Annotated in this window: 59 protein-coding genes, 1 tRNA gene and 1 pseudogene (1 of these 61 running past the window's edge); 32 read left to right on the forward strand and 29 right to left on the reverse strand. The window is 58.1% G+C overall.

Going from position 1 to position 55,652, the window contains the following annotated elements; genetic code table 11:
- Window positions 1–184 precede the first annotated feature (184 nt).
- The gene (locus tag AACO21_RS07365; protein WP_346191868.1) at window positions 185–802 is read right to left on the reverse strand and encodes a ParA family protein; all 618 of its coding nucleotides are present in this window, start codon (window positions 800–802) and stop codon (window positions 185–187) included.
- Between the two features lie 96 nt (window positions 803–898).
- On the opposite strand from AACO21_RS07365, the gene AACO21_RS07370 reads away from it, so the two are divergent.
- Window positions 899–1,696, forward strand: coding sequence for an IclR family transcriptional regulator (locus AACO21_RS07370; protein ID WP_346191869.1), 798 nt, complete (start codon window positions 899–901; stop codon window positions 1,694–1,696).
- A 12-nt stretch (window positions 1,697–1,708) separates the two neighbouring features.
- On the opposite strand, the gene AACO21_RS07375 is transcribed toward AACO21_RS07370, so the two are convergent.
- Window positions 1,709–1,782: transfer RNA gene (locus AACO21_RS07375), tRNA-Thr, on the reverse strand.
- A gap of 51 nt (window positions 1,783–1,833) precedes the next feature.
- Here AACO21_RS07375 and AACO21_RS07380 point away from each other — a divergent pair.
- Together AACO21_RS07380 and AACO21_RS07385 are read left to right on the forward strand one after the other, a co-directional pair.
- On the forward strand, window positions 1,834–3,582 hold the full coding sequence (locus AACO21_RS07380; protein WP_346191870.1) for a diguanylate cyclase: 1,749 nt from the start codon (window positions 1,834–1,836) through the stop codon (window positions 3,580–3,582).
- Window positions 3,583–3,594: 12 nt separating this feature from the next.
- The gene (locus AACO21_RS07385) at window positions 3,595–4,812 is read left to right on the forward strand and encodes a glycosyltransferase family 2 protein (protein WP_346191871.1); all 1,218 of its coding nucleotides are present in this window, start codon (window positions 3,595–3,597) and stop codon (window positions 4,810–4,812) included.
- Here the strand turns inward: AACO21_RS07385 and AACO21_RS07390 are convergent.
- Genes AACO21_RS07390 through AACO21_RS07400 form a run of 3 tightly spaced genes read right to left on the reverse strand, consistent with a single transcriptional unit; the run spans window position 4,795 to window position 7,175 of the window.
- Window positions 4,795–5,526: a cephalosporin hydroxylase family protein gene (locus AACO21_RS07390; RefSeq protein ID WP_346191872.1), complete on the reverse strand. Its 732-nt coding sequence runs from the start codon at window positions 5,524–5,526 to the stop codon at window positions 4,795–4,797. The genes AACO21_RS07385 and AACO21_RS07390 overlap by 18 nt on opposite strands.
- A gap of 24 nt (window positions 5,527–5,550) precedes the next feature.
- Window positions 5,551–6,363, reverse strand: coding sequence for a TylF/MycF/NovP-related O-methyltransferase (locus tag AACO21_RS07395; protein ID WP_346191873.1), 813 nt, complete (start codon window positions 6,361–6,363; stop codon window positions 5,551–5,553).
- Entirely contained in the window at window positions 6,360–7,175 is an 816-nt protein-coding gene (locus AACO21_RS07400) for an SDR family oxidoreductase (RefSeq protein ID WP_346191874.1), read from the reverse strand. Before AACO21_RS07400 ends, AACO21_RS07395 begins: the two co-directional genes overlap by 4 nt.
- Window positions 7,176–7,456: 281 nt before the next feature.
- Here AACO21_RS07400 and AACO21_RS07405 point away from each other — a divergent pair, with 281 nt between their 5' ends.
- The 4 genes and pseudogenes from AACO21_RS07405 to AACO21_RS07420 all read left to right on the forward strand — a co-directional run bounded on the left by AACO21_RS07405 (window position 7,457) and on the right by AACO21_RS07420 (window position 11,475).
- Entirely contained in the window at window positions 7,457–8,326 is an 870-nt protein-coding gene (locus AACO21_RS07405; protein ID WP_346191875.1) for a thiamine pyrophosphate-dependent dehydrogenase E1 component subunit alpha, read from the forward strand.
- 3 nt (window positions 8,327–8,329) lie between these two features.
- Entirely contained in the window at window positions 8,330–9,337 is a 1,008-nt protein-coding gene (locus AACO21_RS07410; RefSeq protein WP_346191876.1) for a transketolase C-terminal domain-containing protein, read from the forward strand.
- Window positions 9,328–10,479: a biotin/lipoyl-containing protein gene (locus AACO21_RS07415; protein WP_346191877.1), complete on the forward strand. Its 1,152-nt coding sequence runs from the start codon at window positions 9,328–9,330 to the stop codon at window positions 10,477–10,479. Before AACO21_RS07410 ends, AACO21_RS07415 begins: the two co-directional genes overlap by 10 nt.
- A gap of 279 nt (window positions 10,480–10,758) precedes the next feature.
- Window positions 10,759–11,475, forward strand: a pseudogene (locus AACO21_RS07420) (transposase).
- Window positions 11,476–11,647: 172 nt separating this feature from the next.
- Here AACO21_RS07420 and AACO21_RS07425 read toward each other — a convergent pair.
- The 5 genes from AACO21_RS07425 to AACO21_RS07445 form a co-directional block, all read right to left on the reverse strand.
- Entirely contained in the window at window positions 11,648–12,178 is a 531-nt protein-coding gene (locus AACO21_RS07425; RefSeq protein ID WP_346191878.1) for a dTDP-4-dehydrorhamnose 3,5-epimerase family protein, read from the reverse strand.
- A complete protein-coding gene (rfbG, locus tag AACO21_RS07430; protein ID WP_346191879.1) occupies window positions 12,178–13,272 on the reverse strand; it encodes a CDP-glucose 4,6-dehydratase in 1,095 nt (364 codons plus the stop codon). Before rfbG ends, AACO21_RS07425 begins: the two co-directional genes overlap by 1 nt.
- Window positions 13,265–14,041 carry a glucose-1-phosphate cytidylyltransferase gene (gene rfbF, locus AACO21_RS07435; RefSeq protein WP_346191880.1) on the reverse strand — a complete coding sequence of 259 codons (777 nt, stop codon included), beginning with the start codon at window positions 14,039–14,041 and terminating at the stop codon, window positions 13,265–13,267. The genes rfbG and rfbF overlap by 8 nt, the downstream gene beginning before the upstream one ends.
- Window positions 14,038–16,632, reverse strand: a complete 2,595-nt coding sequence (locus tag AACO21_RS07440; protein WP_346191881.1) for a tetratricopeptide repeat protein — start codon at window positions 16,630–16,632, stop codon at window positions 14,038–14,040. The genes rfbF and AACO21_RS07440 overlap by 4 nt, the downstream gene beginning before the upstream one ends.
- Window positions 16,633–16,700: 68 nt before the next feature.
- Window positions 16,701–18,473: a hypothetical protein gene (locus AACO21_RS07445; RefSeq protein WP_346191882.1), complete on the reverse strand. Its 1,773-nt coding sequence runs from the start codon at window positions 18,471–18,473 to the stop codon at window positions 16,701–16,703.
- A gap of 145 nt (window positions 18,474–18,618) precedes the next feature.
- On the opposite strand from AACO21_RS07445, the gene AACO21_RS07450 reads away from it, so the two are divergent.
- From AACO21_RS07450 to AACO21_RS07490, 9 genes are all read left to right on the forward strand, one after another.
- Window positions 18,619–19,443: a flagellin gene (locus AACO21_RS07450; RefSeq protein ID WP_346191883.1), complete on the forward strand. Its 825-nt coding sequence runs from the start codon at window positions 18,619–18,621 to the stop codon at window positions 19,441–19,443.
- Between the two features lie 82 nt (window positions 19,444–19,525).
- Complete coding sequence (locus AACO21_RS07455) at window positions 19,526–19,909, forward strand: flagellar protein FlaG (protein WP_346191884.1); 384 nt, start codon at window positions 19,526–19,528, stop codon at window positions 19,907–19,909.
- A gap of 43 nt (window positions 19,910–19,952) precedes the next feature.
- The gene (gene fliD / locus AACO21_RS07460) at window positions 19,953–21,341 is read left to right on the forward strand and encodes a flagellar filament capping protein FliD (protein WP_346191885.1); all 1,389 of its coding nucleotides are present in this window, start codon (window positions 19,953–19,955) and stop codon (window positions 21,339–21,341) included.
- 125 nt (window positions 21,342–21,466) lie between these two features.
- Window positions 21,467–22,288 carry a flagellin gene (locus AACO21_RS07465; protein WP_346191886.1) on the forward strand — a complete coding sequence of 274 codons (822 nt, stop codon included), beginning with the start codon at window positions 21,467–21,469 and terminating at the stop codon, window positions 22,286–22,288.
- Window positions 22,289–22,417: 129 nt separating this feature from the next.
- A complete protein-coding gene (gene fliS, locus AACO21_RS07470) occupies window positions 22,418–22,828 on the forward strand; it encodes a flagellar export chaperone FliS (protein ID WP_346191887.1) in 411 nt (136 codons plus the stop codon).
- A complete protein-coding gene (locus AACO21_RS07475) occupies window positions 22,825–23,115 on the forward strand; it encodes a flagellar protein FliT (RefSeq protein WP_346191888.1) in 291 nt (96 codons plus the stop codon). Before fliS ends, AACO21_RS07475 begins: the two co-directional genes overlap by 4 nt.
- Window positions 23,116–23,137: 22 nt before the next feature.
- Window positions 23,138–24,364, forward strand: coding sequence for a flagellar hook-length control protein FliK (locus AACO21_RS07480; protein ID WP_346191889.1), 1,227 nt, complete (start codon window positions 23,138–23,140; stop codon window positions 24,362–24,364).
- Window positions 24,342–24,623 carry an EscU/YscU/HrcU family type III secretion system export apparatus switch protein gene (locus tag AACO21_RS07485; RefSeq protein WP_346191890.1) on the forward strand — a complete coding sequence of 94 codons (282 nt, stop codon included), beginning with the start codon at window positions 24,342–24,344 and terminating at the stop codon, window positions 24,621–24,623. The genes AACO21_RS07480 and AACO21_RS07485 overlap by 23 nt, the downstream gene beginning before the upstream one ends.
- A complete protein-coding gene (locus AACO21_RS07490) occupies window positions 24,620–25,390 on the forward strand; it encodes a flagellar regulator YcgR PilZN domain-containing protein (protein WP_346191891.1) in 771 nt (256 codons plus the stop codon). Before AACO21_RS07485 ends, AACO21_RS07490 begins: the two co-directional genes overlap by 4 nt.
- 22 nt (window positions 25,391–25,412) lie before the next feature.
- Here AACO21_RS07490 and fliE read toward each other — a convergent pair whose 3' ends face one another.
- From fliE to AACO21_RS07505, 3 genes are read right to left on the reverse strand one after another with little or no spacing between them, the layout of a single operon-like run.
- Window positions 25,413–25,736: a flagellar hook-basal body complex protein FliE gene (gene fliE, locus AACO21_RS07495; RefSeq protein WP_346191892.1), complete on the reverse strand. Its 324-nt coding sequence runs from the start codon at window positions 25,734–25,736 to the stop codon at window positions 25,413–25,415.
- A gap of 50 nt (window positions 25,737–25,786) precedes the next feature.
- Window positions 25,787–27,199: a sigma-54 dependent transcriptional regulator gene (locus AACO21_RS07500; RefSeq protein ID WP_346191893.1), complete on the reverse strand. Its 1,413-nt coding sequence runs from the start codon at window positions 27,197–27,199 to the stop codon at window positions 25,787–25,789.
- Complete coding sequence (locus AACO21_RS07505) at window positions 27,192–28,388, reverse strand: ATP-binding protein (RefSeq protein WP_346191894.1); 1,197 nt, start codon at window positions 28,386–28,388, stop codon at window positions 27,192–27,194. Before AACO21_RS07505 ends, AACO21_RS07500 begins: the two co-directional genes overlap by 8 nt.
- Window positions 28,389–28,494: 106 nt before the next feature.
- Between AACO21_RS07505 and fliF the strand changes: the two genes are divergently transcribed.
- The 13 genes from fliF (at window position 28,495) to fliR (ending at window position 39,346) form a co-directional block, all read left to right on the forward strand.
- Window positions 28,495–30,243, forward strand: coding sequence for a flagellar basal-body MS-ring/collar protein FliF (gene fliF, locus AACO21_RS07510; RefSeq protein WP_346191895.1), 1,749 nt, complete (start codon window positions 28,495–28,497; stop codon window positions 30,241–30,243).
- Complete coding sequence (gene fliG / locus AACO21_RS07515; RefSeq protein WP_346191896.1) at window positions 30,236–31,231, forward strand: flagellar motor switch protein FliG; 996 nt, start codon at window positions 30,236–30,238, stop codon at window positions 31,229–31,231. Before fliF ends, fliG begins: the two co-directional genes overlap by 8 nt.
- A 9-nt stretch (window positions 31,232–31,240) precedes the next feature.
- Complete coding sequence (locus AACO21_RS07520) at window positions 31,241–31,951, forward strand: flagellar assembly protein FliH (RefSeq protein WP_346191897.1); 711 nt, start codon at window positions 31,241–31,243, stop codon at window positions 31,949–31,951.
- On the forward strand, window positions 31,933–33,351 hold the full coding sequence (gene fliI / locus AACO21_RS07525) for a flagellar protein export ATPase FliI (RefSeq protein ID WP_346191898.1): 1,419 nt from the start codon (window positions 31,933–31,935) through the stop codon (window positions 33,349–33,351). The genes AACO21_RS07520 and fliI overlap by 19 nt, the downstream gene beginning before the upstream one ends.
- A 6-nt stretch (window positions 33,352–33,357) precedes the next feature.
- On the forward strand, window positions 33,358–33,807 hold the full coding sequence (gene fliJ / locus AACO21_RS07530; RefSeq protein WP_346191899.1) for a flagellar export protein FliJ: 450 nt from the start codon (window positions 33,358–33,360) through the stop codon (window positions 33,805–33,807).
- Between the two features lie 118 nt (window positions 33,808–33,925).
- Complete coding sequence (locus AACO21_RS07535; protein ID WP_346191900.1) at window positions 33,926–35,011, forward strand: flagellar hook-length control protein FliK; 1,086 nt, start codon at window positions 33,926–33,928, stop codon at window positions 35,009–35,011.
- Window positions 35,012–35,041: 30 nt separating this feature from the next.
- Window positions 35,042–35,605: a flagellar basal body-associated FliL family protein gene (locus AACO21_RS07540; protein WP_346191901.1), complete on the forward strand. Its 564-nt coding sequence runs from the start codon at window positions 35,042–35,044 to the stop codon at window positions 35,603–35,605.
- A 6-nt stretch (window positions 35,606–35,611) separates the two neighbouring features.
- Window positions 35,612–36,628 (forward strand): flagellar motor switch protein FliM, encoded by a 1,017-nt coding sequence (gene fliM, locus AACO21_RS07545; protein WP_346191902.1) that lies wholly within the window; start codon window positions 35,612–35,614, stop codon window positions 36,626–36,628.
- On the forward strand, window positions 36,621–37,046 hold the full coding sequence (gene fliN / locus AACO21_RS07550; protein ID WP_346191903.1) for a flagellar motor switch protein FliN: 426 nt from the start codon (window positions 36,621–36,623) through the stop codon (window positions 37,044–37,046). Before fliM ends, fliN begins: the two co-directional genes overlap by 8 nt.
- A 90-nt stretch (window positions 37,047–37,136) precedes the next feature.
- Window positions 37,137–37,556, forward strand: coding sequence for a flagellar biosynthetic protein FliO (gene fliO / locus AACO21_RS07555; protein WP_346191904.1), 420 nt, complete (start codon window positions 37,137–37,139; stop codon window positions 37,554–37,556).
- A complete protein-coding gene (fliP, locus tag AACO21_RS07560; RefSeq protein ID WP_346191905.1) occupies window positions 37,549–38,292 on the forward strand; it encodes a flagellar type III secretion system pore protein FliP in 744 nt (247 codons plus the stop codon). Before fliO ends, fliP begins: the two co-directional genes overlap by 8 nt.
- Window positions 38,289–38,558 (forward strand): flagellar biosynthesis protein FliQ, encoded by a 270-nt coding sequence (fliQ, locus tag AACO21_RS07565; RefSeq protein WP_346191906.1) that lies wholly within the window; start codon window positions 38,289–38,291, stop codon window positions 38,556–38,558. Before fliP ends, fliQ begins: the two co-directional genes overlap by 4 nt.
- Window positions 38,559–38,560: 2 nt before the next feature.
- Window positions 38,561–39,346, forward strand: a complete 786-nt coding sequence (fliR, locus tag AACO21_RS07570; protein WP_346191907.1) for a flagellar biosynthetic protein FliR — start codon at window positions 38,561–38,563, stop codon at window positions 39,344–39,346.
- A 6-nt stretch (window positions 39,347–39,352) separates the two neighbouring features.
- Here the strand turns inward: fliR and AACO21_RS07575 are convergent, their stop codons facing one another.
- From AACO21_RS07575 to flgB, 13 genes are all read right to left on the reverse strand, one after another.
- Entirely contained in the window at window positions 39,353–39,832 is a 480-nt protein-coding gene (locus AACO21_RS07575; RefSeq protein WP_346191908.1) for a hypothetical protein, read from the reverse strand.
- Entirely contained in the window at window positions 39,829–40,782 is a 954-nt protein-coding gene (flgL, locus tag AACO21_RS07580) for a flagellar hook-associated protein FlgL (RefSeq protein ID WP_346191909.1), read from the reverse strand. The genes AACO21_RS07575 and flgL overlap by 4 nt, the downstream gene beginning before the upstream one ends.
- Window positions 40,783–40,796: 14 nt before the next feature.
- Window positions 40,797–42,932: a flagellar hook-associated protein FlgK gene (gene flgK / locus AACO21_RS07585; protein WP_346191910.1), complete on the reverse strand. Its 2,136-nt coding sequence runs from the start codon at window positions 42,930–42,932 to the stop codon at window positions 40,797–40,799.
- A gap of 66 nt (window positions 42,933–42,998) precedes the next feature.
- Window positions 42,999–43,982 (reverse strand): flagellar assembly peptidoglycan hydrolase FlgJ, encoded by a 984-nt coding sequence (flgJ, locus tag AACO21_RS07590; RefSeq protein WP_346191911.1) that lies wholly within the window; start codon window positions 43,980–43,982, stop codon window positions 42,999–43,001.
- Window positions 43,983–43,993: 11 nt separating this feature from the next.
- Entirely contained in the window at window positions 43,994–44,989 is a 996-nt protein-coding gene (locus tag AACO21_RS07595) for a flagellar basal body P-ring protein FlgI (protein WP_346192108.1), read from the reverse strand.
- Window positions 44,990–45,164: 175 nt separating this feature from the next.
- Window positions 45,165–46,478, reverse strand: coding sequence for a flagellar hook protein FlgE (locus tag AACO21_RS07600; RefSeq protein WP_346191912.1), 1,314 nt, complete (start codon window positions 46,476–46,478; stop codon window positions 45,165–45,167).
- A 10-nt stretch (window positions 46,479–46,488) separates the two neighbouring features.
- Window positions 46,489–47,145 (reverse strand): flagellar basal body L-ring protein FlgH, encoded by a 657-nt coding sequence (locus AACO21_RS07605; RefSeq protein WP_346191913.1) that lies wholly within the window; start codon window positions 47,143–47,145, stop codon window positions 46,489–46,491.
- Between the two features lie 9 nt (window positions 47,146–47,154).
- Window positions 47,155–47,940 (reverse strand): flagellar basal-body rod protein FlgG, encoded by a 786-nt coding sequence (gene flgG / locus AACO21_RS07610; protein WP_346191914.1) that lies wholly within the window; start codon window positions 47,938–47,940, stop codon window positions 47,155–47,157.
- Between the two features lie 13 nt (window positions 47,941–47,953).
- Entirely contained in the window at window positions 47,954–48,697 is a 744-nt protein-coding gene (gene flgF, locus AACO21_RS07615) for a flagellar basal-body rod protein FlgF (RefSeq protein WP_346191915.1), read from the reverse strand.
- A 22-nt stretch (window positions 48,698–48,719) separates the two neighbouring features.
- On the reverse strand, window positions 48,720–50,342 hold the full coding sequence (locus AACO21_RS07620) for a flagellar hook protein FlgE (protein WP_346191916.1): 1,623 nt from the start codon (window positions 50,340–50,342) through the stop codon (window positions 48,720–48,722).
- A gap of 12 nt (window positions 50,343–50,354) precedes the next feature.
- Window positions 50,355–51,044 carry a flagellar hook assembly protein FlgD gene (locus AACO21_RS07625; RefSeq protein WP_346191917.1) on the reverse strand — a complete coding sequence of 230 codons (690 nt, stop codon included), beginning with the start codon at window positions 51,042–51,044 and terminating at the stop codon, window positions 50,355–50,357.
- A gap of 14 nt (window positions 51,045–51,058) precedes the next feature.
- The gene (gene flgC, locus AACO21_RS07630; protein ID WP_346191918.1) at window positions 51,059–51,472 is read right to left on the reverse strand and encodes a flagellar basal body rod protein FlgC; all 414 of its coding nucleotides are present in this window, start codon (window positions 51,470–51,472) and stop codon (window positions 51,059–51,061) included.
- Window positions 51,473–51,483: 11 nt separating this feature from the next.
- A complete protein-coding gene (flgB, locus tag AACO21_RS07635; RefSeq protein ID WP_346191919.1) occupies window positions 51,484–51,894 on the reverse strand; it encodes a flagellar basal body rod protein FlgB in 411 nt (136 codons plus the stop codon).
- A 152-nt stretch (window positions 51,895–52,046) separates the two neighbouring features.
- On the opposite strand from flgB, the gene flgA reads away from it, so the two are divergent.
- From flgA to AACO21_RS07650, 3 genes are all read left to right on the forward strand, one after another.
- Window positions 52,047–52,730 carry a flagellar basal body P-ring formation chaperone FlgA gene (gene flgA / locus AACO21_RS07640; protein ID WP_346191920.1) on the forward strand — a complete coding sequence of 228 codons (684 nt, stop codon included), beginning with the start codon at window positions 52,047–52,049 and terminating at the stop codon, window positions 52,728–52,730.
- Window positions 52,731–52,793: 63 nt separating this feature from the next.
- Complete coding sequence (gene flgM / locus AACO21_RS07645; RefSeq protein WP_346191921.1) at window positions 52,794–53,078, forward strand: flagellar biosynthesis anti-sigma factor FlgM; 285 nt, start codon at window positions 52,794–52,796, stop codon at window positions 53,076–53,078.
- A 7-nt stretch (window positions 53,079–53,085) separates the two neighbouring features.
- Entirely contained in the window at window positions 53,086–53,547 is a 462-nt protein-coding gene (locus AACO21_RS07650) for a flagellar protein FlgN (RefSeq protein WP_346191922.1), read from the forward strand.
- A gap of 24 nt (window positions 53,548–53,571) precedes the next feature.
- Here AACO21_RS07650 and motD read toward each other — a convergent pair whose 3' ends face one another.
- The 3 genes in view from motD to AACO21_RS07665 are tightly spaced (each overlapping or abutting the next) and all read right to left on the reverse strand, a layout consistent with a single transcriptional unit that may run on beyond the window.
- Window positions 53,572–54,378: a flagellar motor protein MotD gene (gene motD / locus AACO21_RS07655; RefSeq protein ID WP_346191923.1), complete on the reverse strand. Its 807-nt coding sequence runs from the start codon at window positions 54,376–54,378 to the stop codon at window positions 53,572–53,574.
- Window positions 54,378–55,118, reverse strand: coding sequence for a flagellar motor protein (locus AACO21_RS07660; protein WP_346191924.1), 741 nt, complete (start codon window positions 55,116–55,118; stop codon window positions 54,378–54,380). The genes motD and AACO21_RS07660 overlap by 1 nt, the downstream gene beginning before the upstream one ends.
- Window positions 55,111–55,652: the 3' portion of an RNA polymerase sigma factor FliA gene (locus AACO21_RS07665; protein WP_346191925.1), read on the reverse strand. It continues 211 nt past the right edge of the window; only the last 542 of its 753 coding nucleotides appear in the window; its start codon lies beyond the right edge, outside the window; its stop codon occupies window positions 55,111–55,113. The genes AACO21_RS07660 and AACO21_RS07665 overlap by 8 nt, the downstream gene beginning before the upstream one ends.

Genomic DNA, 55,652 nt, shown 5'->3' on the forward strand with positions numbered 1-55,652 from the left:
CAGTTACGGTGGCTATGCCATAAATCCGTCAGGTGTAAGGGGAAACTCGGCCTTAAACTGATTTGTGCAACAAAGCCATTCGACGACGACAATCTTGCCGGCCACAAAAAAAGCAGCCGTACCCAACTAGGGTAAACGACTGCTTTTCATAAAACTTTAGCGGGGAATTTAAATATTTTTACATTCAGGCCGAAAGCCACTCCAGCAGCGGCCCCCACTGCTCGACATCCTTGCGATGCCGGGCTTTGGGCGGATCGAAAACCGTCATGCCCTGAGTCGCCACATTGACATAGTTCTGGGTATTTCGCAAATACGCCAAAATTGGAATATCGAAATGGCGCATGTACTCTTCCAGCATCCCGGCGGCCTTGGTCCGCGGATCCACGCGCATGGCCACCACGCCGATTCGATCCCGACGCCCGCGCATGTCGTTGCGAATCGAATTCAGGAAATCTTCCGTGGCCGCCATATCAAAAATCGACGGCACCAACGGGACCACGACCTTATCCACCACGCGCAGATAATCGTTGAGTTTGTATCCCTGCAAGCCCGCCGGTGCATCCAGCACGACCCAGTCAGCCTCCTGCGGCAGATTCAGAACAATCTGCCCGCCACCGAAATAGCCGGTCACCGGCGGCAGAGCCGGCTCACGGAACGCCATCCAGCGCAAGGCGGACTGCTGGCGATCCAGATCGCACAAGGTTACAGACTTGCCCTGATTGGCAAACGCCCCCGCCAGATTGGTCGACAAGGTTGTCTTGCCTGCCCCGCCTTTTGGATTGGCCACCAGCACTGCTCGCATATACCACTCCCTGAATTATGGTTGCCATGATTATATTCATCGACGCAGCCGACTCCTACACGAATAGAATAGGCACTTTTGTACCGCCACGCCGCCATGACCACCAAAGTTGCCCAAGATCGCCAGGGGATTCAGTCCATCGAGGTTGGCTTCAGCCTGCTCAAAGTACTGGCCGCCCACAACCGACCGATGATGCTGCGCGACATTGCCAAGGGGGCCGGCATGCCGCCCGCCAAGGCGCATCGTTACATGGTCAGCTTCATGCGCATTGGTCTGATTGAGCAGGATGCCGCCAGCGGCCGCTACGATCTTGGCGCCTACGCGCTGGAACTCGGCCTCTCCGGCCTGGGGCGACTCGACCCGGTTCGGCTGGCCACCCCGATTCTTGAAGAACTGTGCGAAACCGTCCATGAAACAGTGGCTCTGGCTGTCTGGGGCACGCACGGCGCCACCATCGTCCGGATTTTCGATGCGGGCGGCCCGGTCACGGTTACCCTGCGCGCCGGCACGGTGCTGCCGCTGTACAACTCGGCCACCGGCCGCGCCTTTTCCGCCTTCATGCGCGCGCCCTACCTGAAGAAGTTGCTGGACCAGGAACTCGACAAGCAGGCCAAGGAACAGAAAATTGCCGTCACGACCCTGCGCCGGCAACTGGAAAAGCAGCTCACTGAAATCCGGGAACACGGCATTTCGCGCGCCACCGGCAGCCTGACGCCGGGCATCAACGGATTCAGCGCACCGGTCTATGACCACACGGGGCACATGGTGGCGGCGATTACATCGCTGGGGCCCGTCGGCGAATTCAATGTGGAATGGGATAGCCCGGTTGCCAGCGCCATGCTGCAGGCAAGCGCCTTGCTTTCACAAAGACTAGGCTATCAGGCGGCCAAATAAGTGGCGCAAACCTGGTGCCCCCGCTCGGAATCGAACCAAGTCCTGATGATTACAAATCAACTGCACGACCTTCATGCTACGGGGGCGCTCTGATTGGAGCGGCCGCGATTATAGCTGTTTGAACGAGAACGCGATACATGACCACACCGACCAATCCGTTCGAAATCGCCCGCGAGACGCTGAAGTTGCTGGCAGCCCGGCGCACCCCGCCGACGCCCGACAACTACCTGACGATTTATCACGAAATCAGCGGCACGCAGCCGTCGACCGCCGGCTTTCCGGAAAAGCAGCTGCGCTCGCTGGCCAACGCCCTGCCCCGCTCTTCGCCGGATCAACTGCGCCTGGCCCGGCTGCTCGATGAGGCGGTCAAAAGTGCCAACTGGGACGACTACCAGCGCGCCCTGAGCGAATTTGTCGCCAACCTGGCCGAATCGCAGAAGCTCGGCTGGGCACAACTGATTGGTGACCTGATCGTGCAGTGGGATGCCAAGCACGTCGGCCTGACCACGGCACGCAAGCGCGAGGCGCTCGACCATATCCTGAACAGCGCCGGTGCGAATCCGGACAACCTCTACACCCGCCTGCAAAACCTGATGCGAGCCTGGGGACAGGGCAAGCCGGAGTTGCGTTCGGACGACAAAGAGGTCACCGAGAGTGCTCCCGCCCCCTTGACGACGGTCGACGGCAATTTATTGCCCGAAATGCGCGAGCTCTTTGCCTACACGCTCGAAACCGCCATCTCGACCCAGCTTATTGCCTCGCCCGCCCTGGCCAGCGACGCACAGGCCCTGGCCAAGACCATCCGGCGCGCAGCCACGCCGGATGAGCTGAAGCAGTTCCTGACCCAGCTCAAGCGTTTCGCCTTCAAGCTCGAACTGCTCGCCGAAGACCAGGCCGAATTGCGCAACAGCCTGCTCGGCCTGCTCCGCCTGCTCGTCGAAAACGTGACCGAACTGGTCCTCGACGACCAATGGCTGCATGGCCAGATCGAAGTGGTGCGCGACATCATCACCCAGCCCTTGTCGCAGCGCGCCCTCGACGATGCCGAACGGCGCCTCAAGGAAGTGATCTTCAAGCAGAGCCAGCTCAAGTTCAGCCTGCAGGAAGCCAAAGCCTCGCTGCAGAAAATGCTCGCCGGTTTCGTCGACCATCTGGCCGACTTTGCCGATGCCACCTCGGATTACCACGACAAGATCGAAACCTGCGCCCAGCGCATCAGCAGCGCCCGCGACATTTCCGAGCTCGGCACCGTGCTCACCGATGTCATGCGCGAGACCGAGACCATCCAGCGCAATGCCCAGAAATCCCGCGACGAGTTGCGCAGCACGCAGGCGCAGGTCAAGGAGTCCGAAGCACGCATCCGCGAACTGGAAGACGAGCTCGCCAAGACCAGCGAACTGGTGCGCTACGACCAGCTGACCGGCGTTCTCAACCGACGCGGCCTGGAAGAAATGTTCGAGAAGGAAACGGCCCGCGCCAACCGACACGACACCGTGCTCTGCGTCGGCCTGCTCGACATCGACAACTTCAAGAAACTCAACGACTCGATGGGACACGACGCCGGCGACCAGGCCCTCGTCCATCTGGCCCGCGTCTGCCGCGAAACCCTGCGACCGCAGGACACGGTCGCCCGTTACGGCGGCGAGGAATTCATCATCCTGCTCCCGGAAACCCCGCTGGCGGATGCCACTGCGGCCCTGACCCGTCTGCAGCGCGAGCTGACCAAGCGCTTCTTCCTGCACGACAACGAAAAAGTCCTGATCACGTTCAGCGCCGGCGTCACCCAGATGCAGCCCGACGACACCCAGGCCAGCGTGCTCAAGCGGGCAGACGAAGCCATGTACCAGGCCAAGCAGACCGGCAAGAACCGCGTCGTTCAGAGCTGAGCGCAGCCCCGCATGATTTCCCTCTGCATGATCGTGCGCAATGAAGCCGAGCTGCTTCCCGGCTTTTTGCAGGCAGTAGACGGACTGTGGGATGAGTTATGTGTGGCCGACACCGGCTCGACCGACGACACCTGCCGGATCCTGGAGCAAGCGGGCGCCCGCCTGACTCATTTCCCCTGGATCGACGATTTTGCCGCCGCCCGCAATGCCAGCCTGGCACTGGCAACGGGTGACTGGGTGCTCTACCTCGACCCGGACGAAACGCCCAGCCCGACATTGATCGCAGCCATCCGCGCGCTCGACGACGACCCCACGGCCGGTGCCGCCACCGTGCTCATGCGTAACCAACGGGAAACCGGCGACTACACCGAAACGCGCCTGCTCCGCCTGTTTCGGCGCCGCCCCGGCATTCGTTTCGAACATGCCATTCACGAGAGCGTCAATCCGACGGTCAACGCCATGCTGGCCGCAGAAAACCGAGCCCTCCGGCACCTGCCCGGCCATGTCGACCATGTCGGCTATACCGCCCACTGGATGCGACAGCGCCAGAAGCGCCAACGCGATCAGGCCATTCTCGAAACCGCGCTAACCCAACGGCCGGACGACCTTTACAGCGCCCACAAGCTGCTGGAGCTGGCGCATTACTGGCAGGATGCCGCGCTCGCCCAATCGACCGCCGAGCGCCTGCTGGACACGCTCTCGCACCTGCCGGCCGATGCCCTCGCTCGCCAGCACTGGGGCGGCGACCTGCTGGCGAGACTGGCCCGGACATTGGGAGAACAGGTCCCGGCCCGGGCCCTGCAGATTCTCGCCCTGCGGCCGGTCGTCCCCACACTGGACTATCTTGAAACCCGCGGTCTCTTTCTCGAAACTGCCGGCGACCTGCGCGGCGCCGAAATGGATTTCCTGGCCGCCATCACCGCCTGCGAAGCCGAGCGTGCGCCTGCAGCAACCCACATCAATGCGCTGCTCGGCCTGACCCGCCTGGCGCTGGCCCGTGGCGACCTGGCCGCCTGCACCAGCACACTCAGCCGCGCGCTCGAACTCAACCCGCAGCACCGCCTGGTGCTGCGTTACACCCTCCTGCTGGCCAACCTGAGCGGCGGCAAGGCCCAGTTAATGGCCTGCTGCCGCGACCTTCAGCAACGCTTCGGGATCGCGGCGGCCCTGCAGGAATTGGCCCCCGAATTCGGGTTGACCGTCGGCGAGGCCTCAGGCCTTGCGTCGTAGATAGCCACAGCCCACGAGCGAGGTCATCAGCTTGTCGGCGTAGTGGGCATCCGTCTCGAATTCCGGATGCTGCTTGAGGAACTCGACCACGGCGGTTTTCGGGTTGTCGCCCACTTCCCACGGACGGTTCGGGAAGGAACCCGGCGGCATGTCTTCGACGATGGTGTCGAACACGATGCAGTAGCTGCCCGGCGAGACCAGCGGCGCATAGGCGGCCAGCTCGGCCATCACGTGTTCGTGCGTGTGGTTCGAGTCGAGGCAGACGAGGATGCGTTCCTTACCCTTGGCCAGTTCATGCACCTGCTGCACCACGGCCGGATCGATGCTGGAGCCCTGAATCAGCTTCAGGCGCTTGGCCATCGGATGATTTTCGATCAGCGGACGGTTGTGATCGCGGATATCGATGTCGATGCCCACCACTTCGCCGTGGCCGATCAGTTCGAGCAGCGAGGCGGAGTAGATCACCGAGCCGCCATGTGCCACGCCGGTTTCGATGATCAGATCCGGCTTCACCTGCCAGACGATTTCCTGCAGCGCGATCATGTCGACCGGGTTCTGAATGATCGGACGGCCCATCCAGCTGAAGTTGTACACCCAGTATTTGCGCATGGCCTGCGAAATCCAGGCCTGCGACAGCCCCTTGAACTCGGGATCGCGGGTATAGCTGACGATGCGATCCTGTTTTTCCTGTTCGAATTGTTCCAATGGATTCATGGCGTCCCCGTTTCTGTGAATCGATCAAAAATTGAGAATGCGCCGGGCATCGGCGCGATGAACGTAAATGGCCTGACCGGTATGCAAAGCCATGACACCCGGCAGGTCCATCTCGGCAAAGTAGTCATCAGTCACTTGCTTGCAATCGACATAGGCCGGCCAGCCATAATCGTCGAGCACGACCACCCCGCCATCGACCAGGCGCGGCACCAGATATTCAAGGCAGGCACGCGTGGCCTGCCCGGTATTGATGTCGATGTGGGCATAGCGCACCTTGCCCACGCCCGCGCCGGCAAAGGTATCCGGCACGAAACCCGGGTGAAAATCGAGAAAATCGGCGAATGCCGCCAGATTGGCACGCGTTTCATCCAGCGAGACGTCATCGAAGCTCCCCCCGATCCGGGCGGCGCGCTCAGCTTCGGTGAGACCCGCCTCCGGAACACCGGCAAAGGTATCGAAGAGATGGAAGCGTACCCCACCACCCACATTCTGCAAGGCCGTAGCAGCCAATAGCGCCGAGCCACCCCGGAAGACCCCACACTCGACAAAATCGCCCTCGACGGCCTGCAAGGCCAGCTCAGCCATACGCAGCAGGACATAGGCGCGCGACTCGACGCCGAACCCACGCCAGGCCCCCCGCTCAATGCGCTCGGCCTCCTCATAGATGATCCGGAACATCGCGTCATGCCGCCATGGCATCGCAAACGGCCCGCAGCAGGCGAGATCGTAGCGCTCGCCTTCGGCGTAAATCGGCGCCAGATTGTTCAAGACATCCATGACCCGGCCGCCGGCCTTCACATGGGCCAGGATGGCTTCTGCCAAGATTAGATCGCTCATCGCAGGGACTCCGCATAGACTGCGCACAGGCCGGCCAGATCATCCAGCACGGCACGGGGTTGAAAAGAGGGAAATTCGGCTTTCAGACGGGCAATCCGGATGGGAGGAAAATCAAACGCCGGCGCCCCCGGCCGAACCGACCAGGGCACATTCAGGATCTCGGCAATCTTCGCCACCAGCTCACCATTGCTGACGTTGCAACCTGAAGCAAGGTTATAGAGGTCGCCCGCACCGTTGTGCAGAATATCGATCAACTGAACCACCGCATCCTGCACGTGGAGATAGTCCTTGCCCGAATCAAGGGCCGTTCCCAACTCGATCCGCCCCTGCTCGAGCCCTTCGAGAATCAGGCTGGCCAGGAAGTTGCGGGAACTGAAATCGGCACCATAGACATTCGACATGCGCACGACCTTGATGCCGGGCCGCCCGGCATTAAAACAGAGGCTCTCGCCGAGCAGCTTGGAGAGGTTGTACAAATCGCTCATCGAGCGCGCCTGGACGCTGCAAACCGCCGCTTCATCGGTCTCTCCCGCTGCACTGTAAACACGGGTGCTGGACAGGTAAATCAGGCGATCGAACCGGGCCTCGCGCAGGACGCGCGCCAGATAGCTGACATGGGCCTCGACCGTAGCAAACGGCTGCTCACGGAAATCCGAAGTCAATCCGATACAGTAATACACATCGCCCAGCGGCTGCTCGAATATCGCGGCCTCTCCGCGCGCCGGCGCCCAGACCGGTTTTTTCAACGCCCTCAAGAACCGAACCAAATTCGAACCGATGAACCCACCTGCACCTAAAACAGTATTCAGCACCTATCTCTCTCCGGGCCTCGCCTAATTTAACCAAGATCAAGGCAATCTAACTTTGAGGACCCCTTGGCGTATCATCTGCCGAAGGACGGTCTTCATGCTACCAGTTTTTCCTGACACCGTTTTCTGACCCAGAACTCTCGCATCTGCCCAAAAAACGAGAGGAGATCGGATTTTCGATGGAATGATGCCCTACGACATAATTGTCTAGATGGATCTAATGGCGGTAGGATTCGTGCCATCAGCCTTCAGCAGGCTGATCAAAGACTTGAAATGGGGATTTTATGGGTCTCGACGGCTTTTATGCACAAATGTTGCGAATACGACTCTTTGAGGAAGCGTTACTCAAGTTGTTTTCACGCGGCATTTTACGTGGGACGGTTCATACCTGCTTGGGACAAGAAGCATGCGCCGTAGGTGTCGCTGGAGCGCTTGACCCTAGGCGAGATACAGTTTGTTCCAATCATCGAGGCCATGGCCATTTTTTAGCGTTTGGCGGGGATATGAAGGGGCTCCTTGACGAAATCATCGGGCGCGATTCGGGCATATGCGCAGGCAAAGGCGGTAGCCAGCATTTACACTCAAAGAATTTCTATTCAAATGGAGTTCTAGGTGGCATGGTGCCCGTCGCAACGGGAATTGCTTTAGCCCAGAAGCGCAGCGACCAACAGGGTATTAGCGTCGTTTTTGCTGGCGATGGCGCCATGGCAGAAGGCGTCATCTACGAGGCGATTAATATCGCAGCACTATGGAGCTTGCCGCTGCTGCTTGTGATCGAGAACAATCATATTGCCCAAACCACACCCGAAATACTGGCACACGCCAGCCCAATCGAGAATATTCCTGTCGCATTTGGCGTCTGCACCGAAAAAGTAGATGGCAATGATGTGCTGGCCGTTCGATCCACCACGGACCGGCTAATCGAGGAAATGCGCGTAGTTCCAAGTCCGCGTTGCCTAGTGCTCGACACCTGCCGCCTAGGTCCGCACAGCAAGAGTGATGACACCCGTGCGAAGGATGAAATTGCACGTTGCCATGAGCGCGACCCTCTCAAGAAGGTCGAAGCACAACTGCCCGCTGCAACGATTGCGAACACTCAAGCGCGTTGCAATGGGGAATTGCAAGATTTGCTTGCCGAATTTTCTCTGACCTAACCCATGGCACTTACTTATCTTCAGAGTTTGCAAAAAGGATTGAAGTCTCTATTTGAGAGTGATCCACGGGTAATACTGCTGGGCGAAGACGTTCTTGATCCCTATGGCGGTGCATTTAAGGTCACTACTGGACTTTCAACCCTTTATCCAGATCGCGTACTGACAACTCCGATTTCTGAAGCGGCGATTACAGGGATCGGTGCTGGCTTGGCTTTGCGCGGGAATGTGCCAATTATCGAAATCATGTTTGGAGATTTCCTGACACTGTGCGCTGACCAACTAGTTAATCACGCAGCCAAGTTTCCGTTGATGTATTCGAATGTTTTGTGTCCTTTGATCATTCGCACACCGATGGGTGGCGGTCGAGGCTACGGGCCGACACATAGCCAGTCGATCGAGAAAATGTTCTTTGGCTTACCGGGACTCAAAATTATTGCACCCTCTCACTTTCATTCTCCTGGTCGAACTTTGCAGAAAATCGTGCAAGCAGAACAAGGGCCGGTGATATTTATTGAAAGCAAATTACTTTATGGAGAAAGGTTGCAAGAAGCATCCCCTGGTTTCGTGTTTGACGTAGTCAAAGATGAAACAGGATACGAAACAACTATTGTTCAGAATTTTTCCGTGGGGGAGGTCGATGTCGCTCTCATAGCCTATGGGGGCGCGACTAGGCACTTACCGAACCTTTTACGGGAGTTGGCTATAGACGAAATTCGCGTGGTAGCGATATTCCCTGAGTGCATTGATCCATTTCCGCAGGATTTACTGGTTCAGTACACGGCCAATCCCGGCAGAATTGTTATTGTGGATGAAGGTCATGATGGATTTAACTGGGCAACCGGTGTTGCTGCATGTCTTTACGAAAAACTCTGGGGACGTTTGCAGGCACCGATAAGAATAGTTGCTTCGGAACGAGAAATAATTCCAACATCTCACACCCAGGAAAACGAAATGCTAGTTACCAAAGAGAAGATTGAGGCTGCGATTCTGGAGGTAATCTCATGGGAATAATTCTGCTAATGCCCATGATCAATGTTAACGATCAATCAGTCGAATTAGTCAGTTGGTCAGTTAATGACGGAGACTCCGTGCGAAAAGGGGATACCCTTTGTGTCGTCGAGACAACAAAAAGTGCCGTGGAGGTGATCGCCGAAGCTGATGGGGTCCTTCGAGCAACCGCCCCATCCGGACAAAGCTATGAGGTAGGGTATCCCATTGGCTTTATCGCTGAATCAGCCATCGAATTAGTGCCCGATCTGACACCACCAGCCCCCCCCCCCCGTGACGCTATTGCGCCAGTGGCCTCACAAATGCAATGGACTAAGAAAGCCAAGATATCGGCGGACAGACTGGGAATAGATCTTGTAATATTAGCTAAACAGCATCCCGGCGAGGTTGTTAATGAGGATATGGTCAAAGCTGCTGCTCGGGATTTGAATTCTCCCGTAACGTCACCTTCGGCCTTTAAGGCTGCCCCAATCAATATCAGATTCGCACATGAAAAAAATATTGAGCGCATTCTCATCCTGGGAGGAGGTGGAGGTGCCGCGCTGGTATTGGATATCCTGGCACGGAAGATGAACCAGGCAGCAGTAGGAATTCTCGACAACAATCCCAAGATGGCAGGAATGGAATTGATGGGAATTCCGATTTTAGGAGGATTCGAATTAGTTGATGCCCTGTGGCGGGATGGTGCATTCGATGCGGTGATCTCAACTATCGTGCGCGATGTTTTTGACCGCGCCAAGATCTACAACCGATTTATAAAAATGGGCATTCCATTCACCAACGTCATTGACCCCGAAGCTAGAATCGGGCGCGATGTCATTCTTGGCAAAGGCAATCTAATTATATACGGCGCCTATCTAGCGACAGGTGTTAAAATCGGGAATAACAATTTCCTCGCTGCCGGAACATTTATCGAGCATCACTCCGAAATTGGAAACCACTGCACCTTTGGTCCAAGGACTTCGCTTGCTGGAGCAGTCTCTGTTGGCGATCACGTAAAATTTGGTATGCAAGTCGCCATCGAACCACAATTAAAGATCGGTTCCGAATCTGTCATTGCGTCTGGTGTAGTTGTTACTTCTCATGTGCCGGCACGTACATTAGTCAAGAGCACGACTAACGCAGTATTTCGCACTGTCAAATAAAAATCTAAACCCAAGGGGAGCACGACAGACCCATCTGTGTTTCGAGAGCCAAGACGTTCTTCATCCGAAGAAAAGGATTACCGGCATGCAATGAATGAATATGCTTGAAAAAGCGCGGGGACTGCATTCGAAAAATTCTCAAAGCATGTCTCGCAGCAAGATTTTGCTGCGCTTTTCATTGACGAAATCAATTTTCCTTGACCTTCCCCCGAAAAACCGTAGCGGTGAAAAGTAGAGATTTCTGGCAAATTTAGCGCCCATCTGGGCAGGAGATTTGACATGAAGAAATCGAAATACACCGAAGAGCAGATCGCGTTTGCATTGCGTCAGGCGGAGTCCGGCACCGTTGTTGGAGAGGTCTGTCGCAAGATGGGCATATCCGAGGCGACGGTCTACAACTGGAAGAAGAAATACGGTGGTCTGGGCGTCACCGGGTTACGCCGGCTGAAGCAGCTTGAAGAGGAGAATGCGCGACTCAAGCGCATGGTGGCCGATCTGAGCCTGGATAAGCAGATGTTGCAGGAGGTCATCCAAAAAAAGCTGTGAAGCCAGCTTGCAAGCGTGAGCTGGCGAACTTTCTCATTGATGCCTACCGCGTCAGTATTCGGCGAGCGACGGCCGTGATTCAACTGCGCCAAGCAACATATTTCTATCGCCCCACGCCGAGAGACGACCGTGCTGAGCGGCAGTGAATTCGTGAGATTGCGGCCACGCGCATTTGTTATGGTGCTGAACGCATCCACGTACTGCTGCGGCGCGAAGGCTGGCTGATCAATCACAAGAAGACTTACCGAATTTACTGCGAGGAAGGCCTGAACCTGCGTAGCAAGCGGCCACGTCGTCGGGTTGCTGCCGTGGTTCCTATCGCTGAGTGACGCCCGTGAGAAGATTGAGCATTGGCGTTTGGATTACAACGAATTCAGGCCGCACAGTTCGCTGGGCAACCTGACCCCGAGCGAGTTCCGCATCGCTCACCTTGAAGTCGGAAACCTCTAATTCCGACTGCTCGGTTAGCCGGGAGGAGGTCACTAAGTAGCCAAGTGAAACGCTGGCCATCTTAGATTTGGCAGCTCTTCGATCTTTACGCATTCAACACCCCCCATTCGAGCCACATATATAAATTACGCGCTGCTCGACTGAAGAGGCAAAACGCCCCCAATGCAACAAATCAAGAAAACAAAACGGGATGCAGACGATCGCGCGGCGACACATCGATGGGCGGCAAAGGCCAGTCAATCCCGACACTCGGGTCATCAAAACGCAGCCCGCGCTCTGCGGCTGCGCAATAGGGTTTGGACACCATGTACAAGATGGCGGACCCGGCATCCAGCGCCTGAAAGCCGTGGGCGAAGCCCTCCGGAATCAGCATCATCAGGAAATTATCCGGTGTCAGTTCCTGCGCAAACCACTGGCCATAGGTCGGCGAATCCGGGCGGATATCCACCGCAACATCCCAGATACGGCCGCTGGTACAGCGCACGAACTTGGTTTCGGCATGCGGCGAGACCTGATAGTGCATGCCGCGCACGGTCCCGGCTTTCAGGGTCAGGGACTGGTTGCATTGCTGGATGGGGTCGGGAAAGCCCGCCCGCGCCAGGGTTTCCTGGCAATACAAGCGGGAAAAATAGCCACGGTCATCGCAGATTGGCGCCAGGCGCGCCAGGCGCAAACCGGCCAAGGGCGTATCGATGAAGTCCATCAGGCCTGCCTCAAGCGGGTTTGATAAGCGGCAATCTGTTGCCGGGTGAGGGCCAGCACCGCCGCCGGGGAGGCATTTTGTGCCGCTTTATACCAGTCGACCGTCTGAGCGAGCGCTTCGTCGATCGGCCACTGCGGACGCCACCCCAAACGCGCTCGCGCCTTCGCCGAGGTCAGACTGAGCAAGCCGGCTTCGTGCGGCGCCGCCGGGTCGATCTCATGGCGCACGGTCGCACTGCCGCCCCAGAGGCTGGCCATGCTGGCTGCCACCTCACCGACGGCACGCACCCCGGCCTCATCCGGCCCAAAATTCCAGGCTTCGGCAATCGCCTCGCCGCGATACAAGCCTTCCGCCACACGCAGATAGCCCGACAAGGGTTCCAGCACATGCTGCCACGGGCGCGTTGCCTGCGGTTTTCGCAAAATCAGGGGCTGACCTGCGGCAAAAGCACGGATGGCATCCGGCACCAGACGATCGAGCGCCCAGTCACCGCCCCCGATCACATTGCCGGCCCGAACGGTCGCCAGCCCAACACCACGCGCGCTAAAAAACGACGTACGCCACGCATGCGCGAGGATTTCCGTGGCCGCCTTGCTGGCGCTATACGGGTCATCCCCGCCCAGCGGTTCATCTTCGCGGTAACCCCAGTCCCATTCGCGGTTGCGGTAGCACTTGTCGGTCGTCACCACGACGATGCTGCGGACCGAGTCGACCGCGCGGCAGGCCTCAAGAACCTGCATCGTGCCCGTCACATTGGTCGCGAATGTCTCGACCGGCTCGCGGTAGCTCGATCGCACCAAGGCTTGTGCCGCCAGATGCAGGACAATCTCCGGCTGACAGGCGCGCACCATCTGCACCACCGCATCGGCATCGCGGATATCGACAAGGTGGTGCCCGTGCAACAACGGCGCCACGTCTGCCGCCACGAACAACTGCGCCGGCGACTCGGGCGGCAAGGCCATGCCCACCACGTCAGCGCCCAGTTCGCGCAGCCAGATGGCCAGCCAGCTTCCCTTGAAACCGGTGTGCCCGGTCAGCAAGACCCGCTTGCCGCGCCAGAAGGCCGCATCCGGGCCGGACCAGCGTTCAGTCATGCCAGACTTTCCAGGGCGCCTTGCCGGAGGCCCAGAGTTCTTCCAGCAGGTTCTTCTCGCGCAGCGTATCCATCGCCTGCCAGAAGCCGCTGTGATAGTAGGCTTCCATCTGCCCTTCCGCCGCCAGCCGGTTCATCGGGTCCTGTTCCCAGGGCATGGCATCGTGCTCGATGTAGTCGATGACCTTGGGCGACAGGACGAAAAAGCCGCCATTGATCCAGCCGCCATCGCCCGGCGGCTTCTCGCGGAAACCGCTGACCTGGCTGCCGGACAGTTCGAGCGCACCATAGCGCCCGGGCGGCAGCACCGCGGTCACGGTGGCCAGACGGCCATGCTGCTTGTGGAATTCGACCTGTTCCGTGATGTTGACCGTCGAGACGCCATCGCCGTAGGTAAAACAGAAAGGCGCATCGTCATCGAGGTACTTGCGCACGCGCTTCAGGCGGCCGCCGGTCATCGTATCCTGGCCGGTATCGACCAGCGTGACCCGCCACGGCTCGGCATGCTCTTCGTGCACTTCCATCCGGTTGCCGCGCATGTCGAAGGTGACATCGGACGAATGAAGGAAGTAGTTGGCGAAGTACTCCTTGATCACGTAGCCACGGTAACCGAGGCAGATGATGAACTCGTTGATGCCGTGGCTGGAGTACTGCTTCATGATGTGCCACAGGATCGGCTTGCCGCCGATCTCGATCATCGGCTTCGGACGCAGATGCGACTCTTCGGAAATCCGGGTCCCCAACCCCCCGGCCAGGATCACGGCCTTCATGCTTGCCCCTCCTGTTGTGCACACCAGCGCTGCCACATGCCGCGCAGCGCTGCCTCAAAGTGACGGGTAAATCGTGCCGCATCCATGAGCGGGCTCCCCTGCATGCGTTCACGCAGGTTGGCGCGTTGCGCCATCAGGTAGTCCCGATCCGTTGCCAGACGGGCAGCCAGCGCCACATACTCGTCCTCCGTCTGCGCAATCAGATGCGACAGGCCGACGTTGGAAAGAATCATGACCCCCATGCGCGACATCAGATGGCGGCCGGCGAGCGTGACATACGGCACGCCCATCCAGACGGTATCGAAGCCCGTTGTGCCGCCATTACAGGGGAAGGGATCAAGCGCGCAGTCGATTTCGTTGTACAGCCGATACTGGTTTTCCTTGCGGCGCGGCACCAGCTCCAGGCGCTCCCGGCTGACGCCATACGGCGCAAAGCGGGCGGCAAACTGGTCGGCGATGGCCGGGTCGGAAAAGGTCGTCCACTCGAGCATCAGGCGGCTATCCGGCACGGCGACCAGAATCCGGGACCAGACCCGGATGACATCCTCGGTCACTTTGGCCAGGTTATTGAAGCACCCGAACGTCACGTAGCCGCGCGTCTCGCACGGCGCCTGCTCAGCCACGGCAGGGCTGTTCAAACCCGGACGGTACACGCAATAACTCTCGGGCATGCGCCAGAGCGTTTCGGTACTCAGATGCTCCGTCATGCCCTCCGGTTCGGAATAGCGGTTGGTGAGCAGATAATCCATCTGGCTCACCCCGGTCGTTGCCGGATGCCCCAGCCAACCAAACTGGACCGGGGCAGCGCGGCGTGCAAAGACCAGCAAGCGGTTCGCCGCGGTATGGCCGCTCAGATCGACGAGAATGTCGATGCCATCGGCCAGGATCTGTGCATGCAGTTTCTCTTCGCTGAACGCCCCCACGTTATGCCAGCGCGTTGCCAGGCCTTTCAGGCGGCGGGTGACATGATCCGTGACGAAATGGGTGTAGTAGGCATGAATCTCGAACTGTTCGCGATCCAGCTCTTGCCAGACGGGGTCCACAAAATATGCAACAGCATGATTCCGTAAATCACCGGAGACAAAACCAATGCGCAATTTGCGCTGAGGCTCTGGCAAGTTAGCAAACGACACCGGCAGAGTAGGCATCACCTTCCGGCAATGAGTTTCATTGTAGACTTGAGCCTCAGCTAAAATCTCTTCTGGCTGAACATCAGATGCATACATCATCGAAAAAATCAGGTTGCTATGATAGCGTGGCTCAGCGACAGCGAGGCGCTGAATATCCAAGCTTTTCCGCATCTCTCCCAAATCTTTATAAATGATTGCGAGATTTGTAGCAGCCCCCAAAAACTCGCTCTCAGGAGGTTCACTGGCCAAAACAGCGCTCAGGTAATCTACCCCATCTTTTGAACGCCCAACCCGATGTAAACACAACCCATATTCATAAGACAAACCAGAAAGATCTGGCTTAATCTTCATTACACTCTCATATTCAGCCAATGACTCTCCATGTCGACCGAGCATTCCGAGCACAGTCGCGTGAAGCTTCAGGGACTCTGCATCGCGCGGCTCCATTTCTATAACCTTGCGCAAGCATCCTTCTGCATCACCAAATCTTTGCTGCATAAAAAAGATACGACTGAGCAAACTCCACGCTGGCCCATAATCCTCGCGCATACCAATGGCTTGGCGGCACAACCGCGCAGCACGCTCAACGTCCCCCCTAATCTGGGCAATAGAGGCCAAGGCAACACTGACCTCTGGACGAGGATGAGCCCTCCCTGCATCAACCAATACAATTTCAGCCTGATCCGTATCTTCCATGCTGATCAGCAACATCCCTTTCTCTAGCAACAAATCGCTGTTCGACGGAAATTGCATGAGGGCATGATCAAGCCGGCTTAGCGAGCGCTGAAACTCCTTCGCATGACGCAAGGCTCGACAATATTGCACAACCGGAAACGGATCAGTGGGTTTGAGGCCAATACACCGTAAGAGATAAGGCTCCGCCGCCAAATAATCGCCTGACTGCACTAAAGCAGCAGCCAAGTTAGACAGCAGTCCAGGATCATTCGGCGACAACATAACAGCCCGTCGGTAGCACTCTATGGCTTCCGGAACGTACCCTTGCATTTCCAGGAGCGCCCCGAGGTTACTCAAGGCTTCAGGCGACTGCGGCCGTAAAGCCAGGGCTCCAATCAAATAAGGCTTGGCATCGTCAGTGCGCTGCAGTGCACGATAGAGAGAACCCAGAGCACTCATGGCCTCGAAACTTCCCGGCATCACCTCCAGCGCAGCTTTGTAAGCGGCCTCCGCCCCCTCCATATCCTGACTGTCGCGCAGGATATCGCCCTGGGTTACCCGGAACAGGGCAACATCCGGCGACAAACTGACTGCTTGCCCGACGAGATCAAGAGCCACGTCCAGCATTGAAATTTCTCGGGCCAGCAATGCGAGCAGATGCCAAGCATCGGCACATGCCGGATCCTGTTCCAGCGCTGCGTGATAACAACGCTCCGCATCATCGAAACGTCCAGCCTTGTGGTGATCGAGGCCTTCGCCTACCAGGCGATCTGCATTGTTCTGCATGAGAGGAAACCGTTCTTCCGGAGATCAGCAATACCCAGACAAAGCAATCTCCGTTCCAGAATATGCAGCTAGGCTTCGTTTTTTTGTTGAGTGCACCAGTGCTGCCACATCCCGCGCATGGCCTCGGCAAAATTCGCAGCAAATTTTGCCGCATCCATCAGCGGGCTTGCCTGCACGCGTGTCCGCAAACCCGAGCGCAACCGGCGCAATCGATCCGAATCCTCGGCAAGCGCCACAGCCACTTCTGCGTACGCGTCCTCCGTCTCGACCACGAGTTCCGAAAGACCTGCATGCGAGAGGAGATCGGCCCCCATCCGGGCCATCATGTGCCCCCCCGCCAGGGAAACTAGCGGCACCCCCATCCACAGGGTATCGAAGGTAGTTGTTCCACCATTACAAGGGAAGGGGTCCAATGCAATGTCGATCCGGTTGTAGAGGTGATATTGATGCTCCGGACGCCGCCCCAGCAACTCGAGTCGATCACCGGCAACCCCACCCGCCGCGAAGCGGGCCCGGACATCATCGGCAAAAGCGGCCTCATCCAGACCATTTGCCTCCAGTAGTAGTTTGGCGGTTGGCAGGCGTTGCAAAATCCAACACCAGAGCGCGATAACCTGCGGCGTCACCTTGGCAAAATTATTGAAGCAGCCAAAGGTGACGTAGCCATTGTCCTCAAACGGCGGGTGATCAATCGGCTCAGGACTGCCGTCATGCGGCCGGTACACACAGAATACATCCCGCATGCGCCAGGGTTTTTCAACCAACAGATGCTCCGTCATACCCGGGGGATCCAGGATGCTGTCGGTCAGCAGCCAGTCAATTGCCTTCAGGCCAGTGGTGGACGGATAGCCAAGCCAGGTTACCTGTACAGGCGCAGGCTTGCGGGCAAAGGTCAGCAAACGGTTTCCGGCGGTATGGCCCGCCAGATCGATGAGAATATCGATGCCGTCCTCCCGGATCCGGGCAGCAAGGGCATCGTCAGTCATGCCGAGAACCGGGCGCCAGACATCCGCCAAGGCCTCCATGCGCTCAGTCACCGAATCCCGCTGACTCTGGTTGTAATAGGCGTAGATAGTGAACTCAGAACGGTCAAGGTACTGCCACAGCGGCTCAACAAAGTAAGCAACAGCGTGACGCCGGAAGTCTGGAGACACAAATCCGAGGCGCAGTCCTTTACCTGGATCAGGTGCGTTAGTATGCCCCCAATCCGATTTCCAAAAGCGAGCGGCATGCATTCTGTCGAAGTTACGTGCAGTCTCCGCCGTATAGTCAGGCATCCACCCCTGTCCACAATATATGGAAGTAAAGACTAGGTTGCTTGCAATCGCCGCACTCCTTGGTGCCGCCAACACCCCTTTCTGAAAACAGGCGACGGCCTCCAGCAAACGCCCTCTGTCCTTGTATATGCCTGCGAGATGATTCCAAGCAACAAAATCACCAGGATCCAGCGACAGTGCATGGCGAGCGAACATTTCCGACTCTTCAAGACGCCCAAACTTATATGCTGTTTCGGCAAGAGCACTCCAAGCCGCAACATTCCTCGGCTCTAACTCAACCGCTTTAAAAAGAAGTGGTAAAACCTCTTCACAAACGCCAGCAGCGAGCAGTACGCCAGCAAAGTTCACCAAAATACCGGGCACGTCCGGGTATCTGCTCATGGCATGCTGGTAAATAGCAATGGCGCGGGCAACATCCCCCTGGTGACGATACGCCAAAGCACAACGATCAGCCTCATGGCAAAAGACTTGTTCATCAGCCTTTAATGTATCGAGCTCTGCAAAAATAGCCGCCAATACAGCATCTTCGTGTTGTGACGGGATAGACAAGGAGACAGAACTCAAGCTTCCTGATCGGACCATAAGGATCATTCAAATTTTTTACGAAAGGGCATCAAGTTTTCCTCTGACTGTCCGATAACTCTCTCAAGAGAAGTTATTTCTGCCCGCACAGGGCCCTAGGAACAGCACCACGTCGAGGAGAATCAAAATGCCGCAAGTGATTAATACTAACATCCCGTCCCTTACCGCGCAGCGTAACCTGAATTCGTCGCAAAGCACCCTGAGCACGGCGCTGAACCGTCTTTCCTCCGGCCTGCGTATTAACTCAGCCAAAGATGATGCCGCAGGGATTGCAATCGCAACTCGCCTGGAAGCACAATCTCGGGGCATGAGTGTTGCAATTCGTAACGCCAATGATGCCCTTTCGTTCCTCCAGACAGCAGAAGGAGGGATCTCAAAAGTTGCCGAATCGCTGAACCGCATGCGCGAACTGGCCGTTCAGTCTGCAAACGGCACATATCAATCAACTGATAGAAAAAACCTGCAAGAGGAATATGCTCAGCTTGCCAGCGAAATCGATCGCGTCGTAAAGCAAACTCAGTTCAACAAAATCGACATGCTGAACGCAGGTAATAGCCAAACCTTTCAGGTTGGAGCAAACGTAGGACAAACTATTGTTGTCCAAATTTCCGACCTGGCCAACGCATCTGTCACGCAGACCGGCGGAACTGGATCCTCGATCTCTAATGCCGATGGGGCGACGAGTGCGATTAGTGCAATCGACCAAGCACTTGACTTTATCAATACGCAAAGAGCCCAGCTTGGCGGCATGCAGAGTCGCTTTGAATCTGTTGTATCTCAGCTTCAGATTGCCCGAGAAAATCAGGAAGCCTCCCGCAGCCGTATTTTGGATGCTGACTTTGCTGAAGAAACGGCACGACTGACCCGCGCTCAGATTCTTCAACAGGCCGGGACCGCCATGCTAGCTCAAGCCAATGCAGTACCCAACAATGTGCTGAGCCTTCTGCGCTAAAACCGGCAATTTTTTCCGGCCCCGTATCGCGCGCTGTAATAAATAGCCTACCGCGCGCGATACGCCAGAAAGGACCCGCATCATGAGCATCCAGAACATCAACGGCGCCCCCCCCCCCGGCTATATCCAGCCCCAGGTCGAAGCGGCACAACGCCAGGCAGCAGCAGCCCGCCGCGCAGAAACAGAAGTCCAGAAGACGACCGAAGTCACGCCTGATACGAAAAAATCAGTCGCCGAACTTCAAAAGGAAGATGTCAAAAAGGCCGTCGACGACATTCAGAAGTTCGTCAGCACGAAGAACCAGGACCTTCAGTTTTCCATCGACGAGGAACTCGGAAAAACCGTCGTCAAGGTGGTTGACCGCAGCACCAAGGAAATCATCCGGCAGTACCCTTCGGAAGAAATGCTGCAAATTGCCAAGGCACTCGACAAGCTTCAAGGCCTTCTGGTCAAACAACAGGCATAAATCCTGCTACTAGCGCGTATTCGGTTTTAGCAAGGAGCACCTCATGGCAGGCATCACCTCACTCGGCGTCGGTAGCGGCCTCGATGCGGAAAGCATCGTGACCAAGCTCATGGCGGTTGAGAAACTGCCATTGACTCAGCTCACGACACGCACCAACACCTATAACGCCAAGATTTCTGCCTTTGGCGCGATCAGCAGCGCCCTATCGACGCTGAAAACCGCTGCAACAGCATTCGAATCAAGCAAGACGAACCTGCTGACAAGCACGGTCTCGGACAGCAATGTCGCCTCGCTAACCACGACAACCAGTGCAGCCCCCGGCTCTTACCAACTCGAAGTCACTCAGCTTGCCAAGGCACACACACTGTCCAGCCGGGTGATCTCCAACAGCAGCGAAGCACTCGGAACGGGCCAACTCACCATCACGAACGGTAGCAACAGCTTTTCGATCACCGTTGATGGGACAAACAACACCTTGGCCGGCATTCGTGATGCCATCAATGCAAAAACCGAAAACACCTCGGTGAAAGCAAATGTCATCACCGACGCGTCCGGCAGCCGCCTTGTTCTGACCAGCAAGGAGACCGGCGCATCAAACACCATCTCGATTACGGTCAACGACAACGACGGCAACAATACGGATGCCTATGATGCGCTCACCAACACATCGCCCGGTCTCTCCCAACTGGCTTACACGGGCGGCGCAAACAATCTGTCGCAGATTCAGGCAGCCCAGAATGCGGCGATCAAACTTGATAACGTTTCCCTGTCGTTCAGCTCAAACACCATCACGGATGCGATCGCCGGGACCACGCTGAAGCTCACGAAAGAAAACGCAGGCGCCCCAGCAACCGTTACGCTGAGCCGAGATAGTGCCGGACTGAAAACACTGGCCGATAATTTTGTCAAAGCCTACAACGATCTGCGCACGCAGGTCACCAAATATACGGCCTATAACGCTGAGACAAAAACCGCCAGCGCCCTCACCGGCGACTCGACCGTGCGCTCCATTGATCGGCAGTTGCGGGAGGCGCTCCGTACCGTACCGGCAACCGTCACCGGCGATCTGAAGCAACTCGCAGACATCGGCATCAGCATTGATGCCAGTGGCACAATGGCCGTAGACAGCACCAAGTTCGACAAGGCTGTCACCAACAACTTTGCCAATACGCAATCGATTCTCGACGGCTACGGCAAAGCGCTCAAGACAACCATTACCGGTCTCACTGACACCAATGGCGTCATTGCGGCACGGACCACCGGCATTAAGAACTCAATCAAATTGCTGGATGACCAAAAAGAACGCCTGAATGACCGCCTCAGCGCCATTGAAACACGCTACCGGGCACGATTCTCCTCCCTGGATACACTCGTCTCAAGCATGCAGAGCACCAGCAGCTTTCTGACACAGCAAATCGCCAAATGGAGTTAAGCGACTGAATGCAACCAAAGGCACCTTCGGGTGCCTTTTTTGTTTTATTGGCACGCATCATGCTTTAAGTTGAACAACGATCGATCAAGCAGGATCGTCCAGACAACTTTTGCAGGAGGAGTGCCATGCCTCAAATTATTAACACCAATATTCCGTCCCTGACGGCGCAACGGAATTTGAATACGTCGCAAGGGTCGCTTTCCGTTGCCCTGAATCGTCTCTCATCGGGTCTGCGCGTTAACTCAGCCAAAGATGACGCAGCAGGCCTGGCCATTGCCACCCGCCTTGAAGCGCAGTCTCGCGGCATGGGTATGGCCATTCGCAATGCGAATGACGCCATTTCCTTTGTGCAAACGGCAGAAGGCGGGATTGCAAAGATCAACGAGGCACTTCAGCGGATGCGCGAACTCGCTGTCCAGGCAGCCAACGGCACCTACACCGCTAGTGACAGAGAAAACCTGGATGCCGAATTTCAGCAACTTAGCGCTGAAGTCGCTCGAGTCGCTGCACAAACTGAATTTAACGGGCTGGCCATGTTTAATGGCACCGCTGGTTCTCAAACCTTTCAGGTCGGGGCAAATGTTGGGCAAACAATTGCTATCCAAATTGGCGCATTCACAGGAAGTAGCATTACGCAAAATGGATTAAGCATCAATACCCCAGGCAGCGCCACCAGTGTTCTCACCGCCATTGACTTGGCCATGAACACCGTCAATACGCAACGAGCAAATCTCGGGGGTGCCATGAGCCGCCTGGATGCGGTAGTCTCGCAGCTACAGGTCTCCCGGGAAAACCAGGAAGCCTCGCGCAGTCGGATCATGGATGCCGATTACGCGGAAGAAACAGCGCGCCTGACGCGTGCCCAAATCCTGCAACAAGCAGGCACGGCCATGCTCTCGCAAGCGAACTCGGTCCCGAACAACGTCCTGTCCCTGCTCCGCCAGTAAGCGCTACCCAAAGCACTCAAGTTGTCGCAAAATTGTCCGATATCAGGGAAACGGGCCGGTAAGAATTGCCGGCCCCGGATGGCTCGCTCCTCGGGCCGCTCCCCGATTTGTCGCAGAAAGTGATTATTCGTGTTTGGTTTTGGACAACGTAGCGCAGAGGCTTACTCTCAGGTCGGCCTGGAAACCTCGGTACAGACAGCCGATCCATACCGGCTCATCCTCCTGCTTTTTGAAGGTGCCCGCGACGCCATTCTGCTCGCGCGTTCCGCCATGGAGCAAAAGCAGATTGAGGCACGTGGCTTGGCCATATCGAAGGCGATCGACATCATTACGAATGGCCTCAAAGCCAGCCTGGATCAAGAGCAAGGCGGCGACCTCGCAGGGCAACTGGCTGATTTATATGAATATATGACCATCCGCCTACTGCATGCCAACCTGAAAAACGACAAAGCCGTTCTGGAAGAAGTCCTGACCTTGCTTGAAGAAATTCATTCGGCGTGGCGAGAAATTCCGCCCGAAGAGCGCCATCTACCCCTATGATCGCCGGCACAAAACCCTCACTCCTGCGTTTTTACGAAGCGTTAGCAGAGTTCAACAAGCGCATCCTGGCTGCGCGCGAAGAGAGTGATTGGGATTTGATCGAACAGTTGGCAAGCACGCGACAAAACTGGATTAGCCAGCATGATGCCGGCAAGTATTTGCCGCCTACGCCGCCTGAGCGGCAAAAAATTCTCCAGATCTGCCAGCAGATTCAGGCAAGCGAATCGGAACTGCTTGACGAAGCGCAAACCTGGCAAGGCCAGATCCAGCGCTTCATCATGAACTAAGCGCACTCGCCGGACATCAACCATGATTCCGCCCGACGTCGCCAGTCGTCTGCGCAGCGTACTCCCAGAAACCGCGACACTTCAGACCGCAGAGCAAAACCGCGCCCCGTTGCCAGCGCAGCGCGTGCCGGATGTACTCAGCAACCTTGCGCCCGGGCAACGGATTCTGGCGGAAATTCAGGCCTTGCTTCCCAATGGCAACTACCGCGCCGTCGTCGCACAACGCGAATTGACGCTGGCACTGCCCTTTGCAGCAAAGGCAGGCGACACCCTGGAACTGGAAGTTGTCGAAACCGATGGCAAGATTTCACTCGCTCTGGTTGGCCAAAAAGGCAGTGACAGTGCGACGGCAAAGACCTCAGATTCGGTCAATACCAGTTTCAGCAAAACAGGAAGCTTGATCAACAACCTGCTGGGCGAGATTGACCGGGATGGCGGAAAAGCCAAGCCTGCCGCCCTCAACGGCAACCAGCCGCTGCTACCCGACCTGGAAATAGAAGCCGGGCGTCTGGCACCGGCGCTGAAAGAAGCGCTGACCAAGAGCGGCATGTTCTACGAAGCACATCAGGCGCGCTGGGCCTTGGGTGAAATGCCCATGGCCCATTTGCTACAAGAACCGCAAGGAAAGCTCTCCAGCCTCACCCCCGCCCTAAGCCAGCCCTCAGCCCCCCAGGCCTCCCCCCCCTCCGAAGAGGTCAGCCAGGATGATGTTCGGGTATCGCTCTCCGGCAAAGCCCACACATCCGAAACAGATGCCCCGGCGCATGCGAAGACACACGAACCCAGCGCATCCAAGCCAGGATCTGACCTTGAGACCGTCACATCACGCAGCCCCCAGGAATTGCCAAGCAGCCAACGGCCAGCCATTGCCCCCGAACTGACTCCGCTGGTTCAGCAACAGCTCAACGCGCTGGCGACTCAAAACTATGTTTGGCAAGGCCAAGTATGGCCGGGGCAAACGATGCAATGGGAAATCACAGAAGACAATGGTCGCCCCAAAAGCGCACCGGAAGACATGCCGAGCCGCTGGCAAACGCGACTCCAGTTGACGCTGCCGAATCTGGGCCAGATCGATGCACGCCTCCGCCTCGGAGAGGGTGGGCAACTTGAGTTATCCTTGACGGCAAACAGTCAGAACAGCGAACTGCGCTTGCGTCAGGCACAAACCGAATTGGCCTCCGCCATGCAGGCCTCCGGCTTATCCCTCAATAAATTTACGGCCCATCATGGAGACGACGCCTCCGCTTGAAAAAATCCGCGAAGCCATCGCCCTGGCATACAGTCAGAGCGACAGTGCGCCACGCGTCGTCGCCAAGGGAAAGGGACGAATTGCCGAGCAAATCATTGAAAAAGCTCGGGAAAACGGCATCTACGTCCACGAGTCCGCCGAAATGGTCGCCCTGCTGACGCAAGTCGATATTGACCAGAACATTCCCGCCGAACTCTATCTTGCGGTTGCAGAATTACTGGCCTGGCTCTACAAGCTTGAGAACACCACAGAATCATGACCCATCACCCTCCCCCCGGCCCGCCGTTTGAACTTGACGCTCCGGAAAACGCCCCCTTCCTGATTGATCGCACCACTGAAATCACGGCCTATCTCAAGCAATTGCAGCAACGGCATGGTTTAGTCACGGTCTACATTGGCGACGGCAGCCAGTTCTTTGTTTCATCCTTGCTGGCGGTCGACCTCGATGCAGGCCTGTTGTTCCTGGATGCCCCAGGGCAGGCAGATAAAACACCGTCACCCAAAGACACCCTGACCTGTTCCACCCTCCTCGATCACATCACCCTGCAGTTCCGCAGCCAGGGGCCACGGATCGAACACACTGCAACCGGGACGCGGATCGTCTGCACGCTGCCGCCACAGCTACTGCGACTGCAACGAAGGGAGTTTTTCCGCCTGGAATTAACCAGCGAGCCAACAGTACATTGCCGTTTGGCCGGGCAGCGTGACGACGGGACCCTGGAGAGCCTACAGCTACCACTTCAAGACATCAGTGGCGGTGGCATCAGCCTGAAAGCCAGCACGGAACAACTCACCAGTTTCCCGACCGGCAGAATTTTCCGGGAGTGCCGCCTGGATGTGCCGGGCGAAGGGATCATGATGGTCAGCCTGCGTGTCTGCGACCAACGAGACATTCGCAGAGCGGATGGCACAACCTATCTGAAGGTGGGGTGCGAATTCATCAATCTGCCAGGCACGCGGTTAGCGCAAATTCAGCGCTACATCACCCGCATCGAACGGGAACGCAAGGCACTCGGCGTCGCTTGAGCAAGGGTCAGGAAAGTCTCAATCAGACCTGGATGTTCATCACATCCTGATAGGCACTGACCAACTTGTTACGGACCTGCACCATTTCCTGAAAGGAAACGCTGGCCGTCTGCAGCGCAATCATCACTTCATGGAGGTTTTGATTGGTATCGCCGGCGGCAAGTTTTTCCGCCATCTGGTTGGCCTGTTGCTGGGTCTGATTGACCTTGTCGATGGAGTTCTGAAGGACGTCGGCAAAGCTCGGACCACCGACCGGCGCGGCATTGCTGCCGGCTGGCTGGCCAGTTGCCTGGGTTGCGGTCGACCGCAACACGTTCAACATTTGTTCGATGCCCTTCGTATCCATGAGATGCTCCTTCAATCCTGTCCTGATATCAGCAATATTCAGGCCAGGATTCACTCATCCTTGAAATAACCTTCATCGCGATACTGCTGCAACTTGTAACGCAGGGTCCGTTCCGAAATCCCCAGCCGTTCGACCGTTTTCTTGCGCGAACCGCCCACCTCGGCCAACGTCCGCAAAATGTGCTCGCGCTCCAGATCCCGCATGTTTTCCACACGTTTATCCGCACCCGCATCCGCAACAGGCGACACCGGGGTCGGGACAGCAGGCGCGGCCTGAATCGCTGCCGGCACGCTCACCTCGGCCAGCGTCGAAACCGGGCGCTCAGCGGTTGGACGCGGCAGCAGACGTAAATGTTCCGCTTGAATCTCATTGCCGGGCGCCATGATCAAGGCGCGCTGGATCACGTTATCCAGTTCGCGCACGTTGCCCGGCCAAGCGTGGTTGCGCAGCGCAGTTTCAGCGGATGGCGACAAAGTCACCCCCGTACGGGCCAGGCGGGCACCATGCTCGACCAGCAGATGCCGGGCAATCGGCACGATATCCTCGGGACGCTCGCGCAGGGCGGGAATCAAAACAGGGAACACACTCAGGCGGTAATACAAATCCTCGCGGAATACGCCCTTGGCCACGGCCTCCGCCATGTCGCGGTTGGAGGTGGCGACGATCCGGATATTCAGGGGGACCGGCTTCTTCCCGCCCACCCGTTCCACTTCGCGCTCCTGCAACACCCGCAGCAGCTTGGCCTGCAGCCCCAACGGCATTTCGGTGACTTCGTCGAGCAGCAAGGTTCCATCCTGCGCCTGCTCGAACTTGCCGGCCTGGGCCTGCTGGGCACCGGTAAACGCCCCCTTTTCGTAACCAAACAAGGTGGCTTCCAGCAAGGTATCGGGAATCGCCGCACAGTTGATGGCCACAAAAGGCCCGGCCTTGCGCGCAGACTCGCGATGGATGAAACGCGCAACGACTTCCTTGCCCACCCCCGACTCGCCGGTCAGGAGCACCGTTGCGTCCGTCTGCGCCACACGCTGCGCGACGGCAAACAACTCGCGACTGGCCGGATCCACAGCCACCACACCCGCCGCCTCGCCGGTATCGGGCAGTACGTATTTCTGAATATGCGCCAGCAGCGCACGCGGCTCAAACGGCTTGAGCAGAAAATCGCACGCACCGGAGCGCATGGCATCGACGGCTTTGTCCACCTCGGCATAGGCCGTCATCAGAACCACCGGCAGATGCGGCAAACGCGCCCGGATTTCCTTGAGCAAGGTGACGCCATCCATAGGCATCATGCGGACGTCGCTGACCACGATCGAAAATGCCTGACGGGCCAGCACGGCCAAAGCATCCGGGCCGCTTTCAACCGCCACGTAACTGCGCCCGGCCAGCTCAAGGGTATCGCCGATGGCTTCGCGCAAACTGGGATCATCCTCGACAACGAGGACGGGGAGATGATGTTCACTCATGATTCACATTATCCACGACGTCCTGAGCCAAAGGCAGCGTCATCACAAACTCTGCCCCTGCTCCGGGCTCCGAAATCAAATCGATACCCCCGCCATGCGCCCGTGCAACGCCCAGCGCGATGGCCAGTCCAAGGCCTGTCCCCTGGCCCTTGGTGGTAAAGAACGGCTCAAAAATCCGCGCCTGCATTTCCGCCGTGATGCCCGGGCCGGAGTCCCGGACCGAGAGGCGCAACAGATCACCATGGCAGCTCCCCGCCAAGGTGATCACCCCGCCCTGCGGGGTCGCCTGCATCGCGTTCTCCAGAAGATTGACGACCGCACCGAACAAGGCCTTGCGCCCTCCGACCAAAATTGACCCGGCGCAGTCGTCGACCGTCGAGAAGACCAGACCGTGCTCGCGCATCAGGGGCTCGACCGTCTGCGCAGCCTCGAGTAGCAAATCGCCGGCCGGAATGACATCACGGCCGATACTTTCCCCCCGCGCGAACAGCAGCACATCCTGAATCAGCCGCTCCAGGCGGCGCAATTGAGCCGTCGCCTTCTCCGAAAAACGGGCCCGCGCCTCATCCGCCACCCCCGGCTGCCCGAGGTTGGCGGTGTACAGCAAGGCGGTTGCCAGGGGTGTCCGCAACTGATGGGCGAGCGAGGCCGCCATTTCGCCCATGGCGGCGAGACGCTGGTTGCGCTCCAGCTCTGTTTTCATCCGATGCGCCGCCGTGATGTCATGAATCAGCAAGATCTTTCCTCCCGCAGAGGGGAGCAGACTCTCGGCCACGGAAAGACGGGTTTCACCCAGCATCCATTCGCCCACCGTCAAGGTCGGAACCAGGTAAGCCTGCGCCACATCGCCCCAGTGCGCGCCCACGACCGTCTCGCTGAAAAGAGCCAGTGCAGCGGGGTTGACCGCCGCGACACGGGCAGCAGCATCGAGCAGAACCACCCCGGCAGGCAAGGCATCCAACAGGGACGAGAGGCGCTCGGAAAGCGCCTCCTTCTCCTGGTACTGGCGGCGCAACTCGCCGTTGGCCACAGCCAGTTCCTCGGTCAGGGACGCGACCTTGCCCTGCAGTGCCTGGTAGGCCTGCGTAAGTTCGGCAGAAACCTGATTGAACAGCGCGAAAGCGCGTTGCAATTCTTCGGCTTTGGTGTCGGGTGCGGCACCAGCCGGGGCATTCGCTGGAATGCTCATGAAAAAAGATGGCGTAGTCGGAGCGGCGATAATAGTAGAATATTTCGGGGAAGATTTGGCTTCCCGTTTGATTATTCACCGTTTACCAAGATTTCACCGAACCTGAATGGCCGCCACCACCGAGACCGTCGCCGATACCACGCCAGCGGGCAGCCCCGTTGAGCGCTTGCGCGAGGCCCTCAACCGGCTGGATGCCAAGCAAAAACTGGCCATGATGGTGGCCGTGGCGGCCATCGTGGCGATGATCGTCGGCTCCGTCCTGTGGAGCCGCCAGCCCGAATGGAAAGTCCTCTTCTCGAACATCAGCGAGAAGGATGGCGGCGCCATCGTCACGTCTCTCGAACAGCAGAACATTCCGCACAAGATGTCTGACAGCGGGGCCATCCTTGTACAGGCGGACCGCGTCCACGATGTGCGCCTGAAACTTGCCTCGCAAGGCCTGCCTCGTGGCGGCATGGTGGGCTTTGAGCTGATGGAGAACCAGAAGTTCGGCATCAGCCAGTTTGCCGAACAGATCAACTATCAGCGCGGGCTGGAAGGCGAACTCGCCCGCACCATCATGTCCATCGGAGCGGTACAGTCGGCACGCGTTCATCTGGCCATTCCGAAACCCTCGGTGTTCGTCCGTGAAGAACAGAAGCCGACCGCGTCCGTCCTGCTCAACCTTTACCCCGGCCGCGCGCTGGATGGCGCCCAGATTGCCGGGATCACGCACCTCGTTTCCTCCAGCGTCCCACAGCTGAATTCCAGCAATGTGACCGTACTCGACCAAAGCGGCGCCCTGCTCTCCCAGCTCAAGAACAAGAGCACCGAAGCCGGGCTGGATGCCACCCAGCTCAAATACGTGCGTGAGATCGAAGGCAGCATCGTGCGCCGCATCGAAGACATCCTGAAACCGGTTCTGGGTACCGACAACTTCAAGGTTCAGGTCGCGGCCGATATCGATTTTTCGCAAAGCGAACAAACGGCAGAAAGTTATCGCCCGAACGGCACGCCGGAAACTGCGGTGATTCGCAGCACCCAGAACAACGAGAGCGCCAGCGTGAACCAGACAGCCGGTGGCGTCCCCGGCGCGCTGACCAACCAGCCGCCGGTCCCGGCCACCGCACCGCTGACCACGCCGCCTACCGGTGGCGCACCAGGTGGTGGCAGCACCAAACCCCGCCCGGAGGGCATGGGCGATCTGAACTCAGCCGGGGTTACCGCGCCGCTCAACCTGCTCGGCCAGCCGCTCAGCTCCACCAAGAGCAACACCACCAACTACGAAGTCGACAAAACGGTCCGTTACACCAAGCAAGGCATGGGCAGCATCCGCCGCCTGACGGCAGCCGTGGTGGTCAACCATCGGAAAGATGTCGATAAGGCAGGCAAGCCCACGACCAAGGCCCTGCCGGAAGCCGAGATGAAGCAGATCGCCGACCTCGTGCGCGAAGCCATGGGCTACAGCAAGGAGCGCGGCGACTCCGTATCGCTCGCCAACGCCCCCTTCACCGAAGTAGAAAAGGTCGATGCCGGTCTGCCCTTGTGGAAGGACCCGGAAAACATCTCCTACGCCAAGGATCTGCTGCGTTACCTCGTGATCGCCGCCATCATCGGCTTCCTGTACCTGAAGATCATCCAGCCTTCGATCAAGACCATGTTCCCGCCGCCCCCGGGTGCAGAGCCGGACACGGCAGAGGGAGTGGCCAGCGCGGCGGGCGGGGTTGCCATCACCGGAGAAGGCGAGGAAGGCGAAGACGCCCAGGTCCAGATCGACCATTACGCGATCAAGGTCCAGAAGGCGCGCGATATTGCACAGGCGGATCCGAAGTCGGTCGCCAACATCATCAAGGAATGGATGGGCGCCAATGGCTGATGACGGACTCGAGAAAAGTGCCACGCTGCTCATCGCACTGGGTGAGGACCATGCCGCAGAAGTCCTGCGCCAGCTTGGGCCGCGAGAAGTCCAGAAGCTGGGCCATGCCATGGCCAGCCTCAAAACAGTGCCGCGCGCCAAAATCGAAGCCGTGCTGGACGAATTCCATCAGGTTGCAGAGGAAAGCGCTGCCGTTCATGTGGACACGGATAACTACATCCGTTCCGTCCTGACCAAGGCATTGGGTGACGACAAGGCCTCGAATCTGATCTCGCGCATCCTGCAAGGGGGCGAAACATCGGGGATTGAAGGTCTCAAGTGGATGGACGCCGCCACTGTTGCTGACCTGATCAAGAACGAGCACCCGCAGATCATTGCGACCATTCTCGTTCATCTTGAACACGATCACGCCTCGGAAATCCTCAACCATTTCACCGAGCGTCTGCGCAACGACGTTGTGCTGCGTATCGCCACCCTCGAAGGCATTCAGCCGGTGGCCTTGCGCGAACTCAACGAAGCCATGCTGCGCATCCTCTCGGGCTCGGCCAGCGTCAAGCATGCCGCCATGGGCGGCGTGCGCACGGTTGCCGAAATCCTCAACTTCATCGGCACGGCCAACGAAACCTCGGTCATCGACGCCATCCGCGAATACGATCCGGACCTCGCCCAGAAGATCCTCGACGAGATGTTCGTGTTCGAGAACCTGATGGACATCGACGACCGTTCGATCCAGATGATCCTGCGCGAAGTCCAATCCGACTCGCTGATTCTGGCACTGAAAGGCGCATCGCCGGAACTGCGCGAAAAGGTATTCCGCAACATGTCCCAGCGTGCAGCCGAAATGCTCCGCGAGGATCTGGAGTCGCGCGGCCCGGTCCGCCTCTCCGAAGTCGAGGCCGAGCAGAAGGAAATCCTCAAGGTGGTCCGCCGCCTGGCCGACGAAGGCCAGATTGTGCTCGGTGGTGCCGGCGGCGAACAGATGGTCTAACAACGCACCATGTCAGGCATCATTCCCAAGGAGCAACTGGCGGCTTATCAGCGTTGGCAGTTCAGCGACTTCGACACGCCGGAAGCTGCTCTGCCGGCGTCCACGCCAGCAGAAGAAGTACCGCCTCAGGAAGACCTCCCGCCGGTCGACCTGGTCGAAACACACCTGCCCAGCCTGCCCACCGCCGAAGACATCGCGCGCATGCATGACGAAGCGCGCGAGGCCGGCTATGCGGCAGGCCTGGACGAGGGCCGCCAAGCCGGCGAGGAGGCCGCCCGCGGTGCATTCATGAAAGCTGCCGAACAGGTTGGCGCACTGGTTCAAAACATTGAAGGCGCCATGGCCGAGCTTGATCAGCATGTCGCCGATCAAGTCCTCGCCCTGGCCATTGAACTGGCCGGCCAAATGGCACGCACCGCGATGCGCGCCGACGGCACCTACCTGCTCCCCATCATCCGCGAAGCAATCAGCCTGCTGCCGCTACACCACGCGCAGGTCCAGATCCTGTTGCATCCTGACGATGCAAGCAACGTGCGCGAACACATGGGCGAGTACCTGAGCCAGCAAGGCGTGCGCCTGATTGACGATCCGACCATCACCCCCGGCGGCTGCAAGGTCCGCGCCGGCAGCAGCGAGGTGGATGCGACGACCGAAGCACGCTGGAAACGCGTGCTCGAAGCCATTGGCCAGGAGCCAAGCGCATGGCTGAAGACACCGTAACCGACGGTCTGCCCGACCACAGCGGACGCTGGCAGCATTTTCTCGACAATTGCCGGATCGCCGCGGAAAGTGCCGCTCCCCTGCAAGCCATCGGCCACCTGACCCGCATCAACGGTCTGGTCATGGAGGCCAGCGGCCTGAAACTCCCGCTCGGCAGTTCCTGTCTGATCCACCCGCAAGGCGGCGCCCCCGTCGAAGCCGAAGTGGTCGGTTTTGCAGGCGAGCGCCTCTATCTGATGCCCTCTGACGACGTTTATGGCCTGTCTCCCGGGTCGACCGTCGTCGCCCTCGACCCGCCCCCCCACCCGCTTCAGGTTGGCGATGCGCCCCCGCATCACCGACGCGCCCTGGATCGCACGAAACAAGGTCCGGTCGGCGACGAACTCCTCGGTCGCGTTGTGGATGGATTGGGCCGCCCGCTCGACAACAAAGGCCCGCTGCGCGCCCGGCAAACGCGCTCGCTGCTCAGCCGCCCCATCAATCCAATGTCGCGCGCCGCCATCGAGCAACCGCTGGATGTCGGCATTCGTGCCATCAATTCCCTGTTGACCGTCGGACGCGGTCAGCGGATGGGCCTGTTCGCCGGCTCCGGGGTCGGCAAGTCGGTGCTGCTCGGCATGATGGCCCGTTACACAGAAGCAGAGGTCATCGTCGTTGGTCTGATCGGCGAACGGGGCCGCGAAGTCAAAGAATTCATCGAGCACATCCTCGGCGATGAAGGCATGCGCCGCGCCGTCGTGGTGGCCGCCCCCGCCGACACCGGTCCCTTGATGCGACTTCAGGGTGCGGCATACGCCACGACGGTGGCCGAATATTTCCGCGACCAGGGCAAGCAGGTCCTGCTGATCATGGATTCCCTGACCCGCTACGCCATGGCGCAGCGTGAAATCGCCCTGGCCATCGGCGAACCGCCGGCCACACGCGGCTACCCGCCCTCGGTCTTCGCCCGCCTGCCGCAACTGGTTGAGCGCGCCGGCAATGGCCCGGAAGGCGGTGGCTCGATCACGGCCTTCTACACGGTGCTGGCCGAAGGCGACGACCAGCAGGACCCGATTGCCGACTCGGCCCGCGCCATTCTCGATGGCCATATCGTGCTCTCCCGCACCCTGGCTGACGCCGGGCACTACCCGGCCATCGACATCGAGCAGTCGATCAGCCGGGCGATGGTCAACCTGATCACGCCGAACCATCTCGATCAGATCCGCAAGTTCAAGGTCCTGTTTTCGCGCTACCAGCGCTCGCGCGACCTGATTTCTGTCGGCGCCTATGTACCGGGCTCCGACCCCGTCCTCGACCAGGCCATCAATCTCTATCCACGCATGGAAGCCTTCCTGCAGCAGCAACTCACCGAGCAATCGGACTTTGCCGCCAGCGTTGGCGCCCTGCAGGGTCTCGTCTGATAAGCCATGGCCCGCCCGTTTTCCCTGCAACCCTTGCTCGAACTGATGCAGGAGCGTACCGACGAAGCCTCACGGCGCCTGGGGCAACTGATTGCTGCCGAGCAAAGTGCCAAATCCCGCCTTGAACTCCTGGACCAATACCGGGCCGAATACGCCGAGAAAATGCAGGCAGCCACCACCGCCGGACTCACCCGGATGGAATTGGCCAATTATCAGAGCTTCCTCGCCCGCATCGACGAAGCCATTGAACAGCAGCGTCATGCCGTCCGCCAGGCAGAACGCACCACGCTCGCCGGCAAGGAACACTGGCAAGGCCAGAACAAACGCCTGAAAGCGCTCGACACGCTCTCCCAACGCCACGACGCCCGCGAGCGCTACCGAGAAGGCAAGGTCGAACAAAAGCTGCTGGACGAATACGTCTCGCGCAAATACGCCACCCGCGACGAGAAAGACTAAACTCGGCACAACCTTTGCTTTCGAAGTGGCATCAACTCTGCCCGCGATCGGAAAACCAATGGGAATGCCTAATTTGCCAGCCCTCCCCGCCCTATCCACCGCTCTCCCCGGCGCGGGGATGAGCCAAGTGGCGGGCGAAACGGCGGGCGAAGCGGTACTCGATGCCAATGGCAAACCCATCGATTTTGCCGCCTTGCTCAGCCAACTCGGACAAGGCAACACACCCGACATCAAACTGGATTCGGCGCAGCCGCAAGCAGCCGCACTACCGCTCACCCAGCAAGCAGCAGAGGCCCTCACAAGCTCACCCGGCGCAGCCATTGCCGCACTGGAGGCCGCCCTTTCTGCCAGCGGCAGCAGTTTGAGCAGTACCTATCTGGCCGGCAATGCCCTGCAGACGAGCAACACGACAACCCAAAGCGACGAAGACCCCGGCACGGCGCTCAGCGCAGACCCACTCAGCACCTCACCAGCCGCCGAGATTCTTGCTCTGATCGGCATGCCGCCCCCGATCCCCGCGCAGCAACAAAACACCGGAACGCAGCAAGCGCCCGCTGATCTGCTGACCGGCATCAATCCGGATGGCAAAGGACACCATGCCGAGTTGGCAAGTCTCCAGCAGCTGGCAGGGGCCGACGGTCAACCCGCAGAATCGGCAAAGATTGCCGCCGAGCCCGCCCCGAGCACAGCGAACGCCCCCACGTTCAATCAGGCACTCCAGTCAGCGACGCTCCAGCCCACCACCACAGCCAGCGCACACACGGCCCATTTGCCCACTCACGTGCATGACCACGCTTGGGCGCAGGGATTTGGCGAACGCGTCACCTGGTTGGCCAAACAGGATATTCAGACTGCACAAATCACCCTGAATCCGCCGCAACTCGGGCCGATCCAGATCGCACTCAGCCTGAATGGTGACCAGGCCACGGCGAACTTTGGTGTCGCGAACGCCGATGTGCGTCAGGTCGTCGAAAACTCGCTCCCCCAACTGCGTGAAATGCTGGCCTCGGCCGGCATCCAGTTAGGCGACGCCAACGTTGGCGCCCAACTGCCGCAACAGGCCCGCGACCAAGCTGCCCAGATGGCGGGCAGCAGACGCGGCACAGATGAAAACGCTATACTTCCCGCTCAGGGCAACACCGAAACGGGCGTGAGCGCGCGTGCCACCCGTCAAGGAAGCGGTCTGGTTGACCTGTTTGCCTGAATAACATCGACATAGACAGGAGACGGACACATGTCCAAGGAAGCCAAACCGGCAGAAGAAGGCGCAGAAGCCCCCAAGAAAAGCAAGAAGCTCTTGATCATCATCCTGGCTGTCGTGCTGCTGGTCGTATTGGGTGGCGGCGGTGCAGCCTTCATGCTGATGAAGAAGGGCGATCACGCCGAAGACGAAGAAGTCGCGGAAGAGCCGGCCAAGCCGAAAAAGAAGGAAAAGAAGAAAGACGGCAAGGAACACGCGCCCGTCTTTTCCAACCTTGAGCCGTTTACGGTCAATCTGGTGCCTGAAACGGGTGACCAGTATCTGCAGGTCATTCTCTCGCTGGAACTGGATGATCCGGCCGCTGATGCTCAACTGAAAACGATGATGCCGAAGATTCGCAACAACATCACGTTGCTGCTTTCGAGCAAGAAGGCCTCCGAACTGCAGCCCAAGGAAGGCAAGGAAAAACTCGCGGAAGCCCTGCGCGACGAGATCAACTCGGCCATCGAGCCGCCGATCCGTACCAAGAAAGGCGAACTGATCATGCCGGAAGGTCCGGTCAAGTCGGTCCTGTTTACTTCCTTCATCATCCAGTAAGGAGCCATGGCGGGCGATTTTCTCTCCCAGGACGAGGTTGACGCCCTACTCAAGGGCGTCACCGGCGAGTCCGACGACCCCGAAGAGTCCGGCGGCGCCGATGAAGGCATCCGTACGTACAATCTGGGTACGCAGGAGCGGATTGTCCGCGGGCGGATGCCCACGCTCGAACTCATCAACGAGCGTTTTGCCCGCTACCTGCGCATCGGCCTCTTTAACTACATGCACCGCAACGCGGAAATTTCGGTCGGCCCGATCCGCGTTCAGAAATACAGCGAATTCATCCGCAATCTGGTCGTCCCGACCAACCTGAACCTGGTTCAGGCCAAGCCATTGCGCGGTACCGCCCTCTTTGTCTTCGACCCGAATCTGGTTTTCCTGGTCGTGGACAACATGTTCGGTGGCGACGGGCGTTTCCATACCCGCGTCGAAGGCCGCGACTTCACGCCTACCGAGCAACGCATCATTCAGGGCTTGCTCGGCGTGGTGTTTGCCGAGTACACCAAGTCCTGGAAGCCGGTCTACGACATCAGCTTCGAGTACATCCGCTCCGAGATGAACTCGCAGTTCGCAAACATCGCCACACCGGCTGAAATTGTCGTCTCGACCACCTTCACCCTCGAATTCGGCGGCGCCACGGCAGACATGCACATCTGCTTCCCGTACTCGATGATGGAGCCGATCCGCGACCTGCTCTACAGCTCGATGCAGAGTGACCAGATCTCGACCGACAAGCGCTGGATCGGCACCCTGCGCCGGCAATTGCAAGGCGCGGAGGTAGAAATCGTCGCGAATCTGGGATCTGCACAACTCAGTCTGGGGCAGATCCTCAAATTGAAAGTGGGGGATGTCATTCCCCTGCAAATTCCCGAGCGCATTCATGCGGTGGTCGACCAAGTACCGCTCATCGAATGTACGTACGGCCAGCAGAACGGTCAGTACGCGCTCAAGGTAGAACGTTTCATCGCCGCACAGGCGGACATTCAGGCCGTTGAACCGGCCCTGGGAGAAAAAGATGTCTGAAGACACCGAAAACACGGCCGGCGAAGACCAGATCAGTGAAGACGACTGGGCTGCCGCCATGGCGGAACAAGTCGTGGCGGACAGTGGCGCCGCAGCCGCCCAACCGGCCAACATTTTCCCTTCTTTCGGGTCTGACAACGGCAGCAATGGCATCCTGAACGAACTGGACATGATTCTGGACATCCCGGTCCAGATCACCGTCGAGCTTGGCCGCACCAAGATCACCATCAAAAACCTGCTGCAATTGGCGCATGGCTCGGTGGTCGAACTCGACGCCATGGCCGGTGAGCCGATGGATGTTCTGGTCAATGGCACCCTGATCGCCCAAGGCGAAGTGGTGGTGGTGAACGACAAGTTCGGTATCCGCCTGACCGACATCATCACGCCATCCGAGCGGATGCGTAAGATCAATCGCTGAAATTCCCCCTTCCCGACGGTCGACCGCCGACGGGGGCAATTTTTCAGTTTAAGATAACGGCCTGTCCAACCCCTGCCAGGCCGTTTTTTCGTGCGCAGCTTTTTCCTTCTTTCGCTCCTGCCCATGCCACTCTTTGCTGCCGAGACGGCCGCCGCATCCAGCAATGGCATCGGCACCGGCAGCTACGTGCAGGCCCTGCTGGCCCTCCTTCTGATTGTGGCCGTTTTGCTGGGAACAGCATGGCTGGCGCGCAAAGTCTCTGGCGGCCGGATGTTTGGCCAAGGCGGCATGAAGGTGATTGGCGGCATTGCGCTGGGCCCGCGAGAACGCCTGGTGCTCGTCGAAGTCGGTGAAACCTGGCTGGTCATTGGCATTGTTCCCGGGCAAATCCGGACGCTGCACCACCTCCCCAAGGGGGCCCCGCTCCCGGAGGATCTCGCCGCCGCCCCAACCCCCTCTTTCACCACTTGGCTGCAGTCAGTCAGTGAACGCCGCAACAATAATGCTTAAGCGAATTTTCGCGCTCGGAGCGCTTCTTTTGCCGGCGGGCCTGGCCTTCGCCCAAGCCACCGGCCTACCGGCCATCACCAGCACCCCGGCAGGCAGCGGAGGGACCACGTACTCCCTGACCATCCAGATGCTGCTGATGATGACGGCGCTGACCTTCATCCCGGCAGCCCTGCTCATGATGACCAGCTTCACCCGCATCATCATCGTGCTTTCCCTGCTCCGCCACGCCATGGGAACGACGACGGCCCCGCCGAATCAGGTTTTGATCGGCCTCTCGCTCTTTCTCACCTTTTTCATCATGGGCCCGACGCTGGAGCGTGTTTATAACGAAGCCTATGTCCCGCTCGCGGAAAACAAGATCAACATTATTCAGGCCGGCGAACGGGCAGCCGTCCCGATGCGCACCTTCATGCTGAAGCAAACCCGGGAGGCGGACCTCGCCATGTTTGCCGGCGTGGCCAAGGTCGACCGTATTGAGAAGCCGGAAGACACGCCGCTCCGCGTTCTCATTCCCGCCTTCGTGATCAGCGAACTCAAAACTGCCTTCCAGATTGGTTTCATCCTGTTCATTCCCTTTCTGGTCATCGACATGGTGGTCGCCTCACTGCTGATGTCGATGGGGATGATGATGATGTCCCCGGTCATGATCGCTTTGCCTTTCAAATTGATGCTCTTCGTGCTGGTGGATGGCTGGCATCTGGTGATCGGCTCCCTCGTGCAGAGCTTTGGCACATGACTCCGGGCGTCGTCATGGAAATTGGCCGGCAGGCCATTGAGGTGACCTTGATGATTTCGGCGCCCTTGCTCATCACGGCGCTGGTCGTCGGCCTGATCATCAGTATTTTTCAGGCGGCCACTCAGTTGAACGAATCGACCCTGCAATTCGTGCCCAAACTGGTCGTCATGTTCCTGGTGTTGCTGCTGGCCGGCCCATGGATGCTGCAATACATGGTCGACTATATCCAGCGTCTCTTCGAGAGCATTCCCCAATTGATCGGCTAGGCATGATCAGCCTGACCACCGCACAACTGGATGCGTGGATCGCCGCCTTTGCCTATCCGCTGGTGCGCATCCTGGGCTTCATTGCCGCAGCGCCACTCTGGAACGTGGCAGGCATTCCCAAACGGGTCCGTCTGTTTCTGGGATTGGCCATCACACTGGCCATTGCCCCCGCCTTGCCGCCCATGCCCACCGTCGCGCCGGGCTCCCTGAATGGCCTCTGGATTCTGGCGCAGCAAATGCTAATCGGGATTGCCATGGGGTTTTCTGCTCGCATTGTCCTGAGTTCATTGGAAATGGCAGGAGAACTGATCGGCCTGCAGATGGGCCTAGGCTTCGCCACCTTCTACGACCCGCTCAATTCCGCTCAGACCCCCGTCATCGCAGAATTCCTGAGCCTGATCTCAATGCTTTTGTTTCTGTCACTCAACGGACATCTGATTTACGTAGCCACCCTTGCTCAAAGCTTCCAGGCCATTCCCGTTGCCCCCATTACCCTGGGGACAGGGAGTTGGCTCAATCTGGTTGAACTGGGCGGAAAAATTTTTGCAACCGGCCTGCTGATCGCATTACCGATCGTCATTGCCCTGCTCATCACCAACATTGCACTCGCGGTCCTGACCCGCGCCGCGCCGCAATTGAACATTTTTGCGCTGGGATTTCCACTCACCCTGACCATCGGTTTTGTAGGGCTCGCGCTGTGCCTGAACTATCTCGCCACACCGCTACAGGCACTGTACGAATATGCGCTCAGCGCCATGCTGGGCTTTGCGGTTCCTGCAAAGCCCTGAGGGCACTCAAGGCGAACCGTTCAACTGGAATGAGTCCGCGCCCTGACGCTGCACCAGACGTATCGTGCCCTCGGCCATACGACGCGCACCCAGAGTCTGCGAATCGATCCCTTCGGCATACTCAAGGATCTGATAGAGCGCATACCCCTGCTCGTACTGTAGCTGACTGGCTCGGCGCTTCATGATCTGCATGGACTCGCCCGCCCCGCCGGTGTGATATCGCTTCATCTTCATCGAAAAACGATAGGTGTCATCAGACAGACGGGTTTCCTCGATCTCCCAGTTCGGTGCCAGCGGGTCGTAAATGACATGCACCGCTGCCGCCCACAAGGCCGCCGTTGCAATGGTCGAGAGTGCAACCGAATTTCCGGCAATCAGGTTCAATGACTTATCGGGCACCAGCGGACGCCCACCCGTCCCGGTCACCGTACACGCACTCAGCACGACGGATGCCAGCGCGGCAACAAGCAGACGACACCGTTTCATATCTGATTGAACAGGCTCAATTGCGAGGTTTTGGCGAAAGACTGCTGCGCAGCCTGCAACTGCATCTGCTGCTGGCTCAAGCGTGAAATGGCCTCGGCGTAGTCTAGCCCCTCCAACTTGGCGAGACGACTCTCGTATTGAACAGACATATCACCGGAGGCCGTATTCAAAGCTTCGAGTTGGTTCAGGCTGGCGCCCACACTCGCCCGAATACGGGAAACATGATCGAGCGCGGCATGCAAATCACCCAGCGCCTGGTCGTAGCTGGGAGCCGGCGTCACGCCACTGGAAGAATCCAGGTTATCAATCATGTTCTTCACGGCATCAAAGATACTGCGCCCCTGAACATCGCCGCTGGCATTGGTGATGCGCATGAACACCTGCTGCCCGGATTCACTGGTCGCAATATCCTGCGAGGGCCCCACCTGGAGGGTGCGCGTGCCATCATCGCCTGAATAGGTGACCAGAGTCGTGCCACCCAGCGAATAGTTGCCGCCACTGCCAGTCACCGCAAAAGGCTTGGCATTGGTGACATTGCCGGCGAACAAATAGTTACCCTCGCCGTCACGTGCGTTGGCGACATCGATCAGGCTTTCCAGATTGCGCTTCAATTCTTCGGCAATGGCCTGTTTCTGCTGCGGGTTATAGCTGCTGTTCCCCCCCTGGATGCTGCGCGACAGGATGTTCTGAAGCAGATCGGTCGCCTGACCCAATTGGTTTTCCATCGCGGAGAGCGTTTCTCCCGCCATCTCCTGGTTTTTCATGAAGGTGGCGTTCACTTCCTTGGACTGCGTGGTCATCAAGGCCACCGTCGAATCCACAGGATTATCACGCGGCGACAGGATGCGACGGCCGGTCGACAGCTGGTTCTGGGTCTTATAGAGATCGCCTTGGCCATTCAGGATATTACTGGTACCCGAATAGAACATTTGATTGGTGCTGACTCTCATGATCTTGCCCCTGGTTAGTTGCCGGCAATCGACAGCAACTCGTCAAACAGTTTCTGCCCGATACTGATCGAGCGCGCGGACGCCTGGTACAACTGCTGGAACTTCAGCAGATTGGCCGCTTCTTCATCGAGATTCACGCCGGACTCTGCCGTGCGGGAGGCATCCGCCTGATCCAGGAGCGTCTTCTGAGCATCCTTGGTCACCTCGACCTCGCGTGCCTTGTTGCCAATATCGGACACAAGCTGCGCATAGACACCTTGGTAGCTCGTCGCGCCGCCGTCTGCCGTGCTCTGGGTCTGCAGTTTGCCCAGCAACAGCATGTTGCCACTGTCCGAGACGCCGATCGCCTTTCCGGTACTGGCATCGTTCATGTCCAGGGAGAAGGTGTCGCCCGGCTTCGGCGTACCACTCACCGTGAATTGCACCCGGCTGCTGCCATCCCAGATTTCGTAGGTCATTCCGGAGGAAAACGGTGGAGGCGTTGCGGATGCCGGATACTCAAGGGTGTAAGTCGTCGGTGCCCCGCCGTTCAAAGGATAGGCAGTCACCTGGAAAGGCCCCGGATTGGTCACGCTGTACGGCCCGCCGGCATCACCCAGCGTCAGGCTATCCCCGGTTGCGCTGATGCCGATCTTCACCGGATAAGCAGGCCCGGGAACGGCGGCGCCACCGGCATCCACCGAAACGCGGTTGACCGTCGCCTTCATCGAGCCCAGATTCGTCAGCGAGACCGAGGCGCGAATCGGCAACGCCGCCGCAATCAGGCGTACATCTGCGCTGATCCGCGTATCGATACCGATATTCTTGGCCATTTCACGTGTCGGCTCGATCAGGAAAGAGTCGCCGTCCGTATAGGCCGTACCATTGTCAGACAAGGTGAAGCCTTGCGCACCGCGACTATCAGTACGGTCGGTAATCTGGGTATTCAGCGCAGCAATACTGCTCGCCGTCCAGGTCACGTTGTCATTCAGCCGCGTCAGCGTGAAACTCCCGCCCCGAAATTCCAACTTGTAGTCACTATTGGTGAGATCGGTGAAATAGTTTCCGGCAGGAGAAGAGGTCAAGGTCGGCGTCGTAAAGCTGGCGGACACCACGGGGCCGTTGGCATTGGACGGAATGACCTTGGGCTGGCTGAGCGTAAAGAAATTGGCCACGAAACCGGCGTCGACCGTCCCCGCAACCGAGGCGCTATTGCCCAGCAAGTCCATCCCGGTTGCATGCTGCGCATTGAAGGTCAGGGCGAGATTGGCCGCGACCTTGCCGAGCGAGTTGACCGCTTTATCGAGCGTTTCACTGCGGAAGCGGAACATGCCACCGAGTTCCCCCCCGGTGATGATGTCCTCGGGTAACTCCTGCTTCCCGCTGCCCAGATCGATGGCTACTGCCGTACGCTGCGGGTCAACCGAAGAACGCACTGCCGTCAATTGGTTCGCCTGGCTCCCCAGCACCAGCACCTGCCCCTTGCCGATCATGACCTCGATGCCATTGTTGCCAATCGGGATGGTTTCCACCTTGATCAGCTTGTTCAACTCAGTCAGCAATTGATCGCGCTGATCAAGCAGGTCATTGGCGGGCTGATTCACCGCCGACTGCGCGACGGTAATCTGCTCGTTCAGTTTGGCGATCTGCTGGCCATAGGTATTGATCAGCGCCACCGTATCGCTGACTTGCAGGTTCACCTGCGCATACAGCTCGGAAATCCGGCCATCCACGCTCTGCAAGCGGGACACCAGGGTTTGCGCCGCCGACACCATGCTCTGCCGGGCAGGCAAGGAGGAGGGATTGGCCGAGACCTGCTGCACGCCCTTGAAAAAGTCCTGCAACGCGGGCGACACCCCTGCATTGGCATCGGCCAGCAGATCGTCCACGACCTGAATTTGCTTGAAATAGGTGTCCAGCGAGCTGTATTCGGTACCCGACGTCCGAACCTGGTCCGTCAGAAACTGATTGTATTGGCGGGCCACGGTCGTCACCTGGGTACCATTCCCCATGAAACCACTGGCAAAGCCGACCGGCGTCGAGGTAGTCTGGATGGTCGACTGGCGGTTGTAGCCCTGGGTGTTGGCATTCGTGATGTTGTGCTGGGTCACCAGCATGCCCATTTGGGCTGCCTGAATACCCGAAATGCCGATTCCGAAAATACCTGCCATGGCCTGCTCCTATCCTGCCTTTATATCGACCCGGCCCTCAGAAAGTTGAGCCGGCCGGTCTGTCCATCAGCCGATCAGTGCCTGCCGAAGCGTGGGCCCATTGATGATGCGGGAGAGCTTGTCTGCATACATCGGATCGGTGGCATAACCTGCCTGTTGCAAGCGTTGAGCAAAGTCTGTGCCATTCTGGGAACCAATCACGGCGCCAAAGCGCGGGTTGTTCCGCAGGAGATTAGCGTAGTCCTTGAAAGACGCTTCGTAGGAGTCATAAGCACGAAATCGCTCGACGGACTGTGTTGCCTGACCATTCACATATTCGGTCGTCCGCGCCTCGACGGTCTCACCCTGCCAGCTGCGCCCAGCCTTGATCCCGAACAGGTTATGGCTGGCATTGCCATCCGCACGCCGGATTTCGCTTTTGCCCCACCCGGTCTCCAGTGCCGCATGCGCGACCAGAAATTGCGGTGGAATTCCGGTTGACCGTGACGCCTCGACGGCATGCGGCCAGACACGATTCACGAAGTCGCCGGCGTTGGCCGGCGGCTCAGATGTGGTAGCGGCAGCCGTTGCCGCCCCCTCGTTTTTGATCGCATAGGCTGCCGAGGTCGGCATCTGGCTCAGCACCTGCCGATACTGCAAATGCCGGCTGTCAGAGGCCGTCAACGGCAGGGTATTCGCTTCTGCGGCAGCATTTGCCGGTGCGTTCAATTGCTCGGCAGCCGCTTCAGGGGTTCCACTCAAATGGCGCCCCAACTGCTGTTCAATCAGTTTGGCAAAGCCGATCCCTTTGCCGGAACTCGCCATGTTCTGCGCCAGCTGCTGATCCAGCAAACCGGTGTACATACGCGAGGAGTCGCTGTCGAGCATGCCATCCTGCGGCACTGCGTCGCGCATGCTTTTCATGACCATCTGCAGGAAGAGCGTCTCAAACTGCTGCGCAGCCGCCTTCAAACCCTCTTTCGGATCTTTCTGGAACTGCGTCCGCAAATCCTGCGCCGAACGCACATCGAATGCGGCCCGGTTTGGCGTGTTTTGAATCTTGCTCGACATAGCCTGGGCGATCAGATGATTTCAAGCTCGGCGCGCAAGGCCCCGGCCGCTTTCATGGCCTGCAGGATGGCGAGCAGGTCCATCGGATTGGCGCCGACGGCGTTGAGCGCCTTCACGATATCAGCGAGATTCGCACCGGCCTTGATGTGATGCAGGCTGCCTGCATCCTGCTTGACCATCACATCGCCATTGGGCACGTCCACCACCACAGAGAGATTACCGTGGGAAACGGCACAGGCATCCAGGGTCACCTTCTGATTCATGACCACCGAGCCGGTGCGGGGATTGATCACCACTTTAGCAAGCCCCGCTTCCGGACGGATATCCAGGCCTTCAATCGTCCCAAGGAAAGCAACACGATCATCCATGCCTTCCGGTGCCCGCACGGCAATCCGGCGACCGTCCAAGGCCTGCGCAACACCGGGGCCCATGCGCTTGTTGATGGCTTCAACCATTCGCTGCGCCGTACCGAAATCCGAGCCATTCAATTCGTAATAGACGAACCCGCCCTGGCCCACCGGCGTATTGACGGCACGCTCAACGGTGGCGCCCCCCGGAATACGCCCTGCCGACAGATGATTGATCGTGACCTTCGAATTACCGGTCGCCGCCCCCACGCCACCGACCAACACATTCCCCTGCGCCACAGCATAAACCTGCCCATCAGCCCCCTTGAGCTGACTCATCAGCAAGGTGCCACCCCGCAGACTCTTGGCATTGCCCATGGAAGAAACGGTGACATCGATGGGCTGACCGGGTTTGGCGAAAGGCGGCAAGGTCGCGGTCAACATCACGGCCGCCACGTTTTTGAGCTGCAGCTTGGCGGTCTGCTCCGGCGGCAGATTCACGCCCATCTGGGAAAGCATGTTGCCCACCGCCTGGGTCGTAAACGGCGTCTGAGTCGTCTGGTCGCCGGTATTATCGAGCCCCACGACCAAGCCGTATCCCACCAGCTGGTTGTTCCGGACCCCCTGCACGCTGGCCAGGTCCTTGATGCGCTCCGCCATCACGGGCTGCAGGCAAAGCGGCACACACAATGCGGCGAAGCTTGCCGCCAGCCGGAACCATTTGCCGCCTTTTTGAACCATGATGCGCCTCCAAGTGATCACTTTCACAAATCACGAGTACCAAAGAAAAAACCGTGCCATCGGGCACGGTTCGATCGGTATCAGGGCAAATAAATCAGCGTAAGCCGGCCAGATTCCGCAGCATTTCGTCCTGCGTCTTGATGGTCTGGGCGTTCGCCTGGTAATTCCGCTGCATGATGATCATGTTCACCAACTCATCGGCCAGATCGACATTCGACTCTTCAAGCGAATAATCATTCATGACGCCCCTGCCGCCTGAGCCGGCAGCACCGATCGCCGCGGTACCCGAGTAGCTCGTTTCTTGCCAGAGATTATCGCCAATGGATTTCAGACCATTGGGATTGATGAAGGTCGCCAAGGCCACCCGGCCCATGTTCTGAGTCTGGCTATTGGAGTATCGCCCAACCAAAGTCCCATCGGGTTCCAGCGAGGTCGAGGCGAGAAAGCCATCCTTGTAACCGTCCTGGATGGAGGAACCGAGGTCATAACCTGACGCAAACTGGCTGCTATTCGACAGATCCAGCGCAATCGAGAGCGCGGTCGGCGTCGTGGTGCTGGACGTGACAGCCCCGGTCTGTCCGCTCACGGTCAGCACGGTTGCATTCACACTCCCAGAGACAGCCAGCGCATTGCCTGCGGTCAACTTCCCTTGAGCATCAAAATTCAGGGTTTGCGGCCCGCCGGCTGCCTGACCATCCAAAAATGCATAGACCGACCAGTTGTTACTCTTGAGCGTGGGATCTGTCGCACTCGGCTGCCGGGCAAAATACAAGGTCAGATTATGCGGCGTCGTATCGCCATCGACCCCGGAAAATACTTGTTGCGAGGTCGACCAGTTAAAACTGGTCGGGTCAGTGGCACTGAAAGTTTTAGTCGCCGGAATCAGCGCTGCACGATCATCCAGATTAACGCGCATGCTGCTGGTCGATGTCGCATTCGCGGCCATGCTGGCCACCAGCCGGATCGGTTCGGGTGTCGCGGTTGTCGCCACGCCTTCAGCCCAGCCCGTCAGATAATTACCTTGGGCGTTCTGAATATATCGCTCAGCCGAGGCCGTACCTGTCGTTGTCGGCCCCAGCGCATAGCGAAACTCACCGTTGCGGGTATAGGCAACATTGGAAGTCGTGCCCGTCAGGCCATCCACCACACGGAACATGCCATTGCCGTTGATCGAGAAATCAAGATCATTGTTGGTCGTCTTGAAGCTACCCTGCGTAAATTGCTGCTCGACCGAAGGGGCCAACGCGCCGTGCCCGACACCATTCTTCAGGCGGGACTCAAAAATATCCGAAAATTCGGCACGCGAACGCTTGTAACCTGCCGTACTCGCGTTCGCGATGTTGCTGCTGATTGTGTCGAGCCCGATAGAGGAACTGTACAACCCGCTCAAAGCCTGGACGAACGCCATCTCGGTCTCCTTAGAACGGCAGGACGTTCATGAAGAAACGTCCCAGCCACGCCATGGACATCCCTTCCGCCATCTGACCGGCCGACTTGTATTCAATCCGCGCATCGGCCACCTTGGAGGAGGCGATGGTGTTCGAGGCATCGACAAAACTCGGATTCACCACCCCGGACAAACGGACGAACTCCTGTTCGTTGCCCACCGAGAGTTGCTTTTCGCCGGACACCAGCAGGTTGCCGTTTGGCAGCACATCAATGACGGTCACCGTGATGCTGCCTGTAAAGGCATTGGTATTGGAGGCAGCCCCCTTGCCTTCAAACGCAACGGTATTCTGAGTATTCAGCGACGCGCCCAAAGTACTCTTGCCCGGCAAGCCAGAAAGGGTATTCACCGCAAAATTATTTGTATTCGTGCGATCCAGCTTGTTGTTATTCGTCGCCGTCGCACTCGTATTTTCAGTAATGGTGATCGTCATGGTGTCCCCAACATAACGGGCCCGACGATCCTCAAACAAAGGGCGAGCCCCTCCCGTCTGGAAAATCGCCCCATTGGCCGCACCAAACTCGGCGCGCGGCACTGGCCTTACTGACATGGGCTGATGCACATTCGTCGGTGGCACGGTGGTACATCCGGCACAAATCACCAAAGAGAGCATGATGAAGCGTTTCATGACATCACCTCACAGTTGAGTCAGACGACCCAGCATCGCATCCGAGGTGGACACCACCTTGGAGTTCAATTCGTAAGCACGCTGAGTCTGGATCATGGTGACCAGCTCCTCGGCCACGTTGACGTTCGAGGTCTCGACATATCCCTGATTCAAAACCCCCGCGCCATTTATCCCGGGGTTCGTGGGCGTTGCCGCACCACTGGAGGCCGTTTCCAAAAACAGGTTCTGGCCAAGGCTCTGCAAACCCGCTGGATTAATGAAGGTAGCAATCTGTAACTGGCCAATCTGCGTAGACGGCGGCGGATTCCCTGGCTGAGTCACCGTCACCACGCCATCCTGCCCGATGGTTAATGACAAAGCATCTGCCGGAATCGTAATAGCAGGCAGAATGGGATAACCCTCAGAGGTGACCAATTGACCGTTGGCATCCTTCTGAAATGAACCATCACGGGTATAACCCGTCGTGCCATCCGGCATCTGGACCTGGAAAAAGCCGTTCCCCTGAATCGCCACATCCAGCGTACTGTCGGTTTTCTGGATGTTGCCCTGCGTGAAGATCCGGGCGGTCGACACCGGACGAACCCCTGTTCCCAATTGAAGCCCGGTCGGCAACTGCGTTTGCTGGGAGGATTGCGCTCCAGGCTGGCGCAGGGTCTGATACAGCAAGTCTTCGAACACGGCACGCCCGCGCTTGAAGCCATTGGTACTGACGTTCGCCAGGTTATTGGAAATCACATCCAGCTGAGTCTGCTGGGCATCCAGGCCGGTACGGGCAATCCACAGGGAACGGATCATGATTCAGGTCCTATCAGGAATTCAGGGACAGCAGCTGATCGGCACGCTGCGCATTGGTATCGGCGGTCTGCAGGAGCTTGACCTGCATTTCGAACTGGCGTGCCAGGCTGATCAGATTGACCATGGCATCCGTGACATTCACATTGCTGCCTTCCAGCGTCCCCGAGGTCAGGCGCACACGCTCATCCAGCGGTGCCGGCTCACCACTCTTCAAGCGGAACAGGCCATCACCACCCCGCACCAGATCGCCTTCCGGCGGATTGACCAGCTTGATTCGACCCACCGCGTTGGCGTTATTACGCGCGCCCGTCGCATTCACCACCGAAACGGTACCCTCAGGCGCAATTTCAACATTGGTATCCGGCGGAATCGTGATCGGGCCACCATCCCCCAAGACGGCATGCCCCGACTTTGTCGTCAGAATGCCGTTCACATCAACATCGAAGCTGCCCGCGCGCGTATAGGCTTCGGTGCCGTCCGGCATCTGCACCGCGATCCAGCCTTGTCCTTTGACGGAAACATCAAGGTTCCGGCCGGTAAACAACTGCGGCCCTTCATCGAAAACATCGCTCACGGAAGCGTCGACCACAAAAGCACGCGTCGGCATGGCCTGGCTTTGCACCGGCACCGCGCGGAAGCGATGCTCCTGCGACTTGAAGCCGACGGTGCTGGCATTGGCCAGGTTGTTTGCCGTACCGGCCTGCTGCATGAAAACATGCTTGGCGCCGGTCATTGCGGTGTAGATCAGACGGTCCATGATGCGATATCAGCGCCGGAGATTAACGGAGGTTCACCAGGGTTTGCATAATCTGATCCTGGGTCTTGATCGACTGTGCATTTGCTTGATAGTTACGCTGTTGCGTGATCATGTTGACCAGCTCCTGGGTCAGATCGACGTTGGCATCTTCCACTCGGGAAGATTGCAATACGCCGCGGTTACCCGTACCCGGATCACCGACCAGAGCCTGACCAGACGCAGCCGTCTCGGCCCACTGGTTATTACCTAAACTGGCCAAACCAGTTGGCGAGATAAAATCGACCAACGCAATCTGAGCAATTTTTTTGGTTTGTCCGTTGCTGTAGTTACCTTGCAACACCCCATCCGGAGAGACAGAGACACCGCTCAGACGGCCATAAGGGTAGCCATCCTGAACCAGTTTATTAACGTCGTAGCCGCTGCCGAACAGGGTGCTGTTCTCGAAATTGATCGGCACATTGCTCGGGAAAAGCTGCGCAAACTGCGGGTAAGCCGCAGCCAACGTCGTCGTATTCAGGGTGAAATTGGAGCCCAGCGCCAAAGCGGGGTTGGCAGGGTTGGCCGAGGCGCTGTAGCTGATGATCAAGCCCTGACCGTTAGTAATGGTGGTCGTACCGGGATAGGCAATCCCTGTTGCAGTCACCGTGTAGTCGACGCCTTCAACATACGGTCCCACCGGATTACCATTCAAATCAGTAAAGGTCACCGACCCCGTCGCCGGCGCGAACCCCAGGTTATTGCCGTTCGTCAGGTTTGCGGCGATCGTTTCCGTGCTGGTAATGGTGTTGGTCGCACTGAAACCCGTCGTCAGAATCTTGCCATCCGCCCCAAATTCCAGCGTCGGAACCCCGGTATAAGTCGTATTGGCCCCCGCCAGCATCTGACCGGTGACATCCTTGTCGTCCAGAACAAAGTGCGCTTCCCAGAGGTTCTTCGCAGGCACCGTAGCCGAAGAGTTACCAACACGCGTGAAGTACATCGAAAGGGCGTGTGAATTACCCTTTTGATCGTAGATGGTAATCGAGGTCGAATAATTGAATGTATTCAGATTATTCGGAGGGAAGCTTGAATTAGCACCCCAGGGGGCCAGATTGTTCGGGGTCGCAGATGTCAGAGACTTTTTGTCGCGATCATCAAAGTTGATTTGCGTTTGAATGCCAGGATTTGTCGTCGCAGAGCCCGTCGCCAGCGGATTAACACCAGTAGTGTCCAACTGGACCGGCAGCAGCATGGAACGATTGGTTACCCCATTCTCGATGGGATAGCCCGTGAGGTTATTTCCCTGGGCATTGATGATGTAGCCCTCGGCATCGAGATGGTATTGGCCATTCCGGGTGTAGGAAATGGTTTGATCATTCACGTTTTTCTGCAACCGGAAAAACCCCGAACCGTTAATCGCGATATCCAGCGGATTGTTGGAGTTCGAAATATTCCCCTGCGAAAACTGTTGCTGAACATTCGACAGCGCAGCACCAATACCCACTTGCGACGCACCACCGATTCCCAAGGAAGCCGCATACACATCCGCAAACTGTGCCTGACCGCCTTTAAAACCGACGGTCGACGCGTTTGCGATGTTGTTGCTGATCACGTCCAATGCCTTTGACGACGTATTCAGACCGCTCAAACCTTGCTGAAATGCCATGATTAACCTCTATCAATTCAGGATTTGCTTGACGTCGCTATAGCCGACACTCTTGTTCGACCCGAGCTGCAACGACAGACCATCACTTGCGAGGGTTACAGCATTTACCGTGCCAGCCTGCAAGCTGGTCGACTTGACTGTCTCGCCACCCCGCACTGCGGTCACACTGAAGGTATATTCGCCAGCGGCCTGCGCAACACCGGCATCAGATTTGCCATCCCAGGCAAAGCTGAAGGTACCCGCAGGATGTGCGCCCAATTGCTGGGTCTGTACAACGTTGCCAGCCGCATTCTTGATGGTGACCGTGACCTTGTCTGCAGCCCCATCCAGTGTCATCCCGGCAACCGCCCCCTTATCCGTCAGCGTCATGCCGCTACCGGCAGTTAATACCGTTTTGCCGATCATTGCTGCCGCCTGCATGGTTTGCGAACCGGAATAGTTCTCCAGCAGCTTCTCCATCGTGGCATTCAGTTTTTCAATGCCACTGACCGTGCTGATCTGAGAAAGCTGGGTGGTCATCTGGTTGTTGTCCATCGGATTCAATGGATCCTGATTCTTCAACTGCGTGACCAGCAAATTCAGGAAGCGGGTCTGCATTTCATCTGCAGTCGTCTTCGAGGTACCGTTCGCAGAACTGGCCGCATTCAACGACGCGATCAGAGAAGAACTCGATGAGGTGGTGTTATTCACGCTGGTTGCCATGGGAAGCCTCCTGATTAGCCTTGAGCGATCTGCAACGTGCGCAGCATCATGGTCTTTGCGGTATTCATGACTTCGACGTTGGTCTGGTAAGAACGCGAAGCAGAAATCATGTTGGTCATCTCTTCGACAACATTAACGTTAGGGAAGGCGACATAGCCCTTCTCATCTGCGGCCGGATTTTTCGGGTCATAGACCATGCGTGCCGGCGCGGCATCTTCAACGATCTGACGTACGCGAACCCCTTTCGATACTTCGCCGTTCGCCCCCATGGGCACGGCTTCGAAGACCACTTGCTTGGCCCGATAGGGACGACCATCGGAAGAGACAACGCTATCGGCATTCGCAAGATTGGATGCGGTCGTGTTCAAGCGCATCGACTGCGCCGTCATCGCACTCGAAGAAACCTGGAAAACATTAAAAAGGCTCATGACGTGGCTCCTCAGCTATTCGTCGATGCCAGGGCGGAACGCATCCCGCGGAATTTGTCCGAGATCAATTGCGTCAACACCTGATACTGCATTGCGTTTTCGGTAATCTGCGTCCGCTCAACATCCATATCCACCGTATTACCATCCACTGCGGATTGGCTTTCAGTGCGATACATGAGTTTGGCGAAGCCATTCGTCGCACCACCAGACAAGTGGCCACCATTCGTGCGCGACATGGACAAGCCCCCCGCATCGGAGCGTCCAGAGGTCGCCCTTTGCATCGCCTGACTGAAATCGAAATCCCGGGCTTTGTAGTGCGGGGTGTCCGCATTGGCGATATTGGAAGCCAGGACCGAATGGCGCTGAGCGCGCAAATCCAACGCTTGGCTATAAACGGAAACACTGTCTTGGATGGAAGGCATACGGACTCCTTGAATGCATGAATTAATGCACAAACCATACCAAGCTTTAAATTCAATAACTTACAGTTAAAAATCCCGTAGTACGCGCGAGGACGGCAAAACTTGCCGTGCGCACTATTCCAACCCCTGCCGCGCTCAGGCAAAATACGGGAATGCGCGCTTTTTTCCTTTTTTTCCAATTGCTTGCAGCACTCAGCTACGCCTCGCTACTGCCTGCAGCGGAGGCGGACCCCATTCTGGATACAGCAGAACGCCATATCCGCATGCAAACACAGGGACTGGCCGGCACCGTCCAGATTCGCCTGGCCAAACCGGAAACCTCTCGCCTTCCACCCTGTAACGCCTATGAGGCATTTACCCCCCCAGGGGGACGGCTGATCGGGCGCACCCATGTCGGCGTACGCTGCCTCGGCCCCAGCAGCTGGAATATCATGCTCGGCGCAGAAATCAGCGTCAGTGGCACCTATGTCACCACGGCCCGCCCCATTCTTGCCGGCCAAGCTATCCAGGCAAGTGATCTCAACACACAGACTGGCGACATTTCCGTTCTGCCTACGGGGTTTGTCAGCGACCCTGCCCAGGCCATTGGCAAAACACTGCGCAATGCCCTCGGTGCCGGCCAAGTACTCAGAGCAGACCGTCTCCTTGCCCCCCTGATCATCCAGCAAGGACAAGTGGTCAAAGTCATTTCCCGAGGGGAAGGATTTGCCGTTAGTGCGGAAGGACGGGCGCTGACAAATGCGGGGGTAGGGCAAGCAGTCCAGGTCCGCATGAACTCAGGCCAAACAGTCAGCGGGACGGCCCGACCAGATGCTTCTGTCGAATTGAATTTTTAAGCTAAAGTTTTAACCGCGCGTGTCGTTAAGGCATATGAGATATAAAGTTTTGCGAGAGCAATCATGAAGATTGACAACACCTCCTTCAAGCCGACTACCGCATCCGTGAGTCCGCGCCCCCAGCCTAAGGCGACGCCCGAGTCATCGGCGACGCAAGCAGAGGCCGTGAGTCTGAGCCCCCTGGCGGGAAGCCTGCAAACTGGCGACAAGCCGCCGGTCAACAGCGCTCGCATTCAGGAAATCAAGGAGGCGATCGCTCAAGGCCGATTCAAGATCAATGCCGACGCGATTGCAGGGCGACTGGTCGAAACGGCACGCGACATGGTGAACCGTCAGCGTTCCGCCTGAGTACCGCATGTCGATTGAACGCCTGCTCGAACAAGAAAGCGCCCAACTGGGGCGCTTCATCCAGCTTCTCGAACGCGAGCAGGAAGCACTCAAACATGCCGACCCTGCGCCACTGGCCATGATCGAGCAGGAAAAAACTGCCGTTGTTGAAGCACTGAATACACTGTCTGCGGCACGCCTGGCCTGCATTACCCGAAAAACGGACGCCAACGACAAAGAGACCATGCTGGCTTGGCTGCAAACCCAAGCTCCGAACGCACCCGCCAGCCAGCACTGGCAGCACCTGACCGAGCAGGCACGCACCGCCCAACGCCTGAACGCCCTGAACGCACAACTGGTCAGCCAGCATTTGGCCCGCACCAGCCAGGCATTGAGCATTCTCGATCGATCGAGAACCAGCGCCCCCTTGTACGGGAGCGACGGACAAGCAACCCACTATACGGGCAGCCGTATTGTCGACTCGGCCTGAAGGCCGAAACACCCCAAAAAAAGCTTAGCCTCCGGCACCGATCGGTGCCGACCCGATTTCCATTGGCGCCTCCGGGCGACTGGAATCAATCAGGATACTGACACGACGATTTCTTGCCCGCCCCTCGGGCGTGGTATTGGTTTCCACGGGGCGCGTCTCGCCATAACCAATCGCAGTCAGGCGCTCGGCACCAACCCCATTGTCGTTGAACAGTCGCAGCACGGTCGTCGCACGCATGGCGGACAATTCCCAATTTGAAGGAAACTGCGGCGTCGAGATGGGCACATTATCGGTATGCCCCTCGATCGTGATGGGATAATCAGCCCCCGAAAGCACCTGAGCAACCGCCGCAAGCGCATTCATCGACTCAAGCTGAAGGCGCGCCTGCCCAGCAGGAAACAAAATGCTGTCGTTGATTTCAATCGTCACACCACGGCTCGTTTCAAGCAGCTTGACCTTCCCCTGTGCAACCAGGGGCTGAAGTGCCTGCATGATGTTACTGGCCATATTGCGCATGTTCTTGCGATCAATCTGACGCTTTTCTTCCTGCTTGTCAGGTGGAGAAAGCTTATCAGCCTTCACAACCGGTCGCGTTTCCACGGGCGGCGCCCCTTGAATCACGGCCAACGGCTGTCCGCCCGGCACGGCTGTCGTGTTCTTGAACGCATTGGTCAAGGCATTCGACAACACCTTGTACTTCCCCTCGTTCACGGAGGAAATGGCATACATCACAACAAAAAAGGCAAACAGGAGCGTGATGAAATCCGCGTACGACACGAGCCAGCGCTCGTGGTTTTCATGCTCCTCTTCGCGACGCCGGCGACGCGCCATCAGAGCATGTAGCCGCGCAAACGGCTTTCAATGATGCGGGGGTTGTCACCCAGCGCGATCCCGATCAGGCCATCGACCAGCATCTCCTTGCTGGCCACCATCCGCACAATGTAGTACTTCAATTTGGCCGCCATCGGCAAATACACCAGGTTCGCCAGGCCGACGCCATAAATGGTCGCCACAAAAGCCACCGCGATCCCCGCCCCCAACTTGGTGGGGTCGGAAAGATTCTCCATCACATGAATCAAGCCCAGTACGGCCCCCAGGATCCCGATGGTCGGCGAATACCCCCCCGCCGCCTCCCAGATTTTGGCCGACTGACGCCACTCATCCTCGAAGGTGTTGATATCCACCTCCAGCAATTCACGAATATGCACCGGATCTGCACCATCGACCACAAGCTGCAAGCCCTTTCGGGCAAACGGGTCCTTGATCGTAGTGAGCTGGTTCTCCAGTTGCAGCAGACCTTCACGACGGGCAATCTGGCTCCACGCCAACAACTGGTCGAGCTGCTTTTTCTGTTCAATAACTGGGGGAATCCAAACCCACTTCGCCATCCCCAAACCACGCCGAAAGACGTGCAAAGGGGACTGCAAAAGCACCGCCCCCAAGGTTCCGCCCAGAACAATCAACAAAGCGGAAGGCTGAACCAAGGAACTGACCTGCCCCCCTTCCAGCACCTGACCGCCAATAATGGCCACCAGTGCAATTACGAGCCCCGCCAGGCTGATCTTATCCACCCGCCTTCCCCTTTCTGCGCTTCTTGATGGGCGCATCCTCACCCAGGATATGTGCCCGCAAGCGAGCCACGGCCTGACTGTGCAACTGGCACACCCTGGACTCCGTCACCCCCATGACTTCACCGATTTCGCGCAGGTTGAGATCTTGCTCGTAGTACAAGGCCATCATCAGTTTTTCGCGTTCCGGCAAGCGCTCAATGGCGACGGTCAACGCCTCCTGAAGGCTCTTTTCCGCCAGAATATTCAGCGGGTTGACGGCATCATCCGTAAAGTGACGCTCGAGAAAATCTTCGTCATCTTCACCGACAAAATCTTCGAAATACAGCAGCTGATGGCCGCGCGCCTCACCAAGGACCTTCTGGTATTCCGGCAGCGTCATACCCAGCGCAACCGCAAGCTCACTCTCGGTCGGCGCCCGACCATGCGCATGCTCAAGCTGGCCGATCATGGTCTCGATGCGCCGCAACTCGCGCCGCAACTGGCGCGGCAGCCAGTCGTTCTCACGCAAGCCATCGAGCATCGCCCCCCGGATAC

This window comes from Dechloromonas sp. ZS-1, assembly GCF_039649255.1.
Lineage (GTDB): Bacteria > Pseudomonadota > Gammaproteobacteria > Burkholderiales > Rhodocyclaceae > Azonexus.

What these genes read in the sequence shown, in the direction of transcription:
- AACO21_RS07365 (WP_346191868.1), bottom strand. Translation starts at nt 802, where the DNA reads ATGCGAGCAGTGCTGGTGGCCAATCCAAAAGGCGGGGCAGGCAAGACA.
- AACO21_RS07370 (WP_346191869.1), top strand. Translation starts at nt 899, where the DNA reads ATGACCACCAAAGTTGCCCAAGATCGCCAGGGGATTCAGTCCATCGAG.
- AACO21_RS07380 (WP_346191870.1), top strand. Translation starts at nt 1,834, where the DNA reads ATGACCACACCGACCAATCCGTTCGAAATCGCCCGCGAGACGCTGAAG.
- AACO21_RS07385 (WP_346191871.1), top strand. Translation starts at nt 3,595, where the DNA reads ATGATTTCCCTCTGCATGATCGTGCGCAATGAAGCCGAGCTGCTTCCC.
- AACO21_RS07390 (WP_346191872.1), bottom strand. Translation starts at nt 5,526, where the DNA reads ATGAATCCATTGGAACAATTCGAACAGGAAAAACAGGATCGCATCGTC.
- AACO21_RS07395 (WP_346191873.1), bottom strand. Translation starts at nt 6,363, where the DNA reads ATGAGCGATCTAATCTTGGCAGAAGCCATCCTGGCCCATGTGAAGGCC.
- AACO21_RS07405 (WP_346191875.1), top strand. Translation starts at nt 7,457, where the DNA reads ATGGGTCTCGACGGCTTTTATGCACAAATGTTGCGAATACGACTCTTT.
- AACO21_RS07410 (WP_346191876.1), top strand. Translation starts at nt 8,330, where the DNA reads ATGGCACTTACTTATCTTCAGAGTTTGCAAAAAGGATTGAAGTCTCTA.
- AACO21_RS07415 (WP_346191877.1), top strand. Translation starts at nt 9,328, where the DNA reads ATGGGAATAATTCTGCTAATGCCCATGATCAATGTTAACGATCAATCA.
- AACO21_RS07425 (WP_346191878.1), bottom strand. Translation starts at nt 12,178, where the DNA reads ATGGACTTCATCGATACGCCCTTGGCCGGTTTGCGCCTGGCGCGCCTG.
- rfbG (WP_346191879.1), bottom strand. Translation starts at nt 13,272, where the DNA reads ATGACTGAACGCTGGTCCGGCCCGGATGCGGCCTTCTGGCGCGGCAAG.
- rfbF (WP_346191880.1), bottom strand. Translation starts at nt 14,041, where the DNA reads ATGAAGGCCGTGATCCTGGCCGGGGGGTTGGGGACCCGGATTTCCGAA.
- AACO21_RS07440 (WP_346191881.1), bottom strand. Translation starts at nt 16,632, where the DNA reads ATGCAGAACAATGCAGATCGCCTGGTAGGCGAAGGCCTCGATCACCAC.
- AACO21_RS07450 (WP_346191883.1), top strand. Translation starts at nt 18,619, where the DNA reads ATGCCGCAAGTGATTAATACTAACATCCCGTCCCTTACCGCGCAGCGT.
- AACO21_RS07455 (WP_346191884.1), top strand. Translation starts at nt 19,526, where the DNA reads ATGAGCATCCAGAACATCAACGGCGCCCCCCCCCCCGGCTATATCCAG.
- fliD (WP_346191885.1), top strand. Translation starts at nt 19,953, where the DNA reads ATGGCAGGCATCACCTCACTCGGCGTCGGTAGCGGCCTCGATGCGGAA.
- AACO21_RS07465 (WP_346191886.1), top strand. Translation starts at nt 21,467, where the DNA reads ATGCCTCAAATTATTAACACCAATATTCCGTCCCTGACGGCGCAACGG.
- AACO21_RS07475 (WP_346191888.1), top strand. Translation starts at nt 22,825, where the DNA reads ATGATCGCCGGCACAAAACCCTCACTCCTGCGTTTTTACGAAGCGTTA.
- AACO21_RS07480 (WP_346191889.1), top strand. Translation starts at nt 23,138, where the DNA reads ATGATTCCGCCCGACGTCGCCAGTCGTCTGCGCAGCGTACTCCCAGAA.
- AACO21_RS07485 (WP_346191890.1), top strand. Translation starts at nt 24,342, where the DNA reads ATGGAGACGACGCCTCCGCTTGAAAAAATCCGCGAAGCCATCGCCCTG.
- AACO21_RS07490 (WP_346191891.1), top strand. Translation starts at nt 24,620, where the DNA reads ATGACCCATCACCCTCCCCCCGGCCCGCCGTTTGAACTTGACGCTCCG.
- fliE (WP_346191892.1), bottom strand. Translation starts at nt 25,736, where the DNA reads ATGGATACGAAGGGCATCGAACAAATGTTGAACGTGTTGCGGTCGACC.
- AACO21_RS07500 (WP_346191893.1), bottom strand. Translation starts at nt 27,199, where the DNA reads ATGAGTGAACATCATCTCCCCGTCCTCGTTGTCGAGGATGATCCCAGT.
- AACO21_RS07505 (WP_346191894.1), bottom strand. Translation starts at nt 28,388, where the DNA reads ATGAGCATTCCAGCGAATGCCCCGGCTGGTGCCGCACCCGACACCAAA.
- fliF (WP_346191895.1), top strand. Translation starts at nt 28,495, where the DNA reads ATGGCCGCCACCACCGAGACCGTCGCCGATACCACGCCAGCGGGCAGC.
- fliG (WP_346191896.1), top strand. Translation starts at nt 30,236, where the DNA reads ATGGCTGATGACGGACTCGAGAAAAGTGCCACGCTGCTCATCGCACTG.
- AACO21_RS07520 (WP_346191897.1), top strand. Translation starts at nt 31,241, where the DNA reads ATGTCAGGCATCATTCCCAAGGAGCAACTGGCGGCTTATCAGCGTTGG.
- fliI (WP_346191898.1), top strand. Translation starts at nt 31,933, where the DNA reads ATGGCTGAAGACACCGTAACCGACGGTCTGCCCGACCACAGCGGACGC.
- fliJ (WP_346191899.1), top strand. Translation starts at nt 33,358, where the DNA reads ATGGCCCGCCCGTTTTCCCTGCAACCCTTGCTCGAACTGATGCAGGAG.
- AACO21_RS07535 (WP_346191900.1), top strand. Translation starts at nt 33,926, where the DNA reads ATGAGCCAAGTGGCGGGCGAAACGGCGGGCGAAGCGGTACTCGATGCC.
- AACO21_RS07540 (WP_346191901.1), top strand. Translation starts at nt 35,042, where the DNA reads ATGTCCAAGGAAGCCAAACCGGCAGAAGAAGGCGCAGAAGCCCCCAAG.
- fliM (WP_346191902.1), top strand. Translation starts at nt 35,612, where the DNA reads ATGGCGGGCGATTTTCTCTCCCAGGACGAGGTTGACGCCCTACTCAAG.
- fliN (WP_346191903.1), top strand. Translation starts at nt 36,621, where the DNA reads ATGTCTGAAGACACCGAAAACACGGCCGGCGAAGACCAGATCAGTGAA.
- fliP (WP_346191905.1), top strand. Translation starts at nt 37,549, where the DNA reads ATGCTTAAGCGAATTTTCGCGCTCGGAGCGCTTCTTTTGCCGGCGGGC.
- fliQ (WP_346191906.1), top strand. Translation starts at nt 38,289, where the DNA reads ATGACTCCGGGCGTCGTCATGGAAATTGGCCGGCAGGCCATTGAGGTG.
- fliR (WP_346191907.1), top strand. Translation starts at nt 38,561, where the DNA reads ATGATCAGCCTGACCACCGCACAACTGGATGCGTGGATCGCCGCCTTT.
- AACO21_RS07575 (WP_346191908.1), bottom strand. Translation starts at nt 39,832, where the DNA reads ATGAAACGGTGTCGTCTGCTTGTTGCCGCGCTGGCATCCGTCGTGCTG.
- flgL (WP_346191909.1), bottom strand. Translation starts at nt 40,782, where the DNA reads ATGAGAGTCAGCACCAATCAAATGTTCTATTCGGGTACCAGTAATATC.
- flgK (WP_346191910.1), bottom strand. Translation starts at nt 42,932, where the DNA reads ATGGCAGGTATTTTCGGAATCGGCATTTCGGGTATTCAGGCAGCCCAA.
- flgJ (WP_346191911.1), bottom strand. Translation starts at nt 43,982, where the DNA reads ATGTCGAGCAAGATTCAAAACACGCCAAACCGGGCCGCATTCGATGTG.
- AACO21_RS07595 (WP_346192108.1), bottom strand. Translation starts at nt 44,989, where the DNA reads ATGGCGGAGCGCATCAAGGACCTGGCCAGCGTGCAGGGGGTCCGGAAC.
- AACO21_RS07600 (WP_346191912.1), bottom strand. Translation starts at nt 46,478, where the DNA reads ATGGCGTTCGTCCAGGCTTTGAGCGGGTTGTACAGTTCCTCTATCGGG.
- AACO21_RS07605 (WP_346191913.1), bottom strand. Translation starts at nt 47,145, where the DNA reads ATGAAACGCTTCATCATGCTCTCTTTGGTGATTTGTGCCGGATGTACC.
- flgG (WP_346191914.1), bottom strand. Translation starts at nt 47,940, where the DNA reads ATGATCCGTTCCCTGTGGATTGCCCGTACCGGCCTGGATGCCCAGCAG.
- flgF (WP_346191915.1), bottom strand. Translation starts at nt 48,697, where the DNA reads ATGGACCGTCTGATCTACACCGCAATGACCGGCGCCAAGCATGTTTTC.
- AACO21_RS07620 (WP_346191916.1), bottom strand. Translation starts at nt 50,342, where the DNA reads ATGGCATTTCAGCAAGGTTTGAGCGGTCTGAATACGTCGTCAAAGGCA.
- AACO21_RS07625 (WP_346191917.1), bottom strand. Translation starts at nt 51,044, where the DNA reads ATGGCAACCAGCGTGAATAACACCACCTCATCGAGTTCTTCTCTGATC.
- flgC (WP_346191918.1), bottom strand. Translation starts at nt 51,472, where the DNA reads ATGAGCCTTTTTAATGTTTTCCAGGTTTCTTCGAGTGCGATGACGGCG.
- flgB (WP_346191919.1), bottom strand. Translation starts at nt 51,894, where the DNA reads ATGCCTTCCATCCAAGACAGTGTTTCCGTTTATAGCCAAGCGTTGGAT.
- flgA (WP_346191920.1), top strand. Translation starts at nt 52,047, where the DNA reads ATGCGCGCTTTTTTCCTTTTTTTCCAATTGCTTGCAGCACTCAGCTAC.
- flgM (WP_346191921.1), top strand. Translation starts at nt 52,794, where the DNA reads ATGAAGATTGACAACACCTCCTTCAAGCCGACTACCGCATCCGTGAGT.
- AACO21_RS07650 (WP_346191922.1), top strand. Translation starts at nt 53,086, where the DNA reads ATGTCGATTGAACGCCTGCTCGAACAAGAAAGCGCCCAACTGGGGCGC.
- motD (WP_346191923.1), bottom strand. Translation starts at nt 54,378, where the DNA reads ATGGCGCGTCGCCGGCGTCGCGAAGAGGAGCATGAAAACCACGAGCGC.